This is a genomic window from Enterocloster alcoholdehydrogenati (genome assembly GCF_013282095.1).
Lineage (GTDB): Bacteria > Bacillota > Clostridia > Lachnospirales > Lachnospiraceae > Enterocloster > Enterocloster alcoholdehydrogenati.
In genome coordinates this window covers 57,672-115,342 of the sequence record NZ_BLTJ01000005.1, presented here as the reverse complement: position 1 = coordinate 115,342, position 57,671 = coordinate 57,672, and the positions used below count along the sequence as shown (strand labels likewise).

The following is a 57,671-nucleotide window of genomic DNA, read 5'->3' as shown; positions in this document are numbered from 1 at the left end:
ATCCTGGTTGGCTATGATCTTCAGGAGTTTGTGGCAGCGGATGGGAAACTCTGTGCGGCTCTTTTAGAGAGGCCGTTTGATGCCAAGACCATCCGGGTTCTCTTGATGGATACGGGGTTTAAGAGTCTGTTCCACCAGAGCGCGGAGATTAAGCTTAACTCCGGTGCGGAAATTACCTATAAAAATGAAAATGGCGATGATGAGGTCAGCCGCTTAAACCAGGGCGATGTGCTGAAACTGACCCTGGAGGATGAACGGCTGCAAAATGGCCGCATGACTATAAAACCGGATGGGGAAGAGGGAATTACAATCTGCTCCATAGAGCGCAGTCAGGGCCAGCCGGTTTACAGCGGTTCTCTGGAGATAAAAAAAGAGTCAGACGGCCTTGTACTCATCAACGAGCTGTATCTGGAGGATTACTTAAAAAAAGTGGTTCCCAGCGAAATGCCGGCCTCTTATGAAAAAGAGGCATTAAAGGCGCAGGCTGTCTGTGCCAGAACCTATGCTTACCGGCAGATCCAGGGCAATACATACGGCCAGTACGGCGCTCATGTGGACGACAGCACCAGCTTTCAGGTTTACAATAATATCACTACCAGCGAGCGTACCGATCAGGCGGTGGATGAGACCTACGGACAGATGCTCTTTTATAACGACACCCCCATTGAGGCATTTTATTACTCTACTTCCTGCGGCCATGGAGCGGATGGCAGTGTGTGGGGAAGCGGGGGAGAAGCCCTTCCTTACCTGAAGTCTAAGCAGATTAAAAATGGAGGAAGAGAACTGACCGAGGAGGACAATGAAACCTTTGACGCTTATATCCGCTCCCGCAAAGTCACGTCTTATGATGCAAAATACCCGATGTTTCGCTGGCAGACCGAACTGACGGCGGCTCAGATCGGCTTAAAGGCTTCTGCGGTGGGAAATGTTCAGGATGTGACCGTGACCTCGAGGGGGCTGGGCGGGATTGCTGCTGAGCTTACTGTGAAAGGAGACCAGGGCACAACCCGTATCAAGGGGCAGAGCGCCATTCGCACTTTTCTGGGAAATGAAGAAGCGCCGATTCGTAAACAGGACGGTTCTAAGATGACCACAGCTTCTCTTCCAAGTGCGTTTATTTCCATTGAGAAAATAACCGATGAGGCTGGAAGTATTTCCTTCCGTATCTACGGCGGAGGCTTTGGCCATGGCGTAGGAATGAGCCAGAACGGAGCCCAGTCTATGGCAAAATCGGGAAAGACCTATAAAGATATCCTGGATTTCTTTTACCAGGGAGCGGAACTGAAAGAAAATTAAAGGATTTAAAAACTGTTAAAAATGCGCCTTGTTACAAATCCCCCGTAACAAGGCGCATTTTTGATACTGCGCGGCTGCGCATTTAAAAAGAGGAGGATGGGATCCTATGCCCGGACAAGAAATACCTCTGTATTCTGTACGCCATGGTGTTTGGACTCCGCGTGGGTATCATAAAAGATGTCGATATGGCGTCCACGTACGCCGCCGCCTTTATCCTCCGCAGTGTAGACAGTGCCGTTGATCATGATCTTGGAACCGTAGGGAACCACCGACGGGTCTACCGCGATGGTGTGGCGGGCAGTGGCTACGGCGCCGGTGCTGGTGTGGCGTCCCCAACTTCCGGAGCAGCTTTTACAGGGGCAATAGCCGGTGGTCTTGAATATGCCCAGAGACTGAAGCTGGGGGACCGTGCTGGAAGCTGCGTCTGGTTCCATAACCGCCTCAGGAGTTCCATTGGTATAGGTCCGGGTGTTGGAAAAGGCGCGTCCGTCTACAGAACCCTCGATCACATAGACACCGTCTCCAAACGACGCCCAGTCTACATTTAGGGTAAAGCCATGATTTCCGTTCCCTTTGCGGTCATCTAAGAGATTCTTGCGGAATTCGCCGGCAGACAGGCGTTCGTTTAAAACCTCTTCTCCCGTTGTTTCCTTTTTGATTACGATATGTACATTTAATGCCTGATCGGGTTCATCACTGTCATAAGCCCAGCCGCTAATGGTTTGACTGGTTACTTCCTCAAAACGTCCTTTTGCAGGGGCTGCAAAAACAGTAAGGGCAGAAGAAACGGTAAATGCGGCTGCCATGATGATCCCTGTCAGTAAGTGTTTTAGTTTCATAAACTTAACCTCCATTTGCGGTATTTCCGGAACCCGGAGATTCGGCATATACCGTTATTCATAATTGTTACTTAAAATTAACACAATACTAATATATGTAATATTTTTGTAACATATGAGCAATAAAGGACATTTTACCATATTTTTTTATTATGTCAAGTGAAAGATGAAACCAATTGATGGGGATGCTTTTAAAGGGAGTGTCTGCAAATAAAAAACTGAACCATCTTTTAAAAGACGATTCAGCTTCTTAAATGATCTGAGGAAATATATGGAAGAGGTTATTAACCCTGGTATTATACAGATTACTGTACAAGAAAAACCTCTGCGTAGTAGACGCCGTTTGCAAGCGCCTCGTCATGGCTGTCATAATAAATATCGAGAGTGTTTCCTTTTACGGATGACCCCTTATCTTCAACCGTATAGATAGTATCGCCGATACGCAGCTGAGTCCCGATTGGAAAGCGGGTGAGATCGGCGGAAATCGTGTGATGGGCTTTTGGAACTGTACCGGAATAGGTTAGTTTGTGTTCTCCGCTGCAACGTTCACAGCCGCAATAACCGGTGATTTTAAAGGTACCAAGAGAAACCTCGGCGGGAACTGGCTCTGCAGGCGGTTCTGATTCAACTGGCTCTTGGACTGCCTGTACGCCGGGGCCGGCGTTTACAAAGGAATTGTCATTTTCCTGAGCAAAGGCGGGAAAAGAACAAAGCAGTCCTAAGACCGCAGTTATTGTCAGAAAAGATATCTTCCACTTATACATATAGCTGCCTCCTGATGTTATGTTGCGGTAAATATAGTCTGGGTAGTTATGTGTGTGTTAGACTGTTTTTATTATATTACAAAAATATTAAAAGTCAAGCTGAAATGGTGAATAAAGTGTTACATATGTTACAGGCCTGCCTGTGGGGGGAAAGCGATGAATGGATTGTCTGAAAAGAAGAAGTTTATAAAAGGAATCTGAATTGCGAAAATCCGGGAAAATAATAAAAAATCCCTTGACAAAATCCGCGGAAAGGAATATATTATGGAATGTAGATGTTAGCACTCCACATTAACGAGTGCTAATAATCGAAAGAAAGGAAGGTGACAGGAACTGATGGATACGCAGCTGGATGACCGGAAGGTCACCATATTAAAGGCGATCATCAAAACCTACCTGGAAACAGGCGAGCCGGTTGGCTCCAGAACTATTTCCAAGTATTCAGAGTTAAAATTAAGTTCCGCCACCATCCGCAATGAGATGTCAGATCTGGAAGAGATGGGCTATATTATACAGCCGCATACTTCCGCGGGACGTATCCCTTCCGATAAGGGGTACCGGTTCTATGTAGACCAGATCATGCAGGAAAAGGACAATGAGGTCACAGAGCTTAAGGATATGATGGTTCAGAAGGTTGATAAGCTGGAACTGGTCCTTAAGAAGATGGCCCAGGTTCTGGCAGCCAACACCAAGTATGCGGCTATGATCAGCGGGCCCAGCTACCATAAGACGAAGCTGAAGTTCATTCAGCTCTCCAAAGTAGAGGAGCATAAGCTTTTGGTCGTTGTGGTGGTGGAAGGCAATATCGTTAAAAATACCATGATCGATATTGAAGAGGAACTGGGGGAGCAGGAACTGCTGAATCTGAACATCCTGTTAAACAGCAGCTTAAACGGGCTGACCATTGAAGAGATCAATCTGGATATCATCAGCCGGCTGAAAGGGGATGCAGGCATCCACAGCCAGGTGGTGGAACTGGTTTTAAATGAGGTGGCAGAGGCTATCAAGGCCGGTGGGGAAGATCTTCAGATCTATACCAGCGGGGCTACGAATATTTTCCGGTACCCGGAGCTCTCTGAGGGCGATAAGGCCAGCAAGCTGATTGGTACTTTGGAACATAAGGAAGTGCTTCAGGAGTTTGTCTCTGAGATCAATGGAGAAAGCAGTGACGACACGGGGATTCAGGTCTATATCGGCGATGAGACCCCGGTACAGTCCATGAAGGACTGCAGTGTTGTAACTGCCAACTATGATCTGGGAGGGGGCCTTCGGGGAACAGTGGGCATCATCGGCCCCAAGCGAATGGATTATGAAAAGGTTCTTGGGACGTTAAGAAATCTGATGAGCCAGCTGGATGCAGCATTTAAAAAGGATGAAAGGTGATAAGCAGTGAGTGAAGATATCAAGAAGGAAGATGTAAAGGACATTCCTGAGACAGAGGAAATGAAAGCCGGGGAAACAGAGGAAACGGCGGCTGAGACCGATACTCAGGAGACAGAAGCAGAGGAAACGTCTCAAAAGGAGTTAAAAGGAGGCTTCTTTAAGAAAAAGAAGGATCCCAAAGATGAGAAGATCGAGGAACTGACCGACCGCGTGAAACGCCAGATGGCTGAATTTGAGAATTTCCGCAAGAGAACGGAAAAAGAAAAATCCACCATGTATGAGATGGGCGCAAGGGATATCATCGAGCGTATGCTTCCGGTGATGGACAATTTTGAGAGAGGCCTGGCGGTAATTCCTGAGGACAAGAAGGAGGATCCGATTGCTGAGGGAATGGAAAAGATCTACAGGCAGCTTCAAAAGGTCTTTGAGGAGGCCGGAGTAAAGCCGATCGAGGCGGCCGGCAATGCGTTTGATCCCAATTTTCACAATGCGGTAATGCACATTGAGGATGAAAGTCTGGGAGAGAACATTGTGGCTGAGGAGCTTCAGAAGGGATATATGTACCGTGACAGTGTAGTAAGGCACAGTATGGTCAAGGTAGCAAACTGATATTTGGCTTTGGTTAGGAGAATAATCATTCTATATAGATCAAATTAGGAGGAAATCACTATGGGCAAGATTATTGGTATCGACTTAGGTACAACAAATAGCTGTGTGGCCGTTATGGAAGGCGGAAAGCCAACCGTTATCGCCAACGCAGAAGGAGTAAGAACAACTCCATCCATCGTGGCATTTACAAAGACAGGAGAGAGACTGGTAGGCGAGCCTGCAAAGCGTCAGGCTGTTACAAATGCAGACCGCACCATTTCTTCCATTAAACGCCATATGGGTACAGATTACAAGGTAGACATTGACGGAAAGAAGTATACACCTCAGGAGATCTCCGCAATGATCCTTCAGAAACTGAAGGCAGACGCAGAGAGCTATCTGGGTGAGACGGTTTCTGAGGCAGTTATCACAGTTCCCGCTTACTTTAATGACGCACAGCGTCAGGCAACCAAGGATGCAGGAAAGATTGCCGGTCTGGACGTAAAGCGTATTATCAACGAGCCGACTGCTGCTGCACTGGCTTACGGCCTTGACAATGAGAAAGAGCAGAAAATCATGGTATACGACCTTGGCGGCGGTACCTTCGATGTTTCCATCATCGAAATTGGTGACGGCGTAATCGAAGTTCTCTCTACCAACGGCGATACACGCCTTGGCGGCGATGATTTTGACAACGCCATTACAAACTGGATGATCGATGAGTTTAAGAAGGCAGAGGGCGTAGATCTTTCCGCTGACAAGATGGCTCTTCAGAGACTGAAGGAGGCAGCGGAAAAGGCAAAGAAGGAACTGTCTACCGCCACCACCACAAACATCAACCTTCCGTTCATCACAGCGACTGCAGAGGGACCAAAGCATCTGGATATGAACCTGACCAGAGCGAAGTTTGACGAGCTGACTCATGACCTCATCGAGCGCACCGCAATTCCGGTACAGAATGCGTTAAAGGATGCAGGCATCACTGCTTCAGAGCTTGGCAAGGTACTGTTAGTAGGCGGTTCTACCCGTATGATCTCCGCACAGGATAAGGTAAAGCAGATTACAGGAAAGGAACCAAGCAAATCTCTGAATCCAGATGAGTGCGTAGCCATCGGCGCAGCTATCCAGGGCGGCAAGCTGGCAGGCGATGCAGGGGCAGGAGATATCCTTCTTCTGGACGTAACTCCGCTGTCTCTGTCTATTGAGACTATGGGCGGCGTAGCAACCAGACTGATCGAGAGAAATACAACGATCCCGACTAAGAAGAGCCAGATCTTCTCTACAGCAGCTGACAATCAGACGGCAGTTGATATCCATGTGGTACAGGGCGAGCGTCAGTTTGCAAGAGACAACAAGACACTTGGTCAGTTCCGTCTGGATGGAATTCCGCCGGCAAGAAGAGGTATCCCTCAGATCGAAGTTACATTTGATATTGATGCCAACGGCATTGTAAATGTATCTGCAAAGGATCTGGGAACCGGAAAAGAGCAGCATATCACTATCACTTCCGGCTCCAATATGTCTGACGCTGATATTGATAAAGCAGTGAAGGAAGCGGCTGAGTATGAGGCTCAGGATAAGAAACGCAAGGAAGCCATTGATGCGAGAAATGATGCGGATTCTATGGTATTCCAGACAGAAAAGGCTCTGGAAGAGGTTGGCGATAAGATCGATGCTAATGACAAGTCCGAGGTAGAGGCTGACTTAAATGCACTCAAGGAAGCGATTAACCGGGCTCCGGTAGACCAGATGACTGATGCTCAGGTGGAAGATATCAAGGCTGGCAAGGAGAAACTGATGAACAGCGCTCAGAAGCTGTTTGCAAAGGTTTATGAGCAGACACAGCAGGCAGGAGCAGGTGCAGGCCCTGATATGGGCGGTGCGGCAGGCGGTTCAAGACCGGATGATGACGTAGTAGACGCTGATTTTAAGGAAGTTTAAAGAAATATGGATTCCCGCCTGTAACAGGGCGGGAACCCTTTATTTACAAAAACAACGAGCGGGGCGGGGGAATACGCCGGGGCTCGTTTAAACCTGTAAGGCCAGAGGTTCGGTCCATTGGGAAAGATGTCCCCTGGCCGGACCTAAAGGTCTGTTTGGGAATTGCTGAAAGTAAAGAAAAACGTGCTGATATAGTAAGAGGTAAACAACATGGCAGAAAGTAAGAGAGATTACTATGAAGTTCTGGGCGTTTCAAAGGACGCAGATGATGATGCCCTGAAAAAGGCGTACAGAAAGCTTGCCAAAAAGTATCATCCCGATGCGAATCCGGGCGATAAAGAGGCAGAGGCTAAATTTAAGGAGGCCTCTGAGGCATACAGTGTGCTCAGCGATCCCCAGAAGCGCCAGCAGTACGACCAGTTCGGCCATGCTGCCTTTGAACAGGGAGGCGGAGGAGCCGGAGGTTTTGGCGGATTTGGCGGGTTTGATTTTGGCGGCCAGGATATGGGAGATATTTTCGGAGACATTTTCGGAGATATTTTTGGCGGCGGCCGGTCGGCAAGAGGAAGGAGCGGCCCTCAGAGAGGCGCAAATGTCCGTACAGCAGTGAGGATTACCTTTGAGGAAGCGGTGTTTGGCTGCGAGAAGGAGATTGAGATCAACTTTAAGGAGACCTGTACAAGCTGCAACGGTTCCGGGGCAAAGGCGGGAACCTCTCCTCAGACCTGTACGAAATGTAATGGCAAGGGCAAGATTATGTATACCCAGCAGTCGTTCTTTGGTCAGGTACAGAATGTGCAGACCTGTCCTGAGTGCGGCGGTACTGGAAAGGTGATCAAGGAGAAGTGTCCGGATTGTTATGGCACGGGATATAAGACGGTGCGTAAGAAGTTTAAGGTGTCGATTCCGGCCGGCATTGACAATGGACAGTGCGTTCGTATGGCCGGAGGCGGAGAGCCGGGAACGAATGGCGGTGAGAGGGGCGACCTTCTGGTGGAGGCTGTAGTTTCCCAGCATCCGATCTTTAAGCGTCAGGATACCAGTATTTATTCCACAGTGCCGATTTCCTTTGCAAGAGCGGCTCTGGGCGGAACGATCCGTATCAAGACAGTGGACGGGGAAGTAGAGTATGAAGTTCGTCCCGGTACGCAGACGGATACGAAGGTAAGACTGAAAGGCAAGGGAGTGCCTTCTCTTAGAAACCGCAGCATGAGAGGCGACCATTATGTAACTTTAGTGGTTCAGGTGCCGGAACGGATGAATCAGGCGCAGAAGGAGGCTCTCAGAAGGTTTGATGAGGCTATGAACGGAACAGCGCCGGAGGAGGCAAAGCCCAAGAAGAAGGGGCTTAAGGATTTTTTTGAGAAATGAAGATAAGGCGGATGAGCGTGCCGGGATGAAGGCCTGCCTGTTAGACAGGTCAGCAGATTAGCGTGTAAATCCGCAGGGAAATAAGAGGGAGACTGCCTTGGCCGAACCTGATATGTGAAAGAGGGGAGGGAAGGGCGGTCTTTTTTTGATTTTTATAAGTCTCATCCGAAAGGTGTCTGCCTCTGTTTTTGAGCTGTCCTGAATTTTAGCCAAAAATTAAGAAAATCGCAAAGATTATGAGTGGGAGAGAGGGTATAATGATATCATTGTATAGGCATATTCCGGGAGGAGTATGCGGTAGAAAGGCTGTAGAAACACCATGAAAAAGCGAATTCTGATCACGGGCTCAGGAGGATTTCTGGGATCTAGACTTGCGGAATATTTTGAGGGGAAGGCCGGCTTTGAGACGGTGTCTGTTACCCACGAGGAACTGGATATTACAGATGCGTTGGCGGTATCTGCATTTTTTAGGGCAATCGGGCCGGAAACAGTGTTTCATTGCGCCGGGCTTTCCAATACATGGCAGTGTGAGCAGGATCCGAGAGCTTCAGGCCGGATCAACGTTCAGGGAACGGAAAATATAGCGAGGGCCTGCCGGGAGAACGCAAGCCGGCTGATCTTTATGAGTTCGGACCAGGTCTATACGGGGACGGATTCTATGGAGCCGAATAAGGAGTCAGACCGTGTAAAGCCGGTAAATGTATATGGAAAGGACAAACGCCGGGCGGAGGAGGCAGCCTTACTCCTGGCAAAGGAGGCCGTATGTCTCCGGCTGACCTGGATGTATGATCATCCGGCGCAGGGAAGAACGCCGGGAACCGGTCTGTTGGGCCAGCTGTTTGAGGCGGCAGACAGGGGAACGCCCGTTTTAAGCCCGGTGAACGACTATCGGGGAATCACCTATGTGTGGGATGTGATTCGGTCTATGGAGCGTGTAATGGAGCTTCCGGGAGGCATTTATAATTTCGGAAGCACGAACCGGAGAAACGCATACGAGACCGCAGGGATTTTTGCTCAGGCGGCAGCTGCGGAAACAGGGATTCTGGCGGAGGTAAAGGCAGACAGAAACCGCTTTGGGGCTCTTCCCAGAAACCTGACCATTGACACAGAGAAGATGACCTCCTGTGGACTACAGCTGGGAGATACGCTGGAGGGTCTGAAACGCTGCATGAATGACTACGGGGTTCGCTGGAGATACCAGGGAGACCGGGCTGCCGGACAAACGTAGGGATATCATCAGCAGACAGGGGGGTGCTTATTTGTTTGCTCCAAGGACGTTTCTTTCGTAATGGAAGATATATTGCTGCATTACTCCGGCGTAGCCCTCATAGCTGCCGAAACCATCCTGGATTATATGGTCGAAGAGCTGGCTTTTTGGGATGGTCAGGTATTTTTCTTTGTCAAAATAGTGCTCCATGAGGATTTTCTGGATCCAGGTATCCACAGGAAATGCCTCAATATGGTGAAGGCCGAAAAGGCAGATGCAGTTTGCGACCTTCTTTCCGATGCCGTAGAATCCGGTGAGATATTCCATGGCCTCCCGGTAGTCCAGAACATTCAGATGATCCAGATCCAGATTACCGCTGGCGGCATCTCTACAGAGCCGGTGGATATATTTGGCGCGGTAGCCCAGCTTTAAGGCCAGCAGGTCGTCTAAGGAGGCGCGGCACAGCTGTTCGGGAGTTGGAAAAGCAAAGGGGAGTGGGCCGCTTTCAGTCAGGGAAGGCGAAAACTCTGAAACGGCGGAGAGGGGCGTTCCATAGCCGCGGCACAGGGCTTCTACAAGGGAACGAATCGCAGGGATGGTCTTTTGCTGGGAGATCACAAAGGTAATGATCATTTCCCAGGGATCCTGGCGCAGGATGCGGATCCCCTTTCCGGCCTGGGCGGCCGCGGCAAGATATGTATCCTCCGGGTCAATGGAATCGATCATGGCCTGATAGTCCGCGGACAGGTCAAAATAGGAATGCCAGCCGCTTAGAGTATCCTCGCTGCATTCAAAGGTGAAAGATGTATTTTCCTGGCGGACAGAAAGAAACTTTCCGCGGCTGATCACGTTCCAGAGTCCCGGTTCATTTCCGGGCATCATTCGGAAACACTGGCCGGAAAGGGCAGTCTGTTCCAGATCAAAGCAGGGGATGGTGCAGGTGTATTTCATAGGTTGTGAATCCTTTCTCTGGTGCGGGATTTGAATCCGTTTTGGATAAAGGCATCCTCCGGCAGTGATGATTTTGCAGGATGCAGGTGCGCCGGGGGATAGTTCTATGATAGCGGGAAAACGTAAGAAGGTCAATGAGGAAATGGCGGAATCCAAAATAGGGGTTGACTTTTCCTGCTGAAACGGCTAGAATTTACAATAGATTCTATATCTAAAAGCGATGAGAGTGTACAGTAGGCTCTTATGTTCCGACAGAGAGGGAAGGCCATCGGCTGGAAGCGTTCCCGGGTTCACATAGGAAGCTGAATTTCCCACCGGAGCTGCATGGGTGAATGAAACCTGCCGGTTTTATAGCCTGTGACGTAAGCGCGCGTTAAGCGTTTTGAGCGCCTGTCAGGCCTTTAAAAAGGATGTGCCGTATATACGGACGGACAGGAACCAGGGTGGTACCGCGGAAATATTGATCCGTCCCTTCAGTTCACTGAAGGGGCGTTTTTTATTGTGCGGACAGCAGGCGGGACTGTGTTCCTGCTGTACATTTTTGAACGAGAACATGAAAAGGAGAAGCCATGAAAGAGCAGTTAGAGAAGATCAAAGAAGAGGCGTTGAAGCAGATTGGTGTTTCCGAAGGCCTCGAAAAACTGAATGACATCCGTGTCGCTTATCTGGGAAAGAAGGGAGAACTGACCACCCTCTTAAAGAGCATGAAGGATGTGGCTCCTGAGGATCGTCCTAAGGTAGGGCAGCTGGTAAATGAGGCCAGGGCCGTGATCGAAAGCCGCCTGGAGGAGGCTAAGACAGCACTGGCAAAGAAGGCCAGAGAAGAGCAGTTAAAGCGCGAGGTGATCGACGTAACCCTTCCGGCAAAGAAGAACAGCGTAGGCCACAGTCATCCCAATACCATTGCCCTGGAAGCTGTAGAGCGTATTTTCGTCGGTATGGGATATGAGGTAGTGGAGGGGCCTGAGGTAGAGTATGACGAGTATAATTTTACCAAATTAAACATTCCTCCAAACCATCCGGCAAAGGATGAACAGGATACCTTCTATATCAATAAGGATATCGTGCTCCGCACCCAGACCTCCCCGGTACAGGCCAGAATCATGGAGACAGGCAGACTGCCCATCCGCATGATTTCTCCAGGACGTGTATTCCGCTCCGATGAAGTGGATGCAACTCACTCCCCATCCTTCCATCAGGTGGAGGGCCTGGTAATCGACAAAAATATCACATTCTCTGATCTGAAGGGAACCTTGGCAGAGTTTGCAAAAGAAATGTTCGGGGCTGAAACAAAGGTTAAATTCCGTCCCCATCATTTTCCATTCACCGAGCCCAGCGCCGAGATGGATGTAAGCTGCTTTAAGTGCGGCGGAAAGGGCTGCCGTTTCTGTAAGGGCTCCGGCTGGATCGAGATCTTAGGCTGCGGTATGGTGCATCCACACGTATTTGAAATGTGCGGCATTGATCCCCAGGAATATACGGGCTTTGCCTTCGGCGTAGGCTTAGAGCGCATCGCCCTGTTAAAATATGAGATCGACGATATGCGTCTGCTCTATGAGAATGACATTCGCTTCCTTAAGCAGTTTTAACCGGCTAAGCATCGGAGAATGCGCTTAAACGGGGGAGTCCCTGTCTTTCAGAAGGTGCGGCGGGGCAGGCCCCTGCGCCCAATATTTTTCGACAAAAAAACATAAAGGAGAACCAACATGAACACAGCATTATCATGGATCAAAGCATATGTTCCTGACCTGGATGTGACTGCACAGCAGTATACAGACGCCATGACACTGACAGGCACCAAGGTCGAAGGATATACCTGTTTAGATAAAAACCTGGAAAAGATTGTGGTAGGAGAGATCCTTTCCGTAGAACGCCATCCTGACGCAGACAAGCTGGTGGTCTGCCAGGTAAATGTGGGCCAGACAGAACCGGTTCAGATCGTTACAGGTGCTCCAAATATCACAAAGGAGTCTGTGGGAGCCAGGGTTCCGGTGGTACTGGACGGCGGACGTGTAGCCGGAGGCCATGACGGCGGCCCTCTTCCTGAGGAAGGCATTAAAATCAAAAAAGGCAAACTAAGAGGCGTAGAGTCCTTTGGTATGATGTGCTCCGTCGAGGAACTGGGAGCTGACCGGAATATGTATCCCGACGCTCCGGAAAGCGGTATTTATCTGCTGCCGCAGGACAGCGTTCCTGGTGATGACGCAGTCCGTATTCTTGGGTTAAGGGATGTTGTATTTGAGTATGAGATTACATCCAACCGGGTGGACTGCTACAGCGTAGTGGGGATCGCAAGAGAGGCGGCCGCGACCTTCGGCAAGTCCTTCCACCCTCCGGTAATTACGGCGACAGGCAATGGAGAGGATGTTCACGATTATTTAAAGGTACGCGTAGAGAATACCGATCTGTGCAGGCGCTACTGCGCAAGAATGGTAAAGAACATTAAGCTGGCCCCTTCACCCGAATGGATGCAGCGCCGCCTGGCTGCCAGCGGCATCCGCCCCATCAACAACATTGTGGATATTACCAATTATGTGATGGAAGAGTACGGACAGCCGATGCACGCTTTTGATTATGACCAGCTGGCCGGTCATGAAATTGTGGTAAAATGCGCTGGGGACAAAGATGTATTCCAGACCTTGGACGGGCAGGAAAGAAAGCTGGATTCCACAGTTTTAATGATCAATGACGCTGAAAAGCAGGTAGGAATCGCCGGTATTATGGGCGGTGAAAACTCTAAAATCACGGACAATGTTTCCGCCATGGTGTTTGAGTGCGCCTGCTTTGACGGCACCAATATCCGTCTTTCTGCCAAGAAGCTGGGACTGCGCACGGACGCTTCCGGCAAGTATGAAAAGGGTCTGGATCCCAATACGGCAGAGGAGGCTGTAAACCGAGCCTGCCAGCTGATTAAGGAGCTGGGAGCCGGTGAGGTTGTTGGCGGCATGATCGATGTTTACCCCGTTAAGAGAGGGGAAACAAGAGTAAAGTTTGAGCCAGAGAAGATCAATAAACTGCTTGGCACAGACGTTTTGGCAGAAGATATGCTTGCATACTTTAAGAAAATCGATCTCGGCTATGATGAGGATACGCAGGAGGTCGTAGTTCCCAGCTGGCGTCAGGACGTGCTGTGCATGGCAGATCTGGCAGAGGAAGTGGCAAGATTTTATGGTTATGACAAGATCCCGACCACCCTTCCTTCCGGAGAAGCTACAACAGGAAAGCTTTCCTATAAGCTGATGATCGAGGAACTGGCAAGAGAGACGGCAGAGTTTTGCGGTTTCTCTCAGGGGATGACATATTCCTTTGAAAGTCCCAGGGTATTTGATAAGCTGCTGATTCCTCAGGAGAGCGGCTTAAGAAAGGTCATTACCATTTCCAATCCTCTTGGAGAGGACTTCAGCATCATGCGAACACTGCCGTTAAACGGTATGCTGGCATCGCTGTCTACCAACTATAATCGCCGCAATAAAGAAGTTCGCCTCTATGAGCTTGCAAATGTATACCGTCCCAAGGCGCTTCCTCTAACAGAGCTGCCGGATGAGCGTATGCAGTTTACTCTTGGTATGTACGGAAACGGAGATTTCTTTGACATGAAGGGAGTGGTAGAGGAATTCTTCGATAAGGTGGGAATGAACAAAAAGGTTCATTATGATCCGAACGGGGATCACCCATACCTGCATCCCGGCAGAAAAGCAGATATTGTTTATGAGGGACATACAGTAGGATTCTTAGGTGAGGTACACCCTGAAGTGGCCCAAAACTATAAGATCGGCGACAGGGCTTATGTGGCTGTGATCGATATGCCTGCCATAACAGAATTTACCACCTTTGATCGGAAATACACGGGCATTGCCAAATTCCCGGCTGTTACCAGGGATATCAGTATGGTAGTTCCAAAGAAGATCCTGGTAGGACAGATTGAGGATGTGATCAGTCAGAGAGGCGGAAAGATCTTAGAAAGCTGCCATCTGTTTGATATTTACGAAGGTGCTCAGGTGCTGGCAGGCCACAAGTCTGTTGCCTACTCCATTACCTTCCGCGCCAAGGATCATACCCTGGAGGAGAAGGAAGTAACGGCTGTGATGAACAAGATTTTAAGTGGTTTAAAGGAACTTGGGATTGAGCTGAGAGCGTAAGCAGGCTGCAGGGAAAAAGATAAAAAATCATGAACCTCCCGGAAAACCGGCCGTGCTGGTTTTTCGGGGGGTTTTTGCGAAAACAGCAGATTTTCCTGGCTTATTTGCAGTAATTACAGTATACTTTTTGTCAGGGAGGTAAATAAAATCTCATGTATTTACACAAAACAGGAGGAAGAGGGCGGATGAGAAAAAGGTTACAGGTTCGCAGACTGGCAATATGTACCGCTTTGGCAGTGGCGCTGGCTGCGGCGGGCTGTGTCAGGAAAGAGAAAGCAGCGTCTTTCGATGAAACGGCGGTGCAGGAACTGGCGGCAGAAAGCGCAGTGACAGAGAATGATTCGGCAGCTGCAGATACAATGTCCTTTGGAGAACTTAAAAATATTGTATTCATATTTTCCTCCGGCGCAGGAGCGTGGCAAACGAAATTTACAATCCAGCCGGACGGCGGCTTTTGGGGAGAATATCAGGACAGCAATATGGGAGAAACAGGCCAGTCATATCCAAAGGGTGTTATATATCAGTCTGTGTTTACCGGTCAGCTTGCAGAGTTTCGCCCTGTCAGTGAGTATACATACAGTGCAAAGATTTTATCCCTGGAATATGAGAACCCGGTGGGAACAGAGGCAGTACAGGATGGGGTTCTTTATAAGTATACAGATGCCTATGGACTGGAAGATACAGAAACGGTTACACTCTACGTGCCCGGAACGCCGGCGCAGGAGCGGTCAGAAGAACTGAATCGCTGGCTTGTGTGCGGGGAGACAAAACTTTCTTTTTATGCCATTGGCAATGATGCACATCAGTACGGTTTTGTGGGAACAGATCTGGCAGAGAATATACGGGAAACGGTAGCTTCTGCGGAAGAAAAAATGGAAGAACTGGATCAGAAGCTGCAGGCAGCCAATACACAGTTAGAATTAAATGATATATCCAGAGAGCAGTACAGTCTGTGGGATTCGGTTCTAAATGGGCTTTGGGGCGCGTTAGGTCAGCTGAAGGCCCCGCAGGATATGAAGGCACTTACTCTTCAGGAGCGATCCTGGATTAAAGAAAAAGAAGCTGCTTCAAAGGCTGCGGGAGAAGAATTTGAAGGCGGAAGTATGCAGGATATGGCGTTCAGTCAGAAGGCCATGGAACTAACCAGAAAAAGAGTGTATGAACTGCTAAAGGAACTGGATTAGAGGGTACATCCCAATCTGTTAAGGCAGGATGATTTCTGAAAGTGGAACGGGTGTAAAAAAGTTAAAAAAACCGTTGACAAAATTCTCCATGTCCGTTATAATAATCTACGTTGCTGAGACAGACCAATGAGTCTGGATCACAATCAAATATAATAGATGCAGAAGTGGCGGAATTGGCAGACGCGCACGGTTCAGGTCCGTGTGGTAGTAATACCTTGAGGGTTCGACTCCCTTCTTCTGCACGAATCAGACAGGAGATCAGATAGCTGGTCTCCTGTTTTTGTTGTCTGTATCCGGGGGCCGTTTGGGTGCAGAAGGGAAAGTCTGTCTGAGAGACCCGCGCTGGCCGGCGGTCAAGAGGATAGGTTTGGCCTTAAAAACACCGGTAAATGCAGTATCAAAGCAATATGCCCCCTTTCGGACTCAAAGGCAGATGAAAGCCCTGTCTGGTCTGAAAAGGGGCATATTGATGTGGCATAAAGGAGTTTGTGCATTTCTGAATCGTTACTATTTTTCTGCGGTCTTATCCTTGGGAAGGGTTACATTTAAGAAAACAGCAACTAAGGTAGCGATTACAACGGGAGACTTGCCGAAAATAGTAGTCACCCAGTCGGGGAAAGCGGCCAGTGAAGCGGAGGCCTGTGATACACCCATTCCCAAAGCGGCCGCAAGCCCAACGATAGAGGTGTTGCGGTAGTTCATGTTTTCCGTCATGACAAGTTTCATGCCAGTCATGGCAATGGAGGCAAATACAGATACGGTAGCTCCGCCAAGAACCGCATAAGGAATGGTGGTAAGGAGTGCAGAAAACTTGGGGAACAGTCCTGCGGTAAGGATGATCAGGGCGGAAAGTCCCAGGGTCACGCGGTTTACCACCTTTGTGGTAGCTACGATTCCTACGTTCTGGCTGTAGGTAGCGGTGGGGAGACACCCTAAAAAGGCGCCGAATATATTGGATACGCCGTATCCCAGGATCGCTCCGTGAAGTTCGCCTGTAGTTGGCTCACGATCCAGGCCGCCTGCTGTAGTGGCAGAAAAATCGCCGATGGCCTGAACGGAGTTGATTACAAAGAGCAGGCCAATGGCTACGCAGGCGGATGGTTCAAATGTAATGCCAAAGTGCATGATCTGAGGCAGCTGAAAGACTCCGGCTTCCGCAACGTTTGTAAAGCTTACCATTCCGAAGAAACTGGAGAAGATATAGCCTGCGATCATACCGATCAGTATGGAGGCAAGCTTTAAGAATCCTTTTGCGAAATGGTTCAGCGCGGTCACAACGACCAGTGTGAAGATAGCCACGGTCCAGTTTTGCCAGGAGCCGTAGCCGGGCTGTCCGGTGCCGCCCGCCATATAGTTGATAGCGGTTGGATAAAGAGAAAGCCCGATGGTAAATACAACGGTTCCTGCGATCAGAGGCGGGAAAAATCTGCGGATTTTTTTGATTGAAAGCCCTACCACAACCGCGCAGATACCGCCTGCGATCTGCGCCCCTAAAATGGCGGCGATCCCGCTTGTTTCGGCAATGGCCTGCATACTGGGTACATAGGCAAAGCTTACGCCCAGAATAACGGGCAGGGCGGAACCCAGATGAAAGCCGTTCTTTCTTCCAATGGGGAACAGCTGTAAAAGTGTAGACAGAGCAGATACCACCAGAGATGCCTGGATCAAAAGCACCCGATCTGCCGTATCGATCCCGGCTGCGCCGGAAATGATGATCGCAGGAGTAACGCAGCCTACGATCATTGCAACTACGTGCTGTAAAGCCAGAGGGATGGCCTGACTCATTTTGGGAGCGCCGTCCAGTTCAAACAGGGACGCGCATTGTTTGCGTGCAGTCATATGTTTCTTCTCCTTTACCTGAGAATAGATATACCTTGGATCCCATGTCCGGAACGTATATACCGTATGGATGGGGGGTGGCTGACCCGGCGGACATTTCGTATTCATATATACCTGTGCACCGCTGCAGGGCCGGGCGCACAGGTGTGCGCATATGTAAATATTTAGTTGATCTGTCCCAAATGGATGTGTGTGCCGGTTTTCCCTGTGATTCCGTCTTTTGCCTTTTCAAGCAGGGTAATGAGAGCAGTGCGTCCCGGCTTGGATTCTGCGAACTTAACGGCAGCCTGTACTTTAGGGAGCATGGATCCGGGAGCAAAATGTCCCTCTTTAATATATTTTCTCGCTTCCTCCGTGTCAAGCTCATCCAGCCATTTTTCTTCCGGCTTTCCGAAGTGAATGGCAACCTTTTCCACGGCGGTGAGTATAATGAGGAAATCGGCATCCAGATTTTCCGCCAGCAGTTCGCTTGCAAAGTCCTTATCGATTACGGCGCTGGCTCCTCTTAAATGGTTTCCCTGACGGGTTACGGGGATACCGCCTCCGCCGCAGGCGATTACCAGCTGGCCGGAATTCACCAGAGAGCGGATGGCACCGATTTCAACGATCTCGGCAGGTTTGGGAGAGGCAACCACACGACGGTAGCCGCGGCCTGCATCCTCCTTCATGATATAGCCGTATTTTTCCTCTGCAGCCTGGGCCTGTTCTTTTGTCATAAAGTGGCCGATTGGCTTGGAAGGCGTTTCAAATGCAGGGTCATCGGCGTCGACTCTGACCTGAGTGATCATGGTAGCTACCGGGATATCGTAGATATCGCGGTTATAAAGTTCTTCTCTTAAAGCGTTCTGCAGATCATAGCCAATGTAAGCCTGGCTCATGGCAACACAGACGGAGAGAGGCGTGTTGGGCTGGTTGGCATCTTCACGGCTTAACGCGGCCATGGCGTTGTTGATCATGCCAACCTGAGGCCCGTTTCCATGGGCTACGATGACCTCGCAGCCTTCCTGGATCAGATCCACGATCGCTTTGGCCGTGATCTTAACAGCCTTCATCTGTTCTGGGAGTGTGTTTCCAAGGGCATTTCCGCCCAGGGCGATGACAATCCGTTTTTTCTTTTTATTTTCCATAGTGATCTTACCCCTTTTGCGCCGGTTTCTCTGCTGCCGGCTGTTTTTGCTGACAATCCGTATCAATTTTGAGAAAAAAAGAGCGCCGGACACGGAGTTCATCTGAAATTGCGTCTGACAGAAAGCAATATTAAGACGCGCTCCGGCCCGGCGGCTCAGTCATAGTTGGAAGTGTTTATTTGAATACCCTTGGAGTTCCTCTGTCCTCCAGCTTCTTTAAGATATCTGCAGGATCAGCGAACTTGGCAAGCATGATCATAGCTGCGATCACATAAGGCTTGTAGCTTGCCTCCTTGTACAGAGGATCACGGTAGCGGTCAAATACGCTTGCCTCAACCTCTCCGTCCTTGCAGCTTACATCGTTGATGTCAGCGGGCAGACAGTGCAGGTACAGAGCCTTTCCGTCCTTTGTGGTTTTCATAAGCTCTTCGGTGCAGCACCAGTCTTTGTGCTCTGCATTCTGAGCTAAGAGTTCCTTCTCCAGAGCCTTGATTCCCTCGGAATCGCCCTCTGCGTACAGATTGGTTCTCTTTTCCATGGCTGCAAATGGAGCCCAGCTCTTTGGATAAACGATATCGGCATCCTTAAATGCATCAGCCATATCATGGGATACACGGAAGGAACCGCCTGATTTCTCGGCGTTCTTTCTTGCGACCTCCTCTACCTCAGGCATAACCTCGTAGCCTTCGGGATGAGCCAGAACGACTTCCATACCCATGCGTGTCATCAGGCCGATCACGCCCTGAGGAACGGATAAGGGCTTTCCGTAGGAAGGAGAGTAAGCCCAGGTCATGGCTAATTTCTTGCCCTTTAAGTTCTCTGCGCCGCCAAACTCATGGATGATATGCAGCATATCAGCCATACACTGAGTCGGATGGTCAATATCGCACTGTAAGTTTACCAGAGTTGGCTTCTGCTCAAGGATGCCGTCTTTGTGACCCTGGGTAACAGCGTCAACTACTTCGTGCATATATGCGTTTCCCTTACCGATGTACATATCATCGCGGATACCGATTACGTCGGCCATGAAGGAGATCATGTTGGCTGTCTCGCGTACAGTCTCGCCGTGGGCAATCTGAGATTTGCCCTCGTCCAGATCCTGAACCTCCAAGCCCAGCAGATTGCAGGCGGAAGCAAAGGAGAAACGGGTACGGGTAGAGTTGTCGCGGAATAAAGAGATGCCCAGGCCGCTCTCAAATACCTTTGTGGAGATGTTGTTTTCTCTCATGAAACGCAGAGCGTCGGCCAGCGTCCACACAGCCTCTAACTCATCGTCTGTCTTTTCCCAGGTCAGGAAGAAGTCGTTCTCATACATCTCCTTGAAATTTAAGGAATTCAGCTTATCAATGTAATCCTGTAATGTTTTCATGTGTTTTGTTCTCCTTTATTTTTAGATAGAATGGGTGTGAAGTGAATGCCTCCGCAGATCCGGGCTGCCGGACTGCGGATGACAAAAATCCTTATATTGTGCGGCAACGGGAGAAGTCTGTTTCGCACATTGCATATGGATTACTTGCAGTAAATGGTTGGAAGAGCAGCGTACACGGCGGCACAGGTAACCAGATCCTGCTTCCAGGTTTTCTCATTGGGTGCGTGTGCCTGAGCCTCGGCGCCCGGGCCAAAGCCGATGCATGGGATGCCGTTGCGTCCCATGATGGATACGCCGTTGGTAGAGAAGGTCCATTTGTCAGTCAGAGGGCGGGCGGTTCTCATTTCCAGAGTTTCTTTGGCACCGATACGGTTCTCACCAAACAGGTTGGTATAAGCCTCCTCCAGAGACTGTGTTACCCTGTGATCTTTCGGGATGACCCAGGTTGGGAAGTAACATTCGATGGGATATACCAGTCCCTTGTAGGAAGGACGGGAATACTCATACATGGAAACCGTTACGTCGTCGCCGTATTTCTTAACGGATGGGAGAGCGCGGATCTCATCCAGACAGCTTTCCCAGGTCTCGCCGGCTGTCATACGGCGATCCAGGGATACGGCGCAGGAGTCAGCAACGGCACAGCGGCTGGGGGAGGTAAAGAAAATCTCGGAAACGGTTACGGTTCCGCGGCCAAGGAAGTTAGCCTCCTCCCACTCAGGGTTGTATTTTTTATCCAGCATCTTTACAAGGCCCTTTACTTCCTTGTCATCAGCTGCATCATTTTCGTTTAATGCGCGGACATCCTGAAGGATATCGGCCATCTTGTAGATTGCGTTGTCTCCCCGCTCAGGAGCGGAGCCATGGCAGGAAACGCCCTTAACATCTACGCGGATCTCCATGCGTCCCCTCTGACCGCGATAGATACCGCCGTCGGTAGGCTCAGTGGAAACGACGAATTCAGGACGAATCTTGTCCTCATTGATGATGTACTGCCAGCAAAGGCCGTCGCAGTCCTCCTCCTGAACGGTACCCGTTACAAGAACCGTGTACTTATCAGAGAGAAGGCCCAGATCTTTCATGATCTTTGCGCCGTATACTGCGGAGACGATTCCTCCGCACTGATCGGAAACGCCGCGGCCGCCGATCTCGGTCTCAGTTTCATAGCCCTCGTATGGATCGAAGGTCCAGTTGCCGCGGTTGCCGATTCCTACGGTATCGATGTGGGCGTCAAAGCCAATGATGGTTTCGCCTGTGCCCATAAAGCCAAGCACGTTGCCCATAGGATCAATCTCTACCTTATCAAAGCCAAGATCTCTCATTTCCTGCGCGATGCGCTCGATATGGGCCTTCTCATCACAGCTTTCGCCGGGATTCTTTACGATTTCGCGTAAGAACCTGGTCATGTCCTTCTGATAATTCTGTGCAGCTTCTTTGATCTTTCCGTAATCCAGCTTCATTTGATATATCCTCCATGATTGATTTGTAAGTGTTCAGAGCGCCTGTTTTTGCAATTGGTTTGATAAATTTTATTTATCCAGGCCTTTCCATACGATATTTTTATAACGGTCGGGATCGGTGTCGCCTTCGGTAGAGAAGAGCAGGACTCTGGAGGTTTCATCCAGGCCGACCTCCTTCTTTAGCTGCCCGTATTCATCCAGCGTAGTCATGGCAGCCAGCGCGCCGAAGGGAGCGGCGCCGGATTCGCCGGAGGTGACAGGAGCGTCCCCCTTTATCGGGGCGGCCAGCATACGCATACCGTTTGCAGCTACCCAGTCAGGAGCGGCGATGAATACCTTTACATGGTTCTTTAAGATATCCCAGGAAATGGTATTTGGCTCGCCGCAGGCAAGGCCCGCCATAATGGTAGGCATATCGCCGTCTACAATGCGGATGTTGCCGTCACCGGCAGCAGCGCCCTTGTAGAGGCAGGCAGCAGCCTCGGCTTCTACGACTACGAAGGTGGGCGGGTTATCTGCATAAAGGTTTGCAAAGTAGCCTACCACAGCGCCGGCCAGAGAACCAACGCCTGCCTGTACGAAGATGTGAGTAGGACGCTCGCAGCCCTGAGCCTTTAACTGCTCACCTGCCTCCATTGCCATTGTGCCGTAGCCCTGCATGATCCATGCAGGAATCTCTTCGTAACCGTCCCATGCGGTATCCTGTACAATCACGCCTCTTGGCGTCTCGTCGGCTTCCTTTGCAGCCAGACGGACACAATCGTCGTAGTTCATTTCCTGAATATCCACCTGAGCCCCCTCTTTGGCGATGTTTTCCAGACGGGTCTGCGTGGTTCCCTTGGGCATATGTACTACGGCTTTCTGTCCCAGACGGTTAGCCGCCCATGCAACGCCGCGGCCGTGGTTGCCGTCGGTTGCGGTAAAGAAGGTAGCCTGACCGAATTCTTCTCTTAACTTCCTGGAAGTAAGGACGGAGTAGGGGAGCTCGGATACATCTTTTCCGGTCTCTTTTGCGATATAACGGGCCATTGCGAAGGAGCCGCCTAATACCTTGAAAGCGTTCAGGCCGAAACGGTAGGATTCATCCTTTATATACACTTCCTTCACTCCCAGATAGGAAGCCATGTGGGGAAGTTTTGTAAGAGGAGTCTCGCTGTACTGCGGGAAGCTTTCGTGGAAGGTTCGGGCTTTCCTGATCTCCTCTAATCCCATGATGGGAAGATTTTTGTCTTCTGTTTTCGGCATATGGTTGACCGCCCACAGAATTTTCTGATCCATAATACTTTATCCTCCTTAATTTGTGCGGCACATTCTGGAAAGAATGCGGGGTTAAGATGATTTGCGGCTGTTTACATCAATGTAGCTGTACAGGGTAAATTTGGAGATTCCAAAATATTTTGAGACTTTATCCCCTGACTTTGTAATAAGAAAAGCACCGGCATCGTTTAAAAACTGAATGGCTGTCACTTTTTCCTCTTTGTTCATCAGGGCGGCAGGCTTTCCTACCAGCGCTACGGACTGCTCAATCAGCGAGTCTAACAAATCATTTACATTGTGGACGATCTGTTCCGGCTGCTGTCTGGTTCCGCTCTCCGGCTCTGTATCAATGAGAGCATGGATGGAGCGGTCAATGGTCATCAGTCCTGTGATATCGTAGTTAATAGAGAAGATGTAGTCTACAGCCGTACCTTCCTCATTCCTTATAAAGAATGTGCTGGATTTTAAAATCTTCCCATTGGATGTACGGGTCAGATAGCCTACATGGTCTTTCAGCAAAGCAGGATCCTTATGGAGGGTCTCAAAGACAACCTTAGAAGGGCCGTCGCCCTCCTTGCGGTTTGTCACATGACCGTTGTTGATATGAACGACGGAGTGATCCAAATCGTGCCGTTTTAAGTCGTGAATTACGATCTCACAGTCAGGCCCGAACTGCTTTGCAAGGCCATTGGCCATCTGCTCCAGCAGATTTAATGTGTAAGCCATAGCCTTACCTCCTTTATTGTTTTGATAGGGTGCAAACATGGCTACTTTGTACAATAAAAAAATTTTAAAGTGCAGCCACATTGTTTATGATTCCATCATAGCACAAAAAAATGTAAATGCAAGAGGTTTTTACAAAAAAATTTTGAACAACTAAAAAAAATTGTATTTTACTCTTGCAAATGGTTATTTATAGTGTTACTATAAGGGTATCAAACCAACAGAAAAAGGAGAGAGTACGATATGCTGATGATCGGAAACGGACGTCTCGTTACAAGAGATGCCGGGCAGCCATTTTTTGAAAATGGGGCAGTAGTGATCGACAAAACTGCCATTAAGAAGGTGGGGGAACTGGAAACCTTGAAAAAGGAGTTCCCGAAAGCAGAGTTTGTTGACGCGAAGGGGGGCGTCATCATGCCGGCTTTCATCAATACTCATGAGCACATCTACAGCGCCATGGCAAGGGGCCTTAGTATCAAAGGATATGATCCCAGGGGTTTTTTGGATATCTTAGATGGTATGTGGTGGACCATTGACCGTCATCTGACCAACGAGCAGACCCGCCAGAGTGCCAGAGTAACCTATATGGACTGCATCAAAAACGGCGTTACTACCGTATTTGATCACCATGCAAGCTTTGGAGAGATAAAGGACAGCCTTTTTGCCATCGAGGATGCGGCCAGGGAGTTCGGTCTGCGCACCTGTCTGTGTTATGAGATCTCAGATCGGGACGGCATGGACAAGGCAAGAGAATCTGTGATGGAAAATGCCAGATGGATCCGCCATGCCCTTGCAGATGATACGGATATGATCGCAGGCATGATGGGTATGCACGCGCAGTTTACCATTTCCGATGAGACCATGGAGCTTGCCGCAGCCAACAAGCCTGATGGGGTTGGCTACCACATTCATGTAGCGGAGGGAATCGAGGATCTTCACCACTGCTTAAGAAAATACGGAAAGCGCATTGTGGACCGGCTGATGGACTGCAATATCCTGGGAAACAGGACGCTTTTGGGCCACTGCATCTATGTAAATCCCCATGAGATGGATTTAATTAAGGAAACGGATACAATGGTAGTCCACAATCCGGAGTCCAATATGGGCAATGCCTGCGGCTGTCCTCCCACCATGGAGATCATTCACAGAGGCATCCTCACAGGTCTTGGAACCGACGGATATACCCAGGATGTATTAGAGTCCTACAAGGCAGCCAATGTTCTTCACAAGCATCATCTCTGTGATGCAAATGCGGCCTGGAGCGAGGTTCCTCAGATGCTCTTTGAGGGAAATGCAAAGATCGCCAACCGCTACTTTAAAAAGCAGCTGGGCGTTTTAAAGGAAGGTGCAGCCGCAGATGTGATCGTAACGGATTACATTCCCAGAACGCCGATGAACGCATCCAATGTAAACAGCCATATCCTCTTTGGCATGACCGGCCGCAGCGTGGTTACCACCGTCTGCAACGGAAAGGTGCTGATGAAGGACAGAGAGCTGCTTGGCATTGATGAAGAGAAGGTGCTCTATGAGGTAAGAGAATCGGCCGCAGAGCTGGCACAATCCATCAACGGCTGAGAAAAACAGCGTGGAATGCGGATGCTCCTCATTCGCGGATAAACGTATGGATGAAAAATTAAGACAGATGCCGATTACAGGGCGGCGGGAAAGCAGCACCCCGGTCTTTTTGAGGCCGGGCGGCTGAGCCGGACGAGAGAAGGAAAATGGATGTTTCCGGTGCTGGGACCTGGTCGTGTACCGTGTACGGCTGCAATACAGGCACCAGGAGGGTGCGGGACGTACACTTTATAGAAGGAGGAAAAATATGAGCGACATTATGACACCCATTCCTTTTGGAAAATTGATGGACTGGATCATCAAGGAGCATAAGACAGGTTCCGTTTTCGGAGTCAAAAGACCTTTTATTGCAGATAAGAAGAATACAGCCACGATTTTCGGACGGAGTCTTGAAACTCCCTTCGGCCCTGCGGCAGGTCCCCATACACAGCTGACACAGAATATTGTGGCTTCCTATGTGGCCGGCAGCCGTTTCTTTGAGTTAAAGACCGTACAGAAGTTAGACGGTGAGGATCTTCCTGTATCCAAGCCCTGTATCAGGGCAGAGGATGAGTGCTATAACTGCGAGTGGTCCACAGAGCTTTATGTGCCTCAGGCATATGACGAGTATGTAAAGGCCTGGTTTGCCTGCAAGGTTCTGGCAAAGGAATACGGCCTTGGTTCTATGGATGGTTTCCAGTTTAATATGTCTGTCGGTTACGATCTTGAGGGGATTCAGACAGAAAAGATCGACCGCTTTATCGAGGGGATGAAGGATGCCTCCGGCGCTCCCATTTTCACAGAATGCCGTCAGTGGCTGTTAGATAATCTGGATCGTTTTGAAAATCTGACAAGGGATGATGTGGAGGGGATCTCTCCTGAAGTCTGCAACTGCATTACTCTTTCCACCCTTCACGGATGTCCTCCCCAGGAGATTGAGCGGATCGCAAAATATCTCATTGAGAAAAAGCAGGTACATACCTTTATTAAATGCAATCCTACGCTTCTTGGCTATGACTATGCAAGACGGTTGATGGACGAGATGGGCTATGATTATGTGGCATTTGGAGATTTCCATTTTAAAGATGATCTTCAGTATGAGGATGCAGTACCCATGTTAAAGAGACTGCAGGCTCTGGCAGATGAAAAGGGGCTGGAATTCGGCGTGAAGATCACCAATACCTTCCCGGTGGATGTAAAGCAGAACGAGCTGCCCAGTGAAGAGATGTATATGTCCGGAAAGTCTCTCTATGCCCTGTCTCTGTCCGTTGCCTTAAAGCTGGCAGATGATTTTGATGGAAAGCTTCGGATCTCCTATTCCGGAGGCGCGGATTATTTCAACATTGAAAAGATCGTGGATGCAGGCATCTGGCCGGTTACCATGGCTACAACCATGTTAAAGCCTGGCGGTTACCAGAGGCTGGAGCAGATCGGAAGGCTGTTTGCGGCAAAGAAAGCCCCTGTCTTTGAGAGCGTGGACGCCGCAAAGGTGAGAACTCTGGTAGAGGGGGCAAAGACAGACAGGCATCATGTAAAGGCGGTAAAGCCCCTTCCTTCCAGAAAGATAAACCGTCCCGTGCCCCTGGCAGACTGTTTTATCGCTCCCTGCCAGGAAGGCTGTCCCATCCATCAGGATATTACCCAGTATCTGCAGCTGGCAGGCGAGGGAAAATATGAGGAGGCGCTGAAGGTTATTTTAAATAAGAATCCGCTGCCGTTTATTACAGGAACTATCTGCGCTCACAACTGTATGAGCAAGTGTACCAGAAATTTCTATGAAACACCGGTTAATATCCGCAGAACCAAGCTGGAGTCCGCAGAAGGCGGTTACGAGGCAGTGATGGAGGATTTTAAGGCCCCAGCGGTTTCCTCTGACAAGAAGGCTGCCGTAGTAGGAGGCGGCCCGGCAGGTCTGGCAGCGGCATTTTTCCTGGCCAGGGGAGGCATGAAGGTAACTGTATTTGAGAAGGAAGCCAAGATGGGCGGCGTGGTACGCAATGTGATACCGGCTTTCCGCATCCCTGACAGCGCCATTGACAGGGATGTCAAGATCATAGAGGCCATGGGAGCAGAGCTGGTAAACGGAAAAGAGATTCAGTCCATAGAAACGCTTAAGAAGGAATATGATTATGTGGTTCTGGCCCTGGGCGCTTCTCAACCCGGCGAGCTTAGGCTTGAGGCAGGCGAGCCGGTTAACGCTCTGGAATTTCTGGCAGAGTTTAAGGCAACAGACGGAAAGGCAAAGCTGGGCAAAAATGTAGCCGTCATCGGCGGAGGAAATACGGCTATGGATACAGCAAGAGCTGCAAAGCGCAATGCAGGGGTAGAGAAGGTTTCTCTGGTATACAGAAGAACGAGGCGCTATATGCCGGCGGATGAGGAGGAACTGGCAATGGCCCTTGAGGACGGCGTCGAGTTTGCAGAACTCCTTTCTCCGGTACGTCAGGAAAATGGCGTGCTTTACTGTAAAAAAATGGTTCTGGGCGATTTGGATGCAAGCGGCCGCCGGGGCGTTGCAGAGACGGATAAGATCATAGAGGTTCCCGCAGACACGGTGATCGCGGCCGTAGGTGAGAAGGTTCCATCCGGTTTCTATGAGGCAAACGGCATTGCCCTGGATTCCAGAAAACGTCCTCAGGTGAACCCGGATACGCTGGAAACTTCCATCAGGGGTGTGTACGCAGCAGGCGACGGCCTCTTTGGGCCAGCTACAGTAGTAGAAGGTATCCGGGACGGCCGGAAAGCGGCGGAGGCAATCCTTGGAAAAGGACTTGCTGAGGATCTGTTTAAGCTGTCGGATGAGAAAACCATTGCGGACCGCAAGGGGAATCTGGCAGAGGAGGATGTGACGGAGACGGACAGCAGCAGATGTCTCTCCTGCAGCAGCTATTGTGAAAACTGTATGGAGGTCTGCCCCAACCGCGCCAATATTGCTCTTGCAGTTTACGGTATGGAGAAGCATCAGATTATCCATGTGGACTATATGTGCAACGAATGCGGAAACTGCCGCAGTTTCTGCCCATGGGACAGCGCACCCTACATGGACAAGTTCACACTGTTTGCCAATGAGGCAGATATGGCAGACAGCGCCAACCAGGGCTTTACGGTTCTGAATGTACACAGCGGCGCCTGCCGCGTGCGCCTTCTGGGAAATGAATTTGCTTATCAGTCAGGAACCGCCGATGAGCGGGTGCCGGAGAAAATTGCAAAGATCATCGAGACCGTGATCTGCGATTACAGCTATCTGATTCTGTAATTACAGGGGCTGTCCGGGGGAATTTTAGAAAGAGACGGCAGCCAGGGCAGAGGATGAGATCAAAACAGGCCCGGAGGGGAAGGAAGGTTCCCGCCGGGCCTGATACACAGAATAGATGTTAAAGAAATAACGCAATTTTTGAAAACAGGACGGATAAAAGAAAGGAGAAGCCCATGGCAAGGGTAAAGACGTTAAAGGCAGTGTATACGTTTCGCGCCACAACAGAAGCCATGAAGATGGAGCAGTGTGCAAGAGAACATGAGATTCCCGGCCGGCTGATCCCTGTTCCAAGGCAGATCAGCGCAGGCTGCGGGATGGCCTGGGCGGCTCCGGCAGAGGCAAAAACAAGAACTGATGAACAGATCCGTTTGTGGGGTGTAGAAGTGGAGGGGTTTTATGAGCTCTTATTGTAAAGTTTGGATCAACGGCCAGGAGGTGGAAGCTGATGAAGAGCGGAAACTGATGGACGTGCTGAGAAATGATCTGCGTCTGAAATCTGTAAAGGACGGCTGCTCTGAGGGTGCCTGCGGCACCTGTACGGTTCTGATCGATGGAAAGGCGACGAAGTCCTGTGTACAGAAGATGGGGCGTCTGGCCGGAAAGCACATTTTGACCGTAGAAGGCCTAAGCCAGAGGGAAAAGGACGTGTATGTATATGCGTTTGGCGAGGCGGGAGCGGTGCAGTGCGGCTTCTGTATTCCGGGTATGGTGATCTGTGCCAAGGGACTTTTGGATACGAATCCCGATCCCAGCCGTCCGGAAATTGCATACGCTATCCGCAATAACTACTGCCGGTGCACCGGCTATAAAAAGATCATTGATGCCATTTGGCTGGCAGCCAGGATGCTGCGGGAGAATATGGCTCCGGATAAGCAGGAGAAGATGATTAAGGTAGGCAGCAGGGTTCATCGTGTAGATGTGGAAGGAAAGGTACTGGGCACAGGAAAATATGTGGATGATCTGGATCAGGTGGATTTTCCGGGTCTGATCTATGGAAGCGCCGTGCGTTCCCGGTATCCCAGAGCCATTGTGAAGGCGATCCGCACAGAGAAAGCAAAGGCGCTTCCTGGTGTAGTGTGTGTACTGACGGCAGAGGATATTCCCGGAAAGAACAAGGTGGGACATTTAAAACAGGACTGGGATACCATGATTGCAGTGGGAGACACAACCCGGTATCTGGGAGACGCGATCTGTATCGTAGCCGCGGAGACACCGGAAATTTTAGAGCAGGCCAAAGCTCTGGTAGAGGTGGAGTACGAGGAATTAAAGCCGGTGACCTGTCCTGCGGAGGCCCTGGCAGAGGGGGCCCCTCTTATACATTCCTCCGGCAACGTCTTAAGTCATGAGCATCTGGTAAGAGGCAATGCGGATGAGGTAATCGCTGCTTCTAGGTATAAAGTAACACGCCGCTATGAGACGCCCTGGACTGAGCACGCCTTTTTAGAGCCGGAGTGCGCCATTTCCATGCCCCTTGATGATGGCGTGCTGATCTATTCCACAGATCAGGGTACATATGATACCCGTCACGAAACCTCCATCCTTCTTGGGCTTCCGCCGGAGAAAGTGATCGTGGAAAATATGCTTGTAGGCGGCGGCTTTGGCGGGAAGGAGGATGTGACAGTTCAGCATCAGGCCGCTCTGATTGCCTATATTACCAGGCGGGCTGTTAAGGTAAAACTGACCCGGAAAGAAAGCCTGCTGATTCATCCCAAACGCCATCCTATGAGCATTGAAATGACTACAGCCTGCGATGAAAACGGCCGTCTGACCGCGATGAAAGCAACGGTGATCTCCGATACAGGCGCATATGCCTCTCTGGGCGGCCCTGTGCTTCAGAGGGCCTGTACCCATGCGGCAGGGCCGTATAATTACCAGGTGATCGATATTGACGGAAAGGCAGTGTATACCAATAATCCGCCCGCAGGAGCCTTCCGCGGCTTCGGAGTGACACAGACTTGCTTTGCCACAGAGATGAATTTAAATCTGCTGGCTGAAATGTGCGGTATGGATCCGTGGCAGTTTCGCTATTTAAATGCCATCCGTCCCGGCCAGATCCTTCCAAACGGCCAGATCGCCGATCCGTCAACGGGTCTTGCAGAGACCTTGGAGGCGGTAAAGGATATTTACTACAGCCATCCTTATGTTGGGATCGGCTGTGCCATGAAGAATGCGGGCGTAGGTGTGGGAATCCCGGATACGGGCCGTGTGCGTCTCATCGTAGAGGGCGGAAAGGTTCATATCCATTCAGGCGCTTCCTGTATTGGCCAGGGCGTGGGAACGGTGCTGGTACAGATGCTGGCAGAGAGCGCAGGCATCAGCATGGATGAGATCGAATACCACCGGCCCAATACTTCCATGGCGCCTGATTCAGGAACTACCTCCGGCTCCAGGCAGACCCTGGTAACGGGAGAAGCCTGCAGGAGGGCGGCCAAGGAGTTAAGAAAAGCCCTCTTTGAGGCCACCGGCCGCAGATACGAGGCCAGAGAAATGCCAAGCGCCTGCCTGTCCAACGTAATGGTTGCAAAGGAAAGCCCGGAGACGGCAGCTGTGACCTTTACGTCAGAGGAGGTAGCGCTGTTAAATGGAAAGGAGTTCTACGGGGAGTATCTGGCAAAAACAGATAAGATGGGGTCTGATGTGGAATATCCCGTTTCCCATGTGGCGTACGGCTACGCGACCCAGCTGTGTATTTTAAAAGAGGACGGAACCATTGAAAAAATGGTAGGCGCCCATGATGTGGGAAAGGTAGTAAATCCCATGAGCGCCCAGGGCCAGGTAGAAGGCGGTATTGTCATGGGCTGCGGCTATGCTCTGACAGAGCAGTATCCATTAAAGGATTGTGTGCCCACGGCGAAATATGGAACTCTGGGGCTGTTCCGCGCAGACAAGGCTCCTGAGGTGGAGACGGTGATTATAGAGAAACAGGGTGTTGACGTGGCTTTTGGTGCCATCGGTATCGGCGAGATTACCTCGATTCCCACAGCGCCCGCAGTGGCCGGCGCCTATTATAAACAGAATCATATCTTTGAAACAGAGCTGCCTCTTAAGAATACGCCTTACGCCAGAAAAAAATAGAAGGGAAGCTACAGCAAAGTAAGGAGTATCATCAAAAAGACCGTTTCGGTTTCACGGATGGATGTGAAGGATCCATCCGTGACCGGGACGGTCTTTTTGACGGCTGCAAATCATTATTTTTTTTTCACAGGAGGCTCGTCCCTGCGCAGCTGATCGGCAATCCGCTCAATGAGCCTCATTTTCAGATATACGTCAAAGGACAGTTCACATACAAAGGAAAAGAGACGCAGATACTCCTGATCTTCGGATTCTGCGGGGGTATCTGAAAAAGTTTTCATGGCCCGCTCAAACTTGGCGGAAACGTCTGCTTTCAGGCGTTCCATCTCCTCGCTTTCAAGGGAAAAAACCTCATGGTAAATGTCCTCCAGGGACAGATCAGAGACTCCCTGTGCAGAAAAATGCTTTGCTGTAATGGGCTTAAAAAAGGTTTCGATATCGTGAAAGGACAGCAAACTCTTAAAATAGTAAATAAAGATCAGCATCAGCATATGATCTCTGGAATACTTTTTCTTGACCGGAGGGGGGAGGAGGTTATTTTTGGCATAGTTGTTAATCATGGTTTTCGTAAGAACCTTATCCTCCTCGTATCGCTTGGAGTCCTTTAAATGCTCCTCCATAAAGGTGGTAACCTGATCCATGTACAGGTCAATATTGGGAATCTCCTCCGGCTTTACATGGGTCTGGGCTTCTAAAAAGGAAAGGAGGCCGGCCAGCTGTTCATCATTTGATCGCATCTATATTCACCTCGGTTTAACACATGATGTTATATTGCTGTATATATTATATAGTATTGAAAACCAGATAGCAAGAAGAAAATGAGAGCTGCGAAAGGTCTTTCCCAGGAATAGGACATATGCTATAATGGATATCTGTCCATAAGGGCAGTGATGAAAAGAAAAAGGCGGTATACAGTATGAGCATTTATGATACATTAAATCCCATGCAGAAGGAGGCGGTGCTTCACACAGAAGGGCCGCTTTTGATCTTGGCGGGAGCCGGTTCGGGAAAGACAAGGGTTTTAACGCACAGAATAGCCTATCTAATTGATGAAAAAGAGGTCAATCCCTGGAATATCCTGGCGATTACATTTACAAATAAGGCGGCCGGTGAGATGAGAGAAAGGGTGGACGCCCTGGTAGGCTTTGGGGCAGAAAGCATCTGGGTCAGCACCTTTCATTCCACCTGTGTTCGGATCCTGCGCCGTTATATTGAAAATCTGGGATATACCACCAGCTTTTCCATTTACGACAGTGACGACCAGAAAACACTGATGAAACAGGTATTTAAAACGCTGGATATTGATACGAAGCAGTATAAGGAGCGGTCGGTACTGTCCATTATATCTTCTGCCAAGGACAAGCTGATCTCGCCGGAGGAATTTCTTTTAAACGCAGGGCAGGATTTCCGTCAGAAGAAGGTAGGGGAGATCTATAAGGAGTATCAGAATCAGCTTAAGAAGAACAATGCGCTGGATTTTGATGATCTCATTGTAAAGACGGTAGAACTATTTCAGAATAACCATCTGGTTCTGGAGCATTATCAGGAACGGTTCCGCTACATCATGGTGGATGAGTATCAGGACACCAATACGGCTCAGTTTAAGTTAATCAGCCTTCTGGCCTCTAAATACGGCAATCTCTGTGTGGTAGGCGATGATGATCAGTCGATCTACCGTTTCAGAGGAGCGGATATTGAAAATATTTTAAGCTTTGAGCAGACATTTCCGGGAGCGAAGGTAATTAAGCTGGAGCAGAATTACCGTTCTACCCAGAATATTCTGGACGCAGCCAACGGTGTGATACGCCACAATCAGGGAAGAAAGGAGAAGTCTCTGTGGACGGCTAATGGTACAGGAGATAAGATTCTCTTTAAACAGTTTGAGGCTGCAAGGGATGAGGCGGATTACATTGCAAGACAGATTCGGGACAGCAGCTGCCCCTGTCAGGATCAGGCGGTACTTTACCGCACCAATGCCCAGTCACGTCTTTTGGAGGAGCGGTGTATTTTTTACAATGTGCCTTACCGGCTGGTAGGGGGCGTAAATTTCTACCAGAGAAAGGAAATTAAGGATATTCTTGCCTATTTAAAGACCATTGCCAACGGAGTCGACGATCTGTCGGTTCTTCGGATTATCAATGTGCCAAAGCGGGGAATCGGCGCTGCCTCTATGGGAAAAGTGACGGTGTTTGCCTCGGAGCATGGCATGAGCCTTTACGGCGCTCTTGGGAACGCCAGGATGGTGCCGGGGCTTGGAAAGGCGGTGGAGAAGATCGGCCGTTTTACGGCACAGATTGAGGGATTTCGCTCCATGGCACAGTCGGAGGAGTATTCCATTAAGGAGCTGATAGAGGCTATCTTGGAGGAAACCGGGTATGAGGAGGAACTTCAGTCCGAGGGCGAGATCGAGGCAGAGACCCGTATGGAAAATATTGAGGAGCTGATCAGCAAGGTGGTGGCCTATGAGGAGGACGCCCAGTATCCCTCATTAGATGAATTTTTAGAACAGGTGGCGCTGGTGGCTGATATCGACAATGTGGATTCCTCCGAGGACAGAGTTACTTTAATGACGCTTCACAGCGCCAAGGGACTGGAATTTCCCAAAGTATATCTGGCAGGGATGGAAGACGGCCTGTTTCCAGGAATGATGGCGATTTCTTCAGATGATCGGACGGATATGGAGGAGGAGCGCCGACTGTGCTATGTGGGAATCACCCGGGCGAAAAAAGAACTTGTGATTACGGCGGCAAGAAAGCGCATGATCCATGGAGAGACCAGATACTGCAAGGTCAGTCGTTTTGTGGAAGAGATTCCGGCAGGCCTTCTGCGGGAAGAACGGCTGGAACCGGCTCTGGGAAATGAAACAGGCGGCACCTTTGGAAATACATATTTTACCGGCGGTTATAGCGTTTCAGGCATGAAGCCTGGCTCTGATGAGGAAGGGCTGCCATGGAATCAGCCTGGAAGCGGGACGGTGAGTACCTTTGGAAAGGGGTATAATGCTTATGCCTCAAAGACGGCAAATTTTGGGAGCGGGAGCAAAGGTGCCGGCGGCAGCGGCTTAAGGGGAGAAAGTACTGGAGGCGGACTGGAAAAGGGAACGAAAGCTGGATTTGGAAAGAATCCAGGATTTGGAAAGACATTCACCGTCCAGAAGGCGGAAACTTTAGAGTATAAGGAAGGAGACCGGGTTCGTCATGACCGTTTTGGTGACGGCACAGTAAAGAAGATCACAGACGGAGCCAGAGATTATGAAGTGACAGTGGAGTTTGACACCAGCGGTCAGAGAAAAATGATGGCCTGCTTTGCAAAACTGAAAAAAATTTAAATTGGAGCAACTGAAAAGAAATGGGATAGTAAAAAGTTGTATTTCATGATATAATATAAATAGCCAGACGCCGGGCAGCCAGGCGGCTTTGCATAAGGACAGCAAACCAGACAGAGCCGCAGGGTTTCCCGTTACTGCAAGAAAGGACGGATATGCCATGAATCGTTTTGACAGAGAAAGACTGGATGCCATGGGAAAAGAAGCATTAAGCCGTATGGAGGAACTTATGAACACCAGTCGGATCAATGAACTGATCCACAAGAGAGAAGAGGATGAAAAGAAGAGAAACTGCATCCTCTGGATACTGGCCATTATCGGCGCTGTAGCGGCTGTGGCCGGCATCGCCTATGCCGTATACCGTTTCTTTACACCGGATTATCTGGAAGATTTCGAGGATGACTTTGATGATGATTTCGACGATGACTTCTTCGAGGATGAAGAGCCGGTAAAGAAGGCAGAGGATAAGAAAGAAGATACCGAGGACACGGAAGTATAGACTTATCCCGGTGAGAGAGGGCGACAGCCGGAAACAAAAGGCGCAATGGCCGAAAGGGTTTCCGGCTGTTTCTTTGAAAAGGAGACCGTGGGATTCGGCAAAAAGGGGTGTTTGTGCGGCCCTTCGCCGTTTTCGGCGGCAAATTTAGGATAAGGAGTAACAGCATTGAAAAAAGGTGATATCTGCGAGGCAGTTGTAGAAAGGATTGATTTTCCAAACAAAGGAATCCTTCATGTGGAGGGAGAGAGGATCATTGTAAAAAATGCGATTCCCGGTCAGAAGGTGCGCTTTGTTATCAATAAGAGGAGGAAGGGGAAGAGTGAGGGCCGTCTTCTGGAGGTGCTGGAACCGTCTCCGTTAGAATATAAAGAAGAGGCCTGTCCGCACGCCGGAGTCTGCGGCGGCTGTCTGTATCAGGGCCTGCCTTACGAGGAGCAGCTGAGAATCAAGGCAGAACAGGTCAAAGGGCTGATTGATGAGGTCTGCGACTCCTATGAATTTGAAGGGATCAAGGGAAGCCCCGAGCCTCAGGGCTATCGGAATAAAATGGAATTTTCCTTTGGCGATGCATATAAGGACGGCCCGCTGGCCCTGGGAATGCACCGCAGAGGCAGCTTTTATGATATTGTCACCACTCCAGGCTGTCAGATTGTTCATTCGGACTTCTGCCGTATCCTGGAAGCCACGCTGGAGTATTTTTCCGCCCGTGGGATCGGATATTACAGAAAGCTTAAGCATACAGGATACCTTCGCCATCTGCTGGTGCGCCGGGCGGTAAAAACAGGGGAGATCCTGACTGCGCTGGTTACATCAGGGCAGACGGAGGGATTTGCTAAGGATGGTCAGGGAGACGGCCGGGCAGAGGAACAGGAGGTATTAAAGGGCTGGATGGAAATGCTCAAACTGCTTCCTCTGGAGGGATCGTTTGCCGGTATTCTGCATATCCGTAATGACAGCCTGGCAGATGTGGTTCAGAGCGATGAAACCACAGTGCTCTGGGGCCAGGAATATTTTTATGAAGAGCTTCTGGGACTTACCTTCCGGATCAGTCCCTTCTCCTTCTTCCAGACCAATTCCCTGGGGGCAGAGGTATTGTACGAGACTGCCAGAGGGTACATAGGTGAAACAAAAGACAAGGTAGTATTTGACCTTTACAGCGGTACCGGAACTATCGCTCAGATCACCTCCCCGGTGGCAAAAAAGGTGGTGGGTGTGGAAATTGTAGAAGAAGCTGTGGAGGCTGCGCGAACGAATGCCGCTGCCAATGGACTGGATAACTGCGAGTTTATCGCCGGGGACGTGTTAAAGGTTATTGATGCGCTGACGGACCGTCCCGACCTGATTATCCTGGATCCGCCAAGAGATGGGATACATCCGAAGGCGATTGGAAAAATCCTTGAGTTCGGTGTAGACCGGATCGTCTATATCAGCTGTAAGCCTACCAGTCTGGCCAGAGATCTGGTTCTGATTCAGGAGAGCGGGTATCGGGTGGAGAAGGTGTGTTGTGTGGATATGTTTCCTTGTACGGCGAATATTGAAACCATCTGCCTCTTAACTCGTAAATAATAAGCAGTTGCGTTTGTTTAGCCAACATTAGAATCAGATTTGCCTACTGTTTACCTACCTGATGAACCAGCGGATTAGTTATTTTTTGCAACGGGGCTGCGCTCTCTGTTTTCAGACGGTGTGTAGAGAATCGGCAAGTCCAGCCGTTGCAACGCCTGGGCGAAGGCTGGACTGTTGCAATCTATATGTCAACTGACTGGTATGCGCAGTATAGATGGGATTAGAAGAAGTCGACATAAGCGCAGACCTGCGTGTTCATTTTGTGATTGGCCATGGGAGCAGAATACTAAAATAAGTCATAAAGAGAGAGTATAGCACAGTAGTGCGATTGCTCTCTCTTTAAATTTATAAAGAGATTCAGGGATTTACTAGGGATGATGCAGCAGCCCAGTTCTCTACATTTTAAGAGCAGAACGATAAATTGTATTTAAAACATAAATGAATAATATTCATTCATTGACATTTAACAAAACACTGCTATACTGATGATAGGAAAAGGAGGCCAGAATATGGATGATAGAAAGAAAACTTCAAAGGCTGCATTTAACCAACAAGCCCCCACCTATGATAACGATATGAGGGGACAACACGCCCGGTCTCTTTATCCGGCTCTGTTGAAACGGCTGTCACAGATTCCATTTTATTCTGCACTGGATCTGGGATGGGGGACCGGGGAAATGATGAAACGGATTCTGGAGGAGGATAGCTCCAAACAACTGTATGGCATTGATTTGTCAGATGAAATGCTTGCGGTCGCCAGGAAAAAATTGCCGGAGCAGGCTAAACTCCTGTTAGGAGACAGTGAATCGCTGCCCTTTTTGGAGCGTTCGTTTGACGTGGTATACTGTAATGATTCGTTTCACCATTACCCGGCTCCTGAGAATGTACTGGGAGAGATACACCGGGTTTTGAAACCAGGCGGCGTTTTTCTGATGGGAGATTGCTGGCTTCCCTTTGCGGGACGTGTGGTTATGAATTTCTATATGCGCCACAGCAAAGAAGGAGATGTGAAGATATACTCCAAAGAAGAAATTATTACCATGCTTTTAAAATATTTTCACGATGTATCCTGGGAACGGATTGGCAGTACCTCATGTATGGCTTCCGGGGTGAAATAATGGGCTTGGGCTGTATGGATGTTTTTTCCATGGGGACAGATGCTGTGAAAGGAGATTCGGATATGAGGATTACAAAGGAACCGGAAGTACGCAGGCAAGAGATATTAGACACTGCTCTCAGATTATTTGGGGAGCAGGGATATGAAAAGACCTCGATCGCTGATATTGCAAGGGCGATCGGTGTGGCACAGGGCTTATGCTATCGTTACTTTCCATCAAAAGAAACACTGTTTGACAGTGCCGTTGAGCAGTATGCAGATCAGCTGGTGGAGTCGTTTACAGGTATACAGATAAGCCGTGATCAAACATTGCGGCAGATGATTGAAACTATGCCAATTGTGGCGGAAGATCAGAATTCCTCTTATTATTCCGTTTTTCATGGTGCAAAAAATAAGAAATTTCACGATCAGCTTTCTATTAAAGTATGCGAAAAACTGGTGCCGATTGTAGAAAAACGGCTTCAAAAGGCGCAGCAAAAGGGCGAGATCCAGATGAAGGATCTGCAGACGGCTGCAATGTTCTGTGTGTATGGACAGCTTGGCATCCTGCTGGCCGATCATCTGGAGAAGGAGGAAAAAGTAAAGCGGATTCGAGAGTTTCTTATATTTGCATTGCATCTTTGACAGGTGTACCGCCTGATTATTCCGATACACTGTCCAGACGCTATGATTTTCTTCTCCAGGGTGTTTCATAGGAAAACCATTTGTTTGCCTGGTGGTCTGCAAGCCTTGAAAAAGGGTACATTTCTATTCCTCGCTCCTTTAGCTTGTCCTCCAAATAATCCCGGACTTTCCAGACATTCGAGGGGTCAGGGCGATTCATGGTAAGAACCCGGTTCAATTCTTCTCCTGAAATTTGAAGGTCAGACAGCGCAGAGTCTAAGTTTATATTTAATCTGCGGAAATTTTCCTGTAACTCTCTGGCAGTGTTTCTGGTTTGCATGGGTGTAAGCATACGATTCCTCCAATGATTGAAAACTGAAAGATTAAGGCCTTGGCGGATATACATGACCGGAAAATCCCAATAAACGTACCATATGGCTGCGCAGGTGCAATTCCTATGGGCCGTTTCATTTGGTCTGCTATAAGCAGGAGGCGTGTGTATCCTCTTATTGTTTATGATAGCATATACATAGATACTCTACAAGATATATCATCTTTGAAAATCACCGGCGGTTCTGTTTTGAGAGTGGTGCTTTTTTAGCGTATCGGCAGTACAGACCTTTTTTGTTTTATTTCCATATGTTATGATACCATATAACGATAGGACGTGTCACTTTTTTATGTATAGATAATAAACATGACATATAGGTGGCGTGTTTTATGTGTTAGGATATGGTTAGGGGGTGTGAAATGAAGATAGACAGACTTATAGGAATTCTTTCTGTTCTGCTGCGGCAGGAGGTCACAACAGCCCCGAAACTGGCTGAAATATTTGAGGTTTCCAGAAGGACTATTAACAGAGATATAGAAGATCTTTGCAGAGCAGGGATTCCCATACAGACAATTCAGGGGACTGGCGGCGGGATCCGCATCATGGAAGGCTATGCTATGGACAGGACGCTCCTTACCTCAAAGGATATGCAGATGATCATGGCCGGGCTGCGAAGCCTGGACAGTGTAAGCGGCAGTCAGTATTATGGGCAGCTTATGGAAAAAATAAAGCCAGGTTCCTCCGACCTGATCAGCGGGAGGGATTTTATATTGATCGATCTGTCCTCATGGTACAGAGAAGCCATAGAGCCGAAGCTGTCTCTTATCCAGACTGCCATTGAACAGCGCCATGAGATCTCCTTTGATTATTATGCGCCTGACAAAGAAAGCCACAGAACCATAGAACCTTATTTCCTGATATTTAAGTGGTCAAGCTGGTATGTGTATGGGTGGTGTAAAACGAGGGAGGATTTCAGGCTGTTTAAGCTTAACCGTATGGCGGAAATGAGCTGCGGGCAGGCGGTGTATGAGGTTCGAAAGGTGCCTGCTCCAGATCTGTCTGTGAAGAAACGGTTTCCCGGAGGCATATATGTGGAGGCAGTTTTTACGCCGGATGTAAAATGGCGTGTGGTGGAGGAGTACGGTCCGTATTGTTTTACAGAGGATAAAGCCGGAAACATCTGCTTTAAGGGGGAGTATACGGATTTTGAGAGTCTGGTATCATGGATGCTTACCTTTGGAGACAAAGTGACAGTGACAGAACCAAAGAAACTGAGAGACGAGCTTTTTAAAAGAGCGGGAAATATCGTAAAGAAATATGGAGGATAAAAAAATTGAAGACTCTGTGAGATGGCTGTGTCTGTTTCAGTATGACAGCCAACAGACAGGAAAAGAAAAATTCCACAAGGGAAAGAATACAGGAGGACAGCGGCAAATGAATACGGTCTTAATGGTATTAAAAAACTGCTACGCGGACTGGGAAGCTGCATATCTGGCAGCGGGGATACAGGAGCTGGGAGGCGAAGGATTCCAGCTAAAAACAGTTTCATGGTCATCGGATCCGGTAGTATCAATGGGGGGATTTCATGTGTGTGCGGATTATTCCATTGACAGCTGTCCGAAGGATTTTACAGGAATCATTCTGATCGGAGGAACAGGATGGAGAGAGGAGGATGCGGGAAAAATAAAACCGATATTACAGGAAGCGGAAAATGACGCCAAAGTGATCGGCGGTATTTGTGACGCAGCTGCATTTCTGGGGACGGCAGGTATTCTGAATACAGTGTTCCACACCTGCAACGATCGTGAGGATATGAAAGCCTGGGCGGGAGCTGTCTATTCGGCAGAGGAGAAATTTATTCCCCGGCAATGTGTGAGAGACAGAGGAATCGTTACAGCCAATGGCACGGCAGCATTGGAATTTGCCAGGGATGTTATGCTGGAACTGCAGATTTCAGATGAGAGTACCATTCTGAAATGGTATCAGTTCCATAAAAAGGGATTTTATGCCCAGGAGGGGGAGAACAGTGGCAACGACAAAGGAATTTCATGATTATGTATTAGAGCAGCTTCAAAAAGCCGGCCATGTTGCAACAAGGAAAATGATGGGGGAATACTGTGTTTATTTTAATGGAAAGCTGGCAGGAGATATTTGTGACAATACTCTGTTTTTAAAGCCGACAGAATCTGTCTTGCGATTGCTGCCTGATGCGGAGCGGGGATATCCCTATGAGGGTTCAAAAAGTTTAATGGTAATTGTGGAGGAAGTGGAAAATACAGAGCTGATGGAGCAGGTTATGAATGGTATGTATGAGGAATTGCCTGCGCCGAAAAAACCGCGTCATTCATAGATAAAGAGCCAGATCTCCTTAGCTGTGGATGGCAGGAAAAGCAGAAAACCGGCCCTGTGCGAAGAGTCGGTTTTCTGCCCCTTATTCTTATTCCCCGAAAAATATGGCGATATCCTCATTCACTGACCGGATTTGGGCGATTCCGAAATTCTCCGTCAGTACCTTTGCCACATTGGGGCTTAAAAAGGCCGGAAGTGTGGGGCCAAGATGGATGTTTTTCACTCCAAGGTGCAGCAGCGCCAGTAAAACGATCACTGCCTTCTGCTCATACCAGGCGATATTATAGATGATAGGAAGTTTATTGATATCATCTAAACCGAATACCTCCTTCAGCTTCAGCGCAATGACAGCCAGAGAATAGGAGTCATTACACTGTCCTGCATCCAGAACACGGGGAATACCATTTATATCGCCAAGATTTAGTTTGTTGTATTTGTATTTGGCGCAGCCGGCTGTCAGGATCACAGTGTCTTTTGGAAGGGCCTTTGCAAAGTCGGTATAGTAGCTGCGGCTCTTTGCCCTGCCATCGCAGCCGGCCATGACAACAAATTTTTTAATGGCCCCAGACTGAACGGCGGAAACGATCTGATCGGCCAGGGCCAGCACCTGGGCGTGAGCAAAGCCGCCGATGATCTGGCCGCGTTCGATTTCTGCGGGGGGAGGACACTGCTTTGCCTGAGTGATCAGGTCAGAAAAGTCTTTTATTTCCCCGATTTCTCCTCCGATATGGGTGCAGCCAGGAAAGCCTGCTGCGCCGGTGGTATAAAGCCGATGTTTATAGCTGTCCTTTGGAGGGACAATACAGTTGGTGGTCATAAGGATGGGGCCGTTGAAGGATTCAAATTCCTCCTTCTGCTTCCACCAGGCATTGCCGTAGTTGCCTTTAAAATGTGCATATTTCTTGAAGGCAGGGTAGTAGTGGGCCGGAAGCATTTCAGAGTGGGTATACACATCCACCCCGGTGCCTTCTGTCTGCTCCAGAAGCATTTCTAGATCCCTCAGGTCATGGCCGGAAACCAGAATACCGGGGTTTGTTCCAACGCCGATATCAACGGCTGTGATTTCCGGATTTCCGTATGCTTTCGTATTGGCCTCATCTAACAGCGCCATACCGGAAACACCATATTTACCAGTTTCCAGAACAAGCTGGATCAGATCCTGTACTGTAAGGGAATCATCCAGCGTCGCAGCCAGTGCTTTCTGGAGAAATGCATCTGTCTCAGGATCATTTTTTAAGAGTACATTTGCGTGCTTAGAGTAGGCGGATAAGCCTTTTAAGCCATAGGTAATCAGCTCCCGCAGGGAACGGATATCCTCATCTTTTGTAGAGAGAACACCGATCACGGCTGCCTTTGCAGCAAACTGAGAGCGGTCTTGTGACCAGAGGGCTGCCTCAGGGAGAGCAGCAGGAGCGCTTACCTGAGAAAGAAGGGCTGTCTTTACCGTAAGGGTATGCTCAATCTTGGAAATGATTGCCTCTTTGTCGAAATTTGCATTGGTGATGGTGGTAAAGAGGTTCAGTGTTATAAGATGGTCGATCGTTTCCTCTACGGCAACATTTTCCTGACGCAGCTGTGTGGTAACAGCAGCTAAACCTTTCGTCACCCAGACCAGAAGATCCTGCATGGCGGCAACATCGGGCTGCTTTCCACAGACGCCCACCCGTGTACAGCCTGTGCAGCCGGCAGTTTCCTGACATTGGTAACAAAACATATTAGATTCCATTATTATTTCCTCCTGTTGTATCCTTCGGCCGGACCGCCTTGCCTGCGGCCCGGTAAAGGGTGCGCGTGATAGATTTATAGATATGATTGATACGCTGATTATAGGAGAGAAGAAGAAAAAAATATGTTGTTACAACAACAAAATTTCATTTTTTTTGTAACGGTTCCTCCTCTGCTCCATGACACAGGCAGCAGAGTTTTATCACATCTTCTGGAGGATTCAGGGAATAAAGCAGTCCATAGGGAAGGGGAAAGTCCCAGTCCACGGGAAGCGTTACCAGTCCGGGATGGACTTCCTGCCAGCATTCGAGAATCACCATGGCGTTTTGGGTCTGGGCGCAGCGGTTAAAAACCTCCATATCATAAAACTGCGGCGTATCTTCAATCTCTATCTGTGGGTGACAGGAAATCTCAGCCCGAATCCTGTCTACCACAGAAGAATCCCCCTGTTTGACCATCATCAGGGTCTCGCCATAAAGATCCTGTATGGTCAGCCGCGCTTTTTTAGCCAGTCGGTGCTCCCTGGAAAGAGCGATACAGTGCTGATAAACGCCCAATGGCTGAAAATTGCAGTGATCCAGCCAGATAGCAGAATCGCAGGCTCCGATCAGAAAGTCAAATTTTTTACCCAGGGAAGAGATTTCCGACACAATCCCCTGGTGATTGTCCTCAAAAGGCACAATATGGAGCTTATATCCGGGAAAATGGTCTTTGACCTGATACCACAGATCCATAAAGGGCCTGCAGGGATTTAAAAGAGAGGTGCCGATACAGAACGTAGTGTCTGCCGTGCCGGCAGCCTGTTTTGCTTCTTCTATGGCCTTGTCTGAATAATCAAACAGGAAACGGGCATGGCGGTAGATTACCTTTCCGGCAGCCGTCAGACGGATTCCCTGGCTGGTGCGGTCAAACAGCTTCATATCCAGATGCTTTTCCAGGGCATTGATCTTTTTCATGACAGCAGGCGGGGAAATATATAATTGTTCTGCAGCCTTATTAAAGCTGCCGCAGTCTGCCACGCAGACAAAAACCGTAAGCTGGCTGTTGAACATGGGAAATAACCTCCTTTTAAACAGGCGCAGCCATTAGCGGCCGCATGAGTATTAAGGTTTGGTTAATGCGATATTATCATTTTGGTTCTTCCATGTCAAGAAAGAGAAAGATACAATAATTAAAAGAAATGGAAACAGATCAGAGTGCAGATACGAAAGGAGATCAGCAATGAAAACAACGGATAAAATTTATAATCAGGCAGATTTTGAAACGGCAAATGTATTTGGGACAGGAAATCCAAACACAGCATTCGCAGCCTATTTTACAGGAAATTCCTATTTAAATCCTCTGACTGAAATGGGAAAGGCGCCGGTATTTCTGGCAAATGTGAGCTTTGAGCCGGGATGCCGCAATAACTGGCACATCCATCGGGCGGCAGAAGGAGGCGGCCAGATCCTGATCTGCACCGCAGGAGAAGGCTGGTATCAGGAGGAAGGAAAAGCGCCGGTCAGTCTGCGGCCGGGAATGGTGGTTGTCATTCCTCCCAACGTCCGTCACTGGCACGGAGCAAAAGCGGATTCCTGGTTCAGCCACATTGCCTTTGAGGCTCCAGGCCGGGAACTTAGCAATGAATGGTGTGAGCCGGTGACAGATGAGGAATACGGCTGTCTGGCAGCGCAAGAGGGCTCACGGAAATAAAGAAGAAATGAAGCAAAGCCGGTAGAAGCGGGGACTCTTTTTACATTGTCTCCAGTACGCCAGGCAGTTCCTTTAAGGTTTTGATCATACAGTCAGGACGGACTGCCCCGGTGTTTGTGGATTTTATGAGTTCCTGGTTAAACCAGACCGTTTTGATTCCGGCATTGATTCCGCCCAATATATCCGAACTCAGACTGTCCCCGACCATAACCGCCTCTTCTGTTTTAAAATCCGGTATGTTCTGAAAGCAGCGCTCAAAAAAATCTTTGGAGGGCTTATTACAGTCCAGCTCCTCTGAAATAAATACATATTCAAAATATCTTCGGATCCCGGCGCTTTTGAGCCGGCTGTTCTGCACTGCGGCTGTGCCGTTGGTAGCCAGATACAGCTTATATCTTCCGTAAAGGGAATCTAAAAGCCATTCCGCCCCGTCTATAAAATAATGTCCCACAGCAAGCAGTTCCTCATAGATACGGGCTGCTTCCTGTGGGGAAGCATCTGTTCCAAGCTCATTAAAAAGCAGCTGGTACCGCCGTATTTTTACCTGCTCCCTGGTAAGCGTTCCAAGCTCCAAAAGCTTCCACTGCGCCAGATTCAGCTGGCTGTAGCGTCGGATTACTGCTTCCGGGCATTCAATCCCCAGAGTGTTCAGCGTCTTTTTTACTGCAATCGCTTCCGCTTTGCTGAAATCCAGAAGGGTATTGTCAAGGTCCATGAAAACGTGTCTGATCATTTTTTAGCTCCTTATGTGTAAATTCTGCCGCCTGCGGCTGACCTGTTTATATACGGCTACTTTAACACAGATCGGCGGCTGCGTAAATACAGATTGGCCGTCTGATGGGGGATGTAAAAAATTTTTGCTGACAAATTCCCTTCTTTTCAGTATAATGTAGCTTATACATATTAACCGTTCCCGGACACAGATTCGGGACGCCGCAAAAAAGGAGGAATTTTTCACTATGGAATCCGATCCACAATCGGCCAGTATCATCACACAGCTGCTCATCCTGCTGGTCTTAACTCTGATCAACGCATTTTTCTCAGGATCTGAGATGGCTGTGGTATCTGTCAACAAAAACAAGATCCACCGTCTGGCGGAGCAGGGCAATAAAAATGCCGCCCTGATCGAGCGCCTGATGGAGGATTCAACGGTCTTTCTCTCTACCATCCAGGTGGCTATCACCCTGGCGGGCTTCTTCTCCAGCGCATCGGCGGCGACAGGTATCGCCCAGGAGCTGGCAGTAAAGATGAACCAGTGGAACGTGCCCTACAGCCAGACGGTAGCGGGAATCGTTGTAACGGTGATCCTGGCCTATTTTAATCTGGTCTTTGGTGAACTTGTGCCAAAGCGGATCGCTCTTCAGAAGGCAGAGGGCTTCAGTCTTTTCTGCGTAGGCCCGGTTTATTTTATCTCGCGGGTCATGAACCCGTTTATCCGTCTGCTCACCCTGTCTACCAGCGGCATTTTGAAGCTTCTGGGGATGCACAGTGAGACTCTGGAGACGGATGTTTCCGAGGAGGAGATTAAGTCTCTTTTAGAGACAGGAAGCGAAAATGGCGTGTTTAATGAGATCGAAAAGGAGATGATCACATCCATTTTCTCCTTTGACGATAAGAAAGCCAGAGAGGTTATGGTTTCCAGACAAGATATGGTGGCCATCGACATTGAAGAGCCGATGGAGTCGTATCTGGATGAGATTTTGCAGTCCATGCACTCCAAGATCCCAGTTTATGAAGGGGATATGGACAACATCATTGGTATTCTGTCAACCAAGCTTCTGGTACTCCAGGCCAGGGAAACGTCCTTTGAGGAATTGGATATCCGCTCCCTTCTGCTCCCGCCTTATTTTGTGCCGGAAAATCTCCGCACGGACGCCTTATTTGAACAGATGCAGGCCAAAAAGGAGAAAATGGCCATTCTGGTAGACGAGTACGGAGGCGTATCCGGTATGGTTACGCTGGAGGATCTGATCGAGGAGATCGTGGGAGATATCCATGAGAAATACGAGGAAGAAGAGCCCGAGCTCATGGAGATCGAGCCCAACCGGGTCTACCGTGTATCAGGAAGCATTTCCCTTTTTGATCTGAAAGAAGAACTGCACCTGCACATGGACAGCGCCTGCGATACGCTTTCGGGGTATCTGATGGAACTTCTGGGCCATATTCCTGAGGAGGAGGAACTTCCTCTGACGGTTCAGACGGAGGAAGCAGATTATGAGATCCAGTCTGTGGAGGACAGGGTTATTGACAGGATAAAGCTTACATTAAAAGAGCTGCCTGGAACAGAGGAAGAGGAGGAAAAGTGAAGATTTTAGCATTATTTTAACAAATCTTAATGGATTGTAAGAATAAACACTGATTCCTTTAAGAAACGCCAGATATAATACAAGCTATCAAATGTGCGTATGCCCGGCAGTCCGGGAATGGCGCATCCCGGACGAAAGGGTGCGTTAACGTGCAAAAGGAGGGTTTTGTATGTATCTGGCGTTACTTGGTTTTGGCATGATCATCGTATTTATGGCACTGATCATGGCAAAGAAGCTCAGCCCATTTACCTCTCTGATCCTGGTTCCTATCCTTTTTGGCCTTTTAGCCGGTTATGGCTGGGATACCTTCGGCTATGCCATGGACGGGATCAAGAGCGTGGCTTCCACTTTCGCAATGATGACTTTTGCGATCCTGTATTTCGGCGTTATGCTGCTTACGGGAATGTTTGACCCTATGGTAGACAGGGTGGTAGCCTGGTGTAAGGGCGATCCGTTAAAGGTTTTAGTTGGAACAGCGGTTCTGGCAGCCTTTGTGTCTCTGGACGGAGACGGAACCACAACCGTTATGATCTGCTGTACGGCTCTGATCCCTATTTACAACCGTCTGGGGATCAAAAAGATCTACCTGGCAAATCTGATCATCTTACAGAACTGTATCATGAATCTGATTCCATGGGGCGGCCCTACAGCCCGCGTTATGTCCGTTATGCATCTGGATGCAGGTGAGATTCTGGCGCCTCTGGTGCCTGGAATGGCTCTTTCTGCTATTTATGTCATCGGCGTTGCCTACTACCTGGGCATCAAGGAGAGGAAGCGTCTGGGCGTGCGCAAGGATGTGGTTAATGAGGTTCACACCGTGGAGACTTCCGAGGAAGAACAGGAATGGAAGCGTCCAAACCGCCTCTGGATCAATCTGATTCTTACAGCTGCTATCATCGTTTCCCTGATCATGGGTCTTGCTTCTTCCGCAATCCTCTTTGGTGTGGGAACTGCGCTGGCACTGGTAATCAATTATCCAAATCAGAAGGTTCAGAGAAAGGTAATCAGCTCTCTGGCTCCTGATATGATCAATGTAGTTATGATGGTTCTTGGCGCAGGCGTACTTATGGGCGTATTAAACGGCCCGGAAAATGCCGGTATGTCAAATGCCATTGCAGAACTTCTGGTATCTGTAATTCCTGAGTCTCTGGGACGCTATTTTGCAGTGATTATTGCAGTAATCAGCGCTCCGGGTACATACTTGTTAAACAACGACGCTTTCTACTACGGCGTTCTGCCTCCGCTGGCTGCTACTGCTCAGGCTTATGGCTTTACAGACCTGCAGATCGGCTTTGCAGCCCTTATGGGACAGGCGTTCCATTTCTTAAGCCCGCTGGTTCCGTTCATCTACCTTCTGATGGACCAGACCGAAATCACCCTGGCTCAGTATCAGGGATATATTTTCCGCTGGTGCGTAGGTATTTTCGCTATCTTTATGGTGGTGGGACTTGCACTGGGATATCTGCCGATTTTGTAAATGCAACAGCGGTTCAGGAAGAAATGCTGTCCTGAATAGTTATAAGAAATAAATGGAATATTGCAAAAAATTAGCAGACAAACAGTAAAAAATCAGTTATAATATGAGTGTTATGCGGAAGTGGGACGACCTGCCGTAGGGATTTTGAACGGCGGCCGTCCCCAATCTGCGCAAAAAATACTGCAAATGTGTACAAAGATGGAGAGTTTTCCCTGTACACTGCATAACAAGGAGGAGAAACAATGAGTTTTCTATTGGAAGGAATCCTGGCAGTCACCTGGCAGCAGCTGGTCATGTATATTGTAGGTATCGTACTGATCTGGCTGGCTGTAAAGAAGGAATATGAGCCTTCCCTGCTGCTTCCCCTGGGATTTGGAGCCATTCTGGTAAATCTGCCCTATTCTGGAGTGATTGATCAGATGGTTCAGGGAAAAGTACCTGCTGCAGGTATCATCCAGTGGCTGTTTGAGTCCGGCATTGAGGCTTCTGAGGCCATGCCCATCCTGCTGTTTATCGGTATCGGAGCCATGATCGACTTCGGTCCTTTATTAAGCCAGCCGGTGCTGTTCTTATTCGGTGCTGCGGCACAGTTTGGTATCTTTGCGGCTATCCTGATTGCCTGCCTGCTGGGCTTTGATTTAAAGGACGCGGCTTCCATCGGTATCATCGGCGCGGCAGACGGCCCTACATCCATCCTGGTATCCCAGGTGCTGGGCTCCAACTACATGGGCCCCATTGCGGTGGCCGCTTATTCCTATATGGCTCTGGTGCCGATCATTCAGCCCTTTGCTATTAAGCTTGTAACTACCCATAAAGAACGCTGCATCCATATGGAATATAATCCAAAGAGTGTAAATAAGACCCTGAGGATCGCTTTCCCGATCGCAGTTACCATTATCGTAGGCTTTATTTCTCCTCAGTCCGTAGCACTGGTAGGTTTCCTTATGTTCGGCAACCTGCTGCGTGAGTGTGGCGTACTTAACAGCTTAAGCCAGGCAGCTCAGAACGAACTGGCAAATATAATTACCCTGCTTCTTGGTATTACCATTTCCTTCAGCATGAAGGCGGAGCAGTTCGTAAATCCGGCAACCCTGATGATCATGGGCTTAGGTCTGGTGGCCTTTGTATTCGACACCATCGGCGGTGTGCTCTTTGCAAAGTTAGTCAATGTATTCCTGAAGATGGCAGGCAAGAACCCTGTTAATCCTATGATCGGCGGCTGCGGTATCTCTGCATTCCCCATGTCTTCCCGCGTAGTACAGAAGATGGCGGCAGAAGCAGAGCCGGGCAACATCATCCTGATGCAGGCAGCCGGTACCAACGTATCCGGTCAGGTAGCCTCTGTAATCGCAGGCGGCCTGGTGATCAGCATTGTCACACAGTATCTGTAAGGAGGAAATACGCATGAATAACGTAGAGATTGCTCTGGAGATCATGGCAAAAGGAATGGGCGGTATTTTCGTAGCCATCTTTGTGATCATGGTGGCAGTGATTGTTCTTGGAAAACTGACTTCCGGAAAGAAAGAGCAGTAGGAAATAAAATGTAATAATAAAAACTCCCGGTCTCCAGGATGGTTAGAAGCCATCCTGAAGACCGGGAGTTTTTTGCTGTAAACGCATCAGAAGAGGATGCAGACTGGATTATACGTTGAAGCGGAAGAGTACCACATCGCCGTCCTTCATTACATATTCTTTGCCTTCGGAACGAACCAGCCCCTTTTCTTTGGCTGCGTTCATGCTGCCGCAGGACATGAGATCATCGTAATTTACCACTTCGGCACGGATAAAGCCTCTCTCAAAATCGCTGTGGATCTTGCCCGCAGCCTGAGGTGCTTTCGTTCCTACCTTGATGGTCCAGGCTCTGGATTCCTGAGGGCCGGCAGTCAGATAGCTCATAAGGCCCAGGATCCGGTAACTGGCGGCAATCAGCTTTTCAAGGCCGGATTCCTTCAAACCCAGATCATCCAGAAACATCTTCTTTTCGTCGTCCTCAAGTTCTGCGATTTCCTGTTCAATCTCCGCGCAGATCACGAATACCTCACAGTCATTCTCACCGGCAAACTGACGGACTTCAGAAACATATGGGTTGGAAACGCCGTCATCAGCCAGATCATCCTCAGAAACATTGGCGGCAAAAATCACCGGTTTCCAGGTAAGAAGATCCAGGGAATTGATAAACGCGCGGTCGTCCTCATCATCCGCCTCAAAGCTGCGGGCTAATTTGCCCTCCTCCAGATGAGCCTTGATAGCCTTTAAAAGCTCCACTTCCTTAGCCAGTTCCTTGTTGTTGAAAGCGCCCTTGGACTGCTTGGCAATGCGGCGCTCTAGGATCTCAATATCAGAGAATACCAGCTCCAGGTTAATGGTTTCAATGTCACGAACAGGATCTACGCTTCCGTCTACATGGATCACGTTTGGATCGTCAAAGCAGCGGACTACATGGACGATAGCATCGACCTCGCGGATATTGGACAGGAACTGATTTCCCAGTCCCTCGCCCTTGGAAGCCCCTTTTACCAGACCGGCGATATCTACAAACTCGATTACTGCATGAGTGGTTTTTTCTGAATGATACATTGAGGTCAGCTTGTCCAAACGCTCATCCGGCACTGGTACAACGCCTACATTAGGGTCAATGGTGCAGAAGGGATAGTTGGCCGACTCTGCCCCTGCCTTGGTCAGGGAATTAAAAAGAGTGCTCTTGCCTACATTGGGGAGTCCTACGATACCTAATTTCATTTTTATCTTTACCTGTTCAGAAACCCTTGTAATTTTGCGGGTTTCTGCCTTTCTCTATATTTTTATTACACCTTTTTACGCCTTTTTTCAAATCATGGGTGCAGCTGATTCAGATTGCTGAGCAGCTTTTATAAGGGATTCGTCCGTGACATAGACATATAGGTCTATTGTTGTTATGAGGCTTGCCCGATAATTTCATAATTGTATTCGGTACGGGGGAATAAATTATATTAGCAGTCCAATAATTAAACCATTCCCGGCAGTGTCAAAAAATATTTTTCTTTGCCTTTACCGCACGCCTTACCTTTTAAAGTTTTTTCCTATATCGGACTCCTTTCAGCAAAAAAAGGACTTAACGCAAGTATAAAGTATAGCATAAAGCCTCCTTTTTTTCAATCTTATGGGACTAATATTCTGTTGTTTAGGGGGCGTATAATTAGAGTTTCTGGCGAATATATTCTTCAAGCTCATGTTTGTTCATATACAATCATACACCTCTTTTTCTAAAATTACAGCATGAACCGTAAAAATATAGATAGTTCATCTAAAGAGCAAAGTACAGAATTTTTGGCAGTTTTCCAACAAGAAACCCGGCATCTGCACTCCCTTAGCCATTCTTTCAGAGAAGAAGCTGGGGATGCGGTGCAAATGCTGCAGACATTTTTTGCCGTGAGTGGTAAATTATAATAGTAATTTAGCTGTAAATAGTATATACTGTAGGTTGTGCGGCTTTTTGGCCCCCAAGGGAAAACATAAAAGTATACATTCTGAGCGCCAAACGGCTTTGAACGTATACAGAAGAAAAAGAGAGGTAGGAGTGTCATTATGCTTAGATTGGAAAATCTCTCCTTTGAAGTAAATGATGAAAAGGGAGAAAAGGGCATTATCAAGGATATAAGCCTGACCGTAGATGACGGGAAATTCGTGGTGATCACAGGTCCAAATGGCGGAGGTAAGTCTACCACAGCAAAACTGATCATGGGAATTGAGCATCCCACGGGAGGAAAAATCTGGTTTGACGGAGAGGATATTACAGAAAAGAGTATTACAGATCGGGCAAAGATGGGAATCAGCTTTGCATTCCAGCAGCCGGTGCGTTTTAAGGGAGTTCAGGTTATTGACCTTTTACGTCTGGCTTCCGGCAAGAAACTGACCGTATCTGAGGCCTGTCAGTACCTGTCTGAAGTGGGACTCTGTGCCAAGGATTACATTAACCGCGAGGTCAACAGCAGCTTATCCGGCGGAGAGTTAAAGAGAATTGAGATTGCTACCATTCTTGCCAGAGGGGCCAAGCTTTCTGTATTTGACGAGCCGGAGGCCGGCATTGACTTATGGAGCTTCCAGAACCTGATTCAGGTGTTTGAGAGGATGCGTCAGAATACAAAGGGCTCCATCCTGATCATTTCCCATCAGGAGCGTATTTTAAATATTGCAGATGAAATTATTGTGATCGCAGATGGAAAAATCGTAAATCAGGGTACAAGGGATGAGATCATGCCAAAGATCATGGGAACAGCTTCTGCAGTGGATGCCTGTTTTGGTTTCCTTGATTCCGTGCAGTAAGGGAGGACAAGAGGATGGATCAGATCGAAGAGAGATTATTAGAGGAAGTGGCTGACCTTCACGGTGTACCGGAGGGAGCCTACAATATCCGCGCCAACGGACAGATGGCCGGAAGAAATACAACGGCAAATATTGATATTGCCACCAAGACCGACAAGCCTGGGATTGATATCCGCATCAAGCCGGGAACAAAGCATGAGAGCGTTCATATCCCGGTAGTTTTAAGCGCCAGCGGTTTAAAAGAGGTGGTATATAATGATTTCTACATCGGAGATGACGCGGATGTGGTAATTGTTGCAGGCTGCGGCATCCACAACTGCGGCGTTCAGGATTCTGAGCATGACGGTATTCACCGTTTCTTTGTAGGCAGAAATGCAAAGGTAAAATATGTTGAGAAGCATTACGGTGAAGGTGAGGGCACAGGAAAGCGCATTTTAAATCCGGGAACAGAGGTATATATGGAAGAAAACAGCCTCATGGAGATGGAAATGGTTCAGATTAGGGGCGTAGATTCTACCATCCGCACCAACAAGGCTCAGCTGGCCGCAGGCGCCAAGCTGCTGGTTCGGGAGCGCCTTCTGACCCACGGCGATCAGACAGCGGAAAGCGTGTATGATGTGGAACTTAACGGCGATGATTCCAGTGCGGATGTGGTATCCCGTTCTGTTGCAAAGGACCGCTCACGGCAGGTATTTAAGTCCAATATCATTGGAAATGCAAAGTGCAGCGGCCATACGGAGTGTGACGCCATTATCATGGACGATGCAAAGATCGTGGCAGTCCCTGGTCTGGTGGCGGACAATATTGATGCGGCATTGATCCATGAGGCTGCCATCGGAAAGATCGCAGGAGAGCAGATTATCAAGCTGATGACGCTGGGACTGACAGAGGAAGAGGCTGAGGCGCAGATCGTAAACGGATTCCTGAAATAATAAGGGAACGAAATGTATTTTAAATAAAAAGCAGGAGGTTTTTACCTTTCCTCCTGCTCCATGCGGCTGGATACCCGGTACTGTCTGGGGGTCAGCCCGGTATATTGTTTAAAGATGCGATGGAAATAACTGAAATTTTCATATCCCACGGCCATACTCACATCCAATATGGACAGAGCGGTTGAACGCAGGAGCGAACAGGCCTGGTTCAGCCGTTTTTTTTGTACCAGTTCCGTATAGGTACAGCCTGAGAGCCGCCGGACTGTCCGGGACAGCCAGGTCAGGTCGCAGCAGAGCCGCCCGGCTAACTGGGTCAGTTCACCGTCCTTATAATGCTCCTCCACATACTGAAAGACCTGCATCAGAATCTCCTGTTCAAAGGAGGTATGTCCTGCTTCGATCCGGTCAGTGTAGTTTAAAAGCTGGAGAAAAAGCAGTCCCATGGTGATCTGGTTCATCAGCCGTTTGTTCTGAATCTCATGAAAAATGGTCCATACCAGGTTCTCCAGCAGATTCTGGACAGGCAGGACATCCGACACCTTAAAATGCAGATAGGACAGCGGCGAATCTGCGGTCTGCAGGCATCCTACCACAAAATCCCGAAGCATACTCTGCTCCGATCCCAGCATAGCCAGTGTCTGGTCAAAAAACTCCGGCAGGATAATAAAATTGACAGCCACATCCTCTCTGCCTGCAGGAAGGATCTCCTGGGTGGCGTGCTGATTTAAAATAAGAAGTTCTCCCGTCTGCAGCACCAGACGGGTTTTGTTTATAATGTGGGTGGTCTGGCCGGAGCACATATAGATCATCTCCACATAATTGTGGGTGTGCCTGGGGAAATGGACGAACCGGGTGTGAGGACGCACCCGGATCAGACGCCCTTCCTTTAACATCTTCCCGCTGGTGATGACGAAATCAGATCCTTCGGAATAGAGGGTCTGGTCTACGCCGGATCTTCCTTCCAGGATACGCTGTTCCTCTTCGGTGATCCTGCTTAATTCAGCTAACAAAAGCTTGTTCATGGGAGCCCTCCTTTTGGTTTCAGCGCATATGCTTATTGTATCACAGATGTGCAAATAAAGACAGTTTTTTAGCCAAAAAGCGTTCTTTTTTTCTCTTTCTTTTTCCAATACAATAAAATTATAAAAGAGATTGTACGGCAAGGGATGCAGTGCAGAGGAGGAGGACGATGGAAAAGTATTATCTGGCGGTGGATATCGGCGCATCCAGCGGCCGCCATATGCTGGGACATATAGAAAACGGGAAAATGGAACTGGAGGAGATATGGCGCTTTGAAAATGGCATGAAGGATCACGACGGTTCCCTATGCTGGGATCTGGACGCGCTGTTTCGGGAAATCAAGACAGGAATCCGCCGGTGTAAGGAACTGGGAAAAGTACCGGTATCCATGGGAATCGATACCTGGGCTGTGGACTATGTGCTTTTGGATGAAAAGGATCGGGTGCTGGGAAAAACCTATGGATACCGTGACAGCCGAACAGAGGGGATGGATAAAGAGGTATATAAAATCATTCCCGAAGATCAGCTGTATGGCCGCACGGGTATCCAGAAACAGAGTTTCAACACCATTTATCAGCTGATGGCAGTAAAGAAAAACAACCCAGAGCATCTAAAGAGAGCAAGGACATTCCTAATGCTCCCCGATTACTTTCATTTCCTGCTGACAGGGGAGAAACGATCAGAGTACACCAATGCCACCTCTACCCAGCTGGTAAATGCAGCAGCCAATGACTGGGACAGAGAACTGATCCGGCGTTTAGGATATCCGGAAGATATCTTTCTTCCCTTAAGCCAGCCGGGGACGGCAGTGGGAAACTTTAAAGAGGAGATTGAAAAAGAGGTGGGATTTTCCTGCCAGATTGTCCTTCCTGCCACACATGATACGGGGTCTGCCGTTATGGCAGTTCCATATGGAGGCGATCACAGCCTGTATATCAGCTCAGGCACCTGGTCTTTAATGGGGATTGAGAGCAGAAACGCCATCTGCACAGAGGAAAGCCGACAGAGGAATTTCACCAATGAAGGCGGATATGAATACAGATATCGTTATTTAAAGAATATTATGGGCCTGTGGATGATTCAGTCGGTGAGACGGGAACTGGAGCATACATATTCATTTGCAGAGCTTTGTTCCATGGCGGCAAAGAGCAGCGGTTTTCCGTCCAGAGTAGATGTAAATGACCATGCCTTCTTAGCGCCGCCTTCCATGATACGCGCCATTCGGAAAATGTGTGCCCAGACGAGGCAGCCGGTGCCGGAGACGCCGGGAGAGCTGGCAGCAGTGGTATATGAGAGCCTAAGCGACAGCTACCGGGAGACGGTAAGAGAGATTGAAGTGCTAACAGGCCGGGTTTATGATACCATCTGTATTGTAGGAGGAGGCTCCAATGCAGATTATTTAAACCGCCTGACGGCAGAAAAATCCCATAAAAAGGTGCTGGCAGGGCCAGCAGAGGCAACCGCTATTGGAAATCTCGTGGCACAGATGATCAAAAACGGGGAATTTGACAGCTTAGAGGCAGCGAGAAGGTGCGTAGGACAGTCATTTTCCATCCGTGAATATAAGCCGGAATGAACGGGTCGGAAGAGAGGAGAATCAGATATGAATCAGACAGAACGCTATGAATCTGCAAAAGAGCTTTACAGGGGCCTTGGTATTGATACAGACCAGGTGATCAGGAGATTAAAGGAGATTCCGGTGTCCCTTCACTGCTGGCAGGGGGACGATGTAAAAGGGTTTGACCAGGACGGCCCTCTGACTGGGGGTATCCAGGCAACGGGAAATTATCCGGGAAGAGCCAGAACGCCAGAGGAACTGATGGAGGATATGGAGATGGCCATGAGCCTGATGCCGGGGAAGAAGAAGCTGAACCTTCACGCAAGCTATGCAGTCTTTGAGAACGGAGAGTATGCGGACAGAGATCAGTTAGAGCCGAAGCATTTTGCAAAATGGGTGGAATTTGCAAAGAAGCATCATATGGGAATTGATTTTAATCCTACCTTTTTCTCCCATGCAAAGGTAAAGGACGGACTGACCTTAACAAGCCCTGACAAAGAGACGAGAGAGTTCTGGATCCGTCACGGAAAGGCCTGTATCCGTATTTCCGAGTATTTTGCAAAGGAGACGGGAATCCCCTGTGTGATGAATATCTGGATCGGCGACGGTTTTAAGGATGTTCCCGCAGACCGCTTAGGCCCCAGGCTGCGCTACAGGGAGTCGATTGAAGCGATTCTGGCAGAGCCCTATGATCCCAAGCTTGTGAAGCCCTGCGTGGAATCCAAGGTATTTGGAATCGGCGTAGAGTCCTATACCGCAGGCTCCGCGGAGTTTGCCCTTTCCTTTGCTGCTACCCACCAGGGGGTTCTTCCGCTGATGGATAATGGCCATTATCACCCCACAGAGATGGTATCCGACAAGATTCCGGCCCTGTTGTGCTTCTTCCCTGAGATTGCCCTCCATGTGACCCGCCCTGTGCGCTGGGACAGCGATCATGTAGTGCTTTTTGATGATGAGACAAGGGAGATTGCAAAGGAAATCGTCAGAAATAATGCCCTGAACCGGGTATACATTGCCCTGGATTATTTTGACGCCAGCATCAATCGTATTTCGGCATGGACGGTAGGCTTTAGAAGTTTCCAGAAGGCCCTGCTGTCTGCCCTCTTAACGCCGGCGGAGCTGTTAAAGGGACTTCAGGATGAAAACCGTATGTCCGAGCTTATGATGCTGCAGGAAGAGATAAAGCTGTATCCGTTAGGAGACGTGTGGAACGAATACTGCCGTCAGTGCGGCGTGGAAGGCGGCCAGGGCTGGTTTGAGAAAGTCAAGGCATACGAGCAGGACGTATTATCAAAGAGAAAGTAAAGGGGAAAGGAACATGAAATTTTTAGATGCAGAATTTGTACAGGGATTTATCCGTATGGCCAATGACGGCTGGGAGCAGGGATGGCATGAGAGAAATGGCGGCAACTTATCCTACCGTGTAAAGCCTCAGGAGGCAGAAAGCGTAAAAGAGGAGTTTTACCCAGGAGAGTGGCGGCCCATCGGAACCACCGTTCCGGCCCTGGGCGGGGAATATTTCCTTGTAACAGGCAGCGGAAAGTATTTCAGA

General features: G+C 49.0%; 47 protein-coding genes, 1 tRNA gene and 1 other annotated feature (2 of these 49 cut by a window edge). Of the genes, 32 read left to right on the top strand and 16 right to left on the bottom strand.

The features are described from left to right. Positions 1-1,296, top strand: partial view of a SpoIID/LytB domain-containing protein gene (locus tag HW447_RS07295; RefSeq protein ID WP_176254666.1) — the 3' portion only. The gene continues 990 nt to the left of window position 1, outside the view; 1,296 of the gene's 2,286 nt are visible here — the last part of the coding sequence; its start codon lies beyond the left edge, outside the window; it ends in the stop codon at positions 1,294-1,296. Positions 1,297-1,400: 104 nt separating this feature from the next. Here the strand turns inward: HW447_RS07295 and HW447_RS07290 are convergent, their stop codons facing one another. Both HW447_RS07290 and HW447_RS07285 read right to left on the bottom strand, forming a co-directional pair. After that, positions 1,401-2,135, bottom strand: a complete 735-nt coding sequence (locus HW447_RS07290; protein ID WP_176254665.1) for a 3D domain-containing protein — start codon at positions 2,133-2,135, stop codon at positions 1,401-1,403. A 305-nt stretch (positions 2,136-2,440) separates the two neighbouring features. Continuing rightward, positions 2,441-2,899, bottom strand: a complete 459-nt coding sequence (locus HW447_RS07285) for a 3D domain-containing protein (RefSeq protein ID WP_176254664.1) — start codon at positions 2,897-2,899, stop codon at positions 2,441-2,443. 336 nt (positions 2,900-3,235) lie between these two features. Here HW447_RS07285 and hrcA point away from each other — a divergent pair, with 336 nt between their 5' ends. The 5 genes from hrcA (at position 3,236) to HW447_RS07260 (ending at position 9,410) form a co-directional block, all read left to right on the top strand. After that, complete coding sequence (gene hrcA / locus HW447_RS07280) at positions 3,236-4,282, top strand: heat-inducible transcriptional repressor HrcA (RefSeq protein ID WP_176254663.1); 1,047 nt, start codon at positions 3,236-3,238, stop codon at positions 4,280-4,282. 60 nt (positions 4,283-4,342) lie between these two features. Next, entirely contained in the window at positions 4,343-4,891 is a 549-nt protein-coding gene (grpE, locus tag HW447_RS07275; RefSeq protein WP_176254787.1) for a nucleotide exchange factor GrpE, read from the top strand. 60 nt (positions 4,892-4,951) lie between these two features. Next, positions 4,952-6,811 (top strand): molecular chaperone DnaK, encoded by a 1,860-nt coding sequence (dnaK, locus tag HW447_RS07270; RefSeq protein ID WP_176254662.1) that lies wholly within the window; start codon positions 4,952-4,954, stop codon positions 6,809-6,811. Positions 6,812-7,021: 210 nt separating this feature from the next. After that, positions 7,022-8,182, top strand: a complete 1,161-nt coding sequence (gene dnaJ, locus HW447_RS07265) for a molecular chaperone DnaJ (protein ID WP_176254661.1) — start codon at positions 7,022-7,024, stop codon at positions 8,180-8,182. A 319-nt stretch (positions 8,183-8,501) separates the two neighbouring features. Then, positions 8,502-9,410, top strand: a complete 909-nt coding sequence (locus HW447_RS07260; RefSeq protein ID WP_176254660.1) for an SDR family oxidoreductase — start codon at positions 8,502-8,504, stop codon at positions 9,408-9,410. 27 nt (positions 9,411-9,437) lie between these two features. Here the strand turns inward: HW447_RS07260 and HW447_RS07255 are convergent, their stop codons facing one another. Continuing rightward, positions 9,438-10,340 carry a DNA-3-methyladenine glycosylase family protein gene (locus HW447_RS07255; RefSeq protein ID WP_176254659.1) on the bottom strand — a complete coding sequence of 301 codons (903 nt, stop codon included), beginning with the start codon at positions 10,338-10,340 and terminating at the stop codon, positions 9,438-9,440. Positions 10,341-10,551: 211 nt separating this feature from the next. After that, positions 10,552-10,816, top strand: a binding site (T-box leader). Positions 10,817-10,909: 93 nt separating this feature from the next. Between HW447_RS07255 and pheS the strand changes: the two genes are divergently transcribed. The 4 genes from pheS to HW447_RS07235 all read left to right on the top strand — a co-directional run bounded on the left by pheS (position 10,910) and on the right by HW447_RS07235 (position 15,905). Further along, positions 10,910-11,929, top strand: a complete 1,020-nt coding sequence (pheS, locus tag HW447_RS07250) for a phenylalanine--tRNA ligase subunit alpha (RefSeq protein ID WP_176254658.1) — start codon at positions 10,910-10,912, stop codon at positions 11,927-11,929. 117 nt (positions 11,930-12,046) lie between these two features. Next, positions 12,047-14,479: a phenylalanine--tRNA ligase subunit beta gene (pheT, locus tag HW447_RS07245; RefSeq protein ID WP_176254657.1), complete on the top strand. Its 2,433-nt coding sequence runs from the start codon at positions 12,047-12,049 to the stop codon at positions 14,477-14,479. A gap of 185 nt (positions 14,480-14,664) precedes the next feature. Further along, complete coding sequence (locus HW447_RS07240; RefSeq protein WP_176254656.1) at positions 14,665-15,663, top strand: lysozyme inhibitor LprI family protein; 999 nt, start codon at positions 14,665-14,667, stop codon at positions 15,661-15,663. A 158-nt stretch (positions 15,664-15,821) separates the two neighbouring features. Further along, positions 15,822-15,905 (top strand) — tRNA-Leu (locus HW447_RS07235). Positions 15,906-16,170: 265 nt separating this feature from the next. Here HW447_RS07235 and HW447_RS07230 read toward each other — a convergent pair. From HW447_RS07230 to HW447_RS07205, 6 genes are all read right to left on the bottom strand, one after another. After that, positions 16,171-17,502: a uracil-xanthine permease family protein gene (locus HW447_RS07230; protein WP_176254655.1), complete on the bottom strand. Its 1,332-nt coding sequence runs from the start codon at positions 17,500-17,502 to the stop codon at positions 16,171-16,173. Between the two features lie 164 nt (positions 17,503-17,666). Next, a complete protein-coding gene (arcC, locus tag HW447_RS07225; protein WP_176254654.1) occupies positions 17,667-18,629 on the bottom strand; it encodes a carbamate kinase in 963 nt (320 codons plus the stop codon). A gap of 175 nt (positions 18,630-18,804) precedes the next feature. Then, positions 18,805-19,998, bottom strand: coding sequence for a knotted carbamoyltransferase YgeW (gene ygeW, locus HW447_RS07220; protein ID WP_176254653.1), 1,194 nt, complete (start codon positions 19,996-19,998; stop codon positions 18,805-18,807). Positions 19,999-20,138: 140 nt separating this feature from the next. Continuing rightward, a complete protein-coding gene (locus tag HW447_RS07215; RefSeq protein WP_176254652.1) occupies positions 20,139-21,455 on the bottom strand; it encodes a YgeY family selenium metabolism-linked hydrolase in 1,317 nt (438 codons plus the stop codon). A gap of 69 nt (positions 21,456-21,524) precedes the next feature. Next, positions 21,525-22,733: a diaminopropionate ammonia-lyase gene (dpaL, locus tag HW447_RS07210; RefSeq protein ID WP_176254651.1), complete on the bottom strand. Its 1,209-nt coding sequence runs from the start codon at positions 22,731-22,733 to the stop codon at positions 21,525-21,527. A gap of 51 nt (positions 22,734-22,784) precedes the next feature. Further along, positions 22,785-23,438 (bottom strand): helix-turn-helix transcriptional regulator, encoded by a 654-nt coding sequence (locus HW447_RS07205; RefSeq protein ID WP_176254650.1) that lies wholly within the window; start codon positions 23,436-23,438, stop codon positions 22,785-22,787. 240 nt (positions 23,439-23,678) lie between these two features. Between HW447_RS07205 and ssnA the strand changes: the two genes are divergently transcribed. From ssnA to xdh, 4 genes are all read left to right on the top strand, one after another. After that, a complete protein-coding gene (gene ssnA, locus HW447_RS07200; RefSeq protein ID WP_176254649.1) occupies positions 23,679-25,010 on the top strand; it encodes a putative aminohydrolase SsnA in 1,332 nt (443 codons plus the stop codon). Positions 25,011-25,257: 247 nt separating this feature from the next. Next, entirely contained in the window at positions 25,258-28,245 is a 2,988-nt protein-coding gene (ygfK, locus tag HW447_RS07195) for a putative selenate reductase subunit YgfK (RefSeq protein WP_176254648.1), read from the top strand. 173 nt (positions 28,246-28,418) lie between these two features. Continuing rightward, complete coding sequence (locus HW447_RS07190) at positions 28,419-28,658, top strand: DUF3343 domain-containing protein (protein WP_176254647.1); 240 nt, start codon at positions 28,419-28,421, stop codon at positions 28,656-28,658. Beyond that, complete coding sequence (xdh, locus tag HW447_RS07185) at positions 28,642-31,320, top strand: selenium-dependent xanthine dehydrogenase (RefSeq protein ID WP_176254646.1); 2,679 nt, start codon at positions 28,642-28,644, stop codon at positions 31,318-31,320. Before HW447_RS07190 ends, xdh begins: the two co-directional genes overlap by 17 nt. A gap of 113 nt (positions 31,321-31,433) precedes the next feature. On the opposite strand, the gene HW447_RS07180 is transcribed toward xdh, so the two are convergent. Beyond that, a complete protein-coding gene (locus HW447_RS07180; protein ID WP_176254645.1) occupies positions 31,434-32,054 on the bottom strand; it encodes a DUF1836 domain-containing protein in 621 nt (206 codons plus the stop codon). A 179-nt stretch (positions 32,055-32,233) separates the two neighbouring features. On the opposite strand from HW447_RS07180, the gene HW447_RS07175 reads away from it, so the two are divergent. The 5 genes from HW447_RS07175 (at position 32,234) to HW447_RS07155 (ending at position 38,448) form a co-directional block, all read left to right on the top strand. Beyond that, complete coding sequence (locus tag HW447_RS07175; RefSeq protein WP_176254644.1) at positions 32,234-34,645, top strand: ATP-dependent helicase; 2,412 nt, start codon at positions 32,234-32,236, stop codon at positions 34,643-34,645. Between the two features lie 157 nt (positions 34,646-34,802). Next, on the top strand, positions 34,803-35,141 hold the full coding sequence (locus HW447_RS07170; protein ID WP_176254643.1) for a DUF4366 domain-containing protein: 339 nt from the start codon (positions 34,803-34,805) through the stop codon (positions 35,139-35,141). Between the two features lie 165 nt (positions 35,142-35,306). Then, positions 35,307-36,707 (top strand): 23S rRNA (uracil(1939)-C(5))-methyltransferase RlmD, encoded by a 1,401-nt coding sequence (rlmD, locus tag HW447_RS07165; protein WP_176254642.1) that lies wholly within the window; start codon positions 35,307-35,309, stop codon positions 36,705-36,707. A 509-nt stretch (positions 36,708-37,216) separates the two neighbouring features. Further along, positions 37,217-37,825 carry a class I SAM-dependent methyltransferase gene (locus tag HW447_RS07160; protein ID WP_176254641.1) on the top strand — a complete coding sequence of 203 codons (609 nt, stop codon included), beginning with the start codon at positions 37,217-37,219 and terminating at the stop codon, positions 37,823-37,825. Between the two features lie 62 nt (positions 37,826-37,887). Continuing rightward, positions 37,888-38,448 carry a TetR/AcrR family transcriptional regulator gene (locus HW447_RS07155; protein WP_176254640.1) on the top strand — a complete coding sequence of 187 codons (561 nt, stop codon included), beginning with the start codon at positions 37,888-37,890 and terminating at the stop codon, positions 38,446-38,448. A 40-nt stretch (positions 38,449-38,488) separates the two neighbouring features. Here HW447_RS07155 and HW447_RS07150 read toward each other — a convergent pair whose 3' ends face one another. After that, positions 38,489-38,779, bottom strand: a complete 291-nt coding sequence (locus HW447_RS07150; protein ID WP_176254639.1) for a DUF2316 family protein — start codon at positions 38,777-38,779, stop codon at positions 38,489-38,491. A gap of 398 nt (positions 38,780-39,177) precedes the next feature. Between HW447_RS07150 and HW447_RS07145 the strand changes: the two genes are divergently transcribed. From HW447_RS07145 to HW447_RS07135, 3 genes are all read left to right on the top strand, one after another. After that, positions 39,178-40,086, top strand: coding sequence for a helix-turn-helix transcriptional regulator (locus HW447_RS07145; protein ID WP_176254638.1), 909 nt, complete (start codon positions 39,178-39,180; stop codon positions 40,084-40,086). A 106-nt stretch (positions 40,087-40,192) separates the two neighbouring features. Then, positions 40,193-40,810 (top strand): DJ-1/PfpI family protein, encoded by a 618-nt coding sequence (locus HW447_RS07140; protein WP_176254637.1) that lies wholly within the window; start codon positions 40,193-40,195, stop codon positions 40,808-40,810. Further along, a complete protein-coding gene (locus HW447_RS07135) occupies positions 40,785-41,108 on the top strand; it encodes a TfoX/Sxy family protein (RefSeq protein WP_243176234.1) in 324 nt (107 codons plus the stop codon). The genes HW447_RS07140 and HW447_RS07135 overlap by 26 nt, the downstream gene beginning before the upstream one ends. An 87-nt stretch (positions 41,109-41,195) precedes the next feature. On the opposite strand, the gene hcp is transcribed toward HW447_RS07135, so the two are convergent. Further along, positions 41,196-42,833, bottom strand: a complete 1,638-nt coding sequence (gene hcp / locus HW447_RS07130) for a hydroxylamine reductase (protein ID WP_176254635.1) — start codon at positions 42,831-42,833, stop codon at positions 41,196-41,198. Between the two features lie 145 nt (positions 42,834-42,978). Further along, positions 42,979-43,884 (bottom strand): LysR family transcriptional regulator, encoded by a 906-nt coding sequence (locus HW447_RS07125; RefSeq protein WP_176254634.1) that lies wholly within the window; start codon positions 43,882-43,884, stop codon positions 42,979-42,981. A 169-nt stretch (positions 43,885-44,053) separates the two neighbouring features. Here HW447_RS07125 and HW447_RS07120 point away from each other — a divergent pair, with 169 nt between their 5' ends. After that, positions 44,054-44,524 carry a cupin domain-containing protein gene (locus HW447_RS07120; RefSeq protein WP_176254633.1) on the top strand — a complete coding sequence of 157 codons (471 nt, stop codon included), beginning with the start codon at positions 44,054-44,056 and terminating at the stop codon, positions 44,522-44,524. 40 nt (positions 44,525-44,564) lie between these two features. On the opposite strand, the gene HW447_RS07115 is transcribed toward HW447_RS07120, so the two are convergent. Beyond that, complete coding sequence (locus HW447_RS07115) at positions 44,565-45,257, bottom strand: YjjG family noncanonical pyrimidine nucleotidase (protein WP_176254632.1); 693 nt, start codon at positions 45,255-45,257, stop codon at positions 44,565-44,567. Positions 45,258-45,483: 226 nt separating this feature from the next. Here HW447_RS07115 and HW447_RS07110 point away from each other — a divergent pair, with 226 nt between their 5' ends. The 4 genes from HW447_RS07110 to HW447_RS18115 all read left to right on the top strand — a co-directional run bounded on the left by HW447_RS07110 (position 45,484) and on the right by HW447_RS18115 (position 49,840). Then, positions 45,484-46,830, top strand: coding sequence for a hemolysin family protein (locus HW447_RS07110; RefSeq protein ID WP_176254631.1), 1,347 nt, complete (start codon positions 45,484-45,486; stop codon positions 46,828-46,830). Between the two features lie 169 nt (positions 46,831-46,999). Beyond that, positions 47,000-48,307, top strand: a complete 1,308-nt coding sequence (locus HW447_RS07105) for a CitMHS family transporter (protein WP_176254630.1) — start codon at positions 47,000-47,002, stop codon at positions 48,305-48,307. Positions 48,308-48,549: 242 nt separating this feature from the next. Then, positions 48,550-49,698 carry a sodium ion-translocating decarboxylase subunit beta gene (locus HW447_RS07100; RefSeq protein WP_176254629.1) on the top strand — a complete coding sequence of 383 codons (1,149 nt, stop codon included), beginning with the start codon at positions 48,550-48,552 and terminating at the stop codon, positions 49,696-49,698. 13 nt (positions 49,699-49,711) lie between these two features. Continuing rightward, positions 49,712-49,840, top strand: a complete 129-nt coding sequence (locus tag HW447_RS18115) for an OadG-related small transporter subunit (protein ID WP_330589086.1) — start codon at positions 49,712-49,714, stop codon at positions 49,838-49,840. Between the two features lie 108 nt (positions 49,841-49,948). On the opposite strand, the gene ychF is transcribed toward HW447_RS18115, so the two are convergent. Then, positions 49,949-51,046, bottom strand: a complete 1,098-nt coding sequence (ychF, locus tag HW447_RS07095) for a redox-regulated ATPase YchF (RefSeq protein WP_176254628.1) — start codon at positions 51,044-51,046, stop codon at positions 49,949-49,951. Positions 51,047-51,871: 825 nt separating this feature from the next. On the opposite strand from ychF, the gene HW447_RS07090 reads away from it, so the two are divergent. Together HW447_RS07090 and HW447_RS07085 are read left to right on the top strand one after the other, a co-directional pair. Next, positions 51,872-52,609 carry an ABC transporter ATP-binding protein gene (locus HW447_RS07090; RefSeq protein WP_176254627.1) on the top strand — a complete coding sequence of 246 codons (738 nt, stop codon included), beginning with the start codon at positions 51,872-51,874 and terminating at the stop codon, positions 52,607-52,609. Between the two features lie 14 nt (positions 52,610-52,623). Continuing rightward, the gene (locus HW447_RS07085) at positions 52,624-53,541 is read left to right on the top strand and encodes a SufB/SufD family protein (RefSeq protein ID WP_176254626.1); all 918 of its coding nucleotides are present in this window, start codon (positions 52,624-52,626) and stop codon (positions 53,539-53,541) included. A gap of 41 nt (positions 53,542-53,582) precedes the next feature. On the opposite strand, the gene HW447_RS07080 is transcribed toward HW447_RS07085, so the two are convergent. After that, the gene (locus tag HW447_RS07080; RefSeq protein WP_176254625.1) at positions 53,583-54,563 is read right to left on the bottom strand and encodes an AraC family transcriptional regulator; all 981 of its coding nucleotides are present in this window, start codon (positions 54,561-54,563) and stop codon (positions 53,583-53,585) included. A 167-nt stretch (positions 54,564-54,730) separates the two neighbouring features. Between HW447_RS07080 and rhaB the strand changes: the two genes are divergently transcribed. The 3 genes in view from rhaB to rhaD are tightly spaced (at most 27 nt apart) and all read left to right on the top strand, a layout consistent with a single transcriptional unit that may run on beyond the window. Beyond that, a complete protein-coding gene (rhaB, locus tag HW447_RS07075; protein ID WP_176254624.1) occupies positions 54,731-56,137 on the top strand; it encodes a rhamnulokinase in 1,407 nt (468 codons plus the stop codon). Positions 56,138-56,164: 27 nt separating this feature from the next. After that, positions 56,165-57,424 carry an L-rhamnose isomerase gene (locus HW447_RS07070; RefSeq protein ID WP_176254623.1) on the top strand — a complete coding sequence of 420 codons (1,260 nt, stop codon included), beginning with the start codon at positions 56,165-56,167 and terminating at the stop codon, positions 57,422-57,424. Positions 57,425-57,437: 13 nt separating this feature from the next. Then, on the top strand, positions 57,438-57,671 hold the start of the coding sequence (gene rhaD, locus HW447_RS07065; RefSeq protein ID WP_176254622.1) for a rhamnulose-1-phosphate aldolase. The gene runs 591 nt beyond the window's last position; 234 of the gene's 825 nt are visible here — the first part of the coding sequence; its start codon is at positions 57,438-57,440; the stop codon falls past the right edge of the window.

Excerpts from the sequence above, each read along its gene's own strand:
- HW447_RS07290 (WP_176254665.1), bottom strand. The coding sequence starts at position 2,135 with ATGAAACTAAAACACTTACTGACAGGGATCATCATGGCAGCCGCATTT.
- HW447_RS07285 (WP_176254664.1), bottom strand. The coding sequence starts at position 2,899 with ATGTATAAGTGGAAGATATCTTTTCTGACAATAACTGCGGTCTTAGGA.
- hrcA (WP_176254663.1), top strand. The coding sequence starts at position 3,236 with ATGGATACGCAGCTGGATGACCGGAAGGTCACCATATTAAAGGCGATC.
- grpE (WP_176254787.1), top strand. The coding sequence starts at position 4,343 with ATGAAAGCCGGGGAAACAGAGGAAACGGCGGCTGAGACCGATACTCAG.
- dnaK (WP_176254662.1), top strand. The coding sequence starts at position 4,952 with ATGGGCAAGATTATTGGTATCGACTTAGGTACAACAAATAGCTGTGTG.
- dnaJ (WP_176254661.1), top strand. The coding sequence starts at position 7,022 with ATGGCAGAAAGTAAGAGAGATTACTATGAAGTTCTGGGCGTTTCAAAG.
- HW447_RS07260 (WP_176254660.1), top strand. The coding sequence starts at position 8,502 with ATGAAAAAGCGAATTCTGATCACGGGCTCAGGAGGATTTCTGGGATCT.
- HW447_RS07255 (WP_176254659.1), bottom strand. The coding sequence starts at position 10,340 with ATGAAATACACCTGCACCATCCCCTGCTTTGATCTGGAACAGACTGCC.
- pheS (WP_176254658.1), top strand. The coding sequence starts at position 10,910 with ATGAAAGAGCAGTTAGAGAAGATCAAAGAAGAGGCGTTGAAGCAGATT.
- pheT (WP_176254657.1), top strand. The coding sequence starts at position 12,047 with ATGAACACAGCATTATCATGGATCAAAGCATATGTTCCTGACCTGGAT.
- HW447_RS07240 (WP_176254656.1), top strand. The coding sequence starts at position 14,665 with ATGAGAAAAAGGTTACAGGTTCGCAGACTGGCAATATGTACCGCTTTG.
- HW447_RS07230 (WP_176254655.1), bottom strand. The coding sequence starts at position 17,502 with ATGACTGCACGCAAACAATGCGCGTCCCTGTTTGAACTGGACGGCGCT.
- arcC (WP_176254654.1), bottom strand. The coding sequence starts at position 18,629 with ATGGAAAATAAAAAGAAAAAACGGATTGTCATCGCCCTGGGCGGAAAT.
- ygeW (WP_176254653.1), bottom strand. The coding sequence starts at position 19,998 with ATGAAAACATTACAGGATTACATTGATAAGCTGAATTCCTTAAATTTC.
- HW447_RS07215 (WP_176254652.1), bottom strand. The coding sequence starts at position 21,455 with ATGAAGCTGGATTACGGAAAGATCAAAGAAGCTGCACAGAATTATCAG.
- dpaL (WP_176254651.1), bottom strand. The coding sequence starts at position 22,733 with ATGGATCAGAAAATTCTGTGGGCGGTCAACCATATGCCGAAAACAGAA.
- HW447_RS07205 (WP_176254650.1), bottom strand. The coding sequence starts at position 23,438 with ATGGCTTACACATTAAATCTGCTGGAGCAGATGGCCAATGGCCTTGCA.
- ssnA (WP_176254649.1), top strand. The coding sequence starts at position 23,679 with ATGCTGATGATCGGAAACGGACGTCTCGTTACAAGAGATGCCGGGCAG.
- ygfK (WP_176254648.1), top strand. The coding sequence starts at position 25,258 with ATGAGCGACATTATGACACCCATTCCTTTTGGAAAATTGATGGACTGG.
- HW447_RS07190 (WP_176254647.1), top strand. The coding sequence starts at position 28,419 with ATGGCAAGGGTAAAGACGTTAAAGGCAGTGTATACGTTTCGCGCCACA.
- xdh (WP_176254646.1), top strand. The coding sequence starts at position 28,642 with ATGAGCTCTTATTGTAAAGTTTGGATCAACGGCCAGGAGGTGGAAGCT.
- HW447_RS07180 (WP_176254645.1), bottom strand. The coding sequence starts at position 32,054 with ATGCGATCAAATGATGAACAGCTGGCCGGCCTCCTTTCCTTTTTAGAA.
- HW447_RS07175 (WP_176254644.1), top strand. The coding sequence starts at position 32,234 with ATGAGCATTTATGATACATTAAATCCCATGCAGAAGGAGGCGGTGCTT.
- HW447_RS07170 (WP_176254643.1), top strand. The coding sequence starts at position 34,803 with ATGAATCGTTTTGACAGAGAAAGACTGGATGCCATGGGAAAAGAAGCA.
- HW447_RS07160 (WP_176254641.1), top strand. The coding sequence starts at position 37,217 with ATGGATGATAGAAAGAAAACTTCAAAGGCTGCATTTAACCAACAAGCC.
- HW447_RS07155 (WP_176254640.1), top strand. The coding sequence starts at position 37,888 with ATGAGGATTACAAAGGAACCGGAAGTACGCAGGCAAGAGATATTAGAC.
- HW447_RS07150 (WP_176254639.1), bottom strand. The coding sequence starts at position 38,779 with ATGCTTACACCCATGCAAACCAGAAACACTGCCAGAGAGTTACAGGAA.
- HW447_RS07145 (WP_176254638.1), top strand. The coding sequence starts at position 39,178 with ATGAAGATAGACAGACTTATAGGAATTCTTTCTGTTCTGCTGCGGCAG.
- HW447_RS07140 (WP_176254637.1), top strand. The coding sequence starts at position 40,193 with ATGAATACGGTCTTAATGGTATTAAAAAACTGCTACGCGGACTGGGAA.
- hcp (WP_176254635.1), bottom strand. The coding sequence starts at position 42,833 with ATGGAATCTAATATGTTTTGTTACCAATGTCAGGAAACTGCCGGCTGC.
- HW447_RS07125 (WP_176254634.1), bottom strand. The coding sequence starts at position 43,884 with ATGTTCAACAGCCAGCTTACGGTTTTTGTCTGCGTGGCAGACTGCGGC.
- HW447_RS07120 (WP_176254633.1), top strand. The coding sequence starts at position 44,054 with ATGAAAACAACGGATAAAATTTATAATCAGGCAGATTTTGAAACGGCA.
- HW447_RS07115 (WP_176254632.1), bottom strand. The coding sequence starts at position 45,257 with ATGATCAGACACGTTTTCATGGACCTTGACAATACCCTTCTGGATTTC.
- HW447_RS07110 (WP_176254631.1), top strand. The coding sequence starts at position 45,484 with ATGGAATCCGATCCACAATCGGCCAGTATCATCACACAGCTGCTCATC.
- HW447_RS07105 (WP_176254630.1), top strand. The coding sequence starts at position 47,000 with ATGTATCTGGCGTTACTTGGTTTTGGCATGATCATCGTATTTATGGCA.
- HW447_RS07100 (WP_176254629.1), top strand. The coding sequence starts at position 48,550 with ATGAGTTTTCTATTGGAAGGAATCCTGGCAGTCACCTGGCAGCAGCTG.
- HW447_RS18115 (WP_330589086.1), top strand. The coding sequence starts at position 49,712 with ATGAATAACGTAGAGATTGCTCTGGAGATCATGGCAAAAGGAATGGGC.
- ychF (WP_176254628.1), bottom strand. The coding sequence starts at position 51,046 with ATGAAATTAGGTATCGTAGGACTCCCCAATGTAGGCAAGAGCACTCTT.
- HW447_RS07090 (WP_176254627.1), top strand. The coding sequence starts at position 51,872 with ATGCTTAGATTGGAAAATCTCTCCTTTGAAGTAAATGATGAAAAGGGA.
- HW447_RS07085 (WP_176254626.1), top strand. The coding sequence starts at position 52,624 with ATGGATCAGATCGAAGAGAGATTATTAGAGGAAGTGGCTGACCTTCAC.
- HW447_RS07080 (WP_176254625.1), bottom strand. The coding sequence starts at position 54,563 with ATGAACAAGCTTTTGTTAGCTGAATTAAGCAGGATCACCGAAGAGGAA.
- rhaB (WP_176254624.1), top strand. The coding sequence starts at position 54,731 with ATGGAAAAGTATTATCTGGCGGTGGATATCGGCGCATCCAGCGGCCGC.
- HW447_RS07070 (WP_176254623.1), top strand. The coding sequence starts at position 56,165 with ATGAATCAGACAGAACGCTATGAATCTGCAAAAGAGCTTTACAGGGGC.